We start from the raw sequence: 57671 nt of genomic DNA, 5'->3' as shown, positions 1-57671 counted from the left end.
CCCTGCACAACATGGCCGGGCAATTGTGCGGCACCAGCTACGCGATCCAGTACATGGACCAGTTCACCACCGAGCCGAAAGGCGAAGCCGGCGACGGCGACCTGTTCGGCGATTCGGGCAACCCGCAGATCACCCTGGTGGGCACCAGCCACAGTGGCAAGAACTACAACTTTGCCGGTTTCCTGGAACAGGAAATCGGTGCCGACATCCTCAACGTCGCCTTCCCCGGCGGTGGCCTGGAAGGCTCGATGATCCAGTACCTGGGCAGCGACGAATTCCAGAAGAGCCCGCCGAAAATCCTGATCTGGGAGTTCTCGCCGCTGTATCGCCTGGACCAGGAGACCATCTACCGCCAGATGATGGCGCTGCTCGACAACGGCTGCGAAGGCAAGACCGCCCAGATGAGCGCGAGCACTACATTGAAACCGGGCAAGAACGAATTGCTGGTTAACAGTTCGAACAAAGACCTGCGTAATGCCAATCACCAGGTTGATATCCGCTTCGCCGACCCGTCGGTGAAAACCTTGCAAGCCACCCTCTGGTACATGAACGGGCGCCACGAGGACATCAAGATCGAGAAACCCGAAACATCCGAAACAGACGGGCGTTTCGCCTTTGAACTGCGCACCGATGAAGACTGGGCCTCGCAGAACTTGCTGGCCGTGGAAGTGCAGGGCCCCGAAGCGGGCGCTGCCGCGCAGAAGGTCGAAGCGAAAATTTGCACACGCAACGTATTCCCAGCGGGCGGTCAACAGACTGCCTCGACAGGGCAATGAGGTTACTTATGCAGAAGTTATGGATTCCATCGTTACTGGGCCTGGCGATCTTCGCCGGTTCGGTCAACGCCGCCGCCCCGCTGCGTCCGCCCCAGGGCTACTTCGCACCGATTGAAGCGTTCAAGACCGGCGACTTCAAGGAAAACTGCGACACCATGCCGACGCCCTACACCGGGCCTCTGCAATTTCGCAGCAAGTACGAAGGTTCCGACAAAGCCCGTTCGACCCTGAACGTGCAGTCGGAAAAAGCCTTTCGCGACAGCACCGCCGATATCACCAAGCTGGAAAAAGACACCAGCAAGCGCGTGATGCAATTCATGCGCGACGGTCGCCCGGAGCAGCTCGAATGCACCCTGAACTGGCTGGTGTCGTGGGCCAAGGCCGATGCGTTGATGTCCAAGGACTTCAACCACACCGGCAAGTCCATGCGCAAATGGGCCCTGGGCAGCATGGCGTCGGCCTATGTGCGCCTGAAGTTCTCCGACTCGCACCCGTTGGCCAACCACAAGCAGGAGTCGCAACTGATCGAAGCCTGGTTCAACAAACTGGCCGATCAGGTGGTCAGCGACTGGGACAACCTGCCGCTGGAAAAAACCAACAACCACTCCTACTGGGCCGCCTGGTCGGTGATGGCAACGTCCGTCGCCACCAACCGTCGCGACCTGTTTGACTGGGCCGTCAAGGAATACAAGGTTGGCGTCAACCAGGTCGACGACCAAGGCTTCCTGCCCAACGAGTTGAAGCGTCAGCAGCGTGCCTTGTCGTACCACAACTACGCGTTGCCGCCGCTGTCGATGATCGCCAGTTTTGCCCTGGTCAACGGTGTCGACCTGCGCCAGGAAAACAACAGCGCACTCAAGCGCCTGGGCGACAAAGTGCTGGCCGGGGTCAAGGACCCGGAGATCTTCGAACAGAAGAACGGCAAGGAGCAGGACATGAAGGACCTGAAGCAGGACATGAAATTCGCCTGGCTCGAACCCTTCTGCACCCTCTACACCTGCGCACCGGATGTGATCGAACGCAAGCATGGCATGCAGCCGTTCAAGACCTTCCGCCTCGGGGGTGACCTGACCAAGGTCTACGACCCGACGCATGAAAAAGGCAACAAAGGTTCCTGAGCGAACTCGGTAAAAAATGTGGGAGGGGGCTTGCCCCCGATAGCAGGGTGTCATTCAACACAGATGGCGACTGTTACACCGCCATCGGGGGCAAGCCCCCTCCCACATTTTTGAGCCAGTTTCGTCAGTAGGAATGTTGTACCGCCCTCCCCGTCTTTTCGTGGGGGGGTTTGGGGGGGCTCTGGCCCTTGACTGTTGGTTAAACATGGAGAGATCGGGATGGTTTTCTCGTCCAATGTGTTCCTGTTTCTGTTCTTGCCGATCTTTCTCGGCTTGTACTACTTGAGCGGGCAACGCTATCGCAATCTGCTGCTGCTGATTGCCAGCTACGTGTTCTACGCCTGGTGGCGAGTGGACTTCCTGGCGCTGTTCGCCGCCGTCACGCTGTGGAACTACTGGATCGGCCTCAAGGTCGGTGCCGCCGGCGTGCGCACCAAGCCGGCCCAACGCTGGCTGCTGCTGGGCGTGGCGGTCGACCTGTGCATCCTCGGCTACTTCAAGTACGCCAACTTCGGCGTCGACAGCATCAACGTCATGATGAAGTCGGCCGGCCTGGAGCCTTTCATCCTCACCCACGTGCTGCTGCCGATCGGGATCTCGTTCTACATCTTCGAGTCCATCAGCTACATCATCGACGTGTACCGTGGCGATACCCCGGCGACCCGCAATCTCATCGACTTCGCGGCGTTCGTGGCGATCTTCCCGCACCTGATCGCCGGCCCGGTCCTGCGTTTCCGCGACCTGGCCGACCAGTTCAATAACCGCACCCACACCCTCGACAAGTTCTCCGAGGGCTGCACGCGGTTCATGCAGGGTTTCATCAAGAAGGTCTTCATCGCCGACACCCTGGCGGTGGTGGCCGACCATTGCTTCGCCCTGCAAAACCCCACCACCGGCGATGCCTGGCTGGGGGCGCTGGCCTACACCGCGCAGTTGTACTTCGACTTCTCCGGCTACAGCGACATGGCCATCGGCCTGGGCTTGATGATGGGTTTCCGCTTCATGGAAAACTTCAAGCAGCCGTACATCAGCCAGTCGATCACCGAGTTCTGGCGGCGCTGGCACATCAGCCTGTCCACCTGGCTGCGTGACTACCTGTACATCACCTTGGGCGGCAACCGTAAAGGCACGCTGACCACCTACCGCAACCTGTTCCTGACCATGCTGCTCGGTGGCCTGTGGCACGGTGCGAACATCACCTACATCGTGTGGGGTGCCTGGCACGGCATGTGGCTGGCGATTGAAAAAGCCATCGGCCTCAACACCGCACCGCGCAGTTTCAACGTACTGCGCTGGGCCTTCACCTTCCTGCTGGTGGTGATGGGCTGGGTGATCTTCCGCGCCGAAAACCTCCACGTCGCGGGCCGTATGTACGGTGCGATGTTCAGCTTCGGCGAGTGGTCGCTGTCGGAACTCAACCGCGCCAGCCTCACCGGCCTGCAAGTCGCGACCCTGGTGGTGGCGTACGCAACATTGGCGTTCTTCGGCCTGCGCGACTTCTACACCAACCGCCCTGCCGAGAAAACCAAGCCGGCCGACCCGAGCCTGATCAAGGCCGTGCCGGGCGACAACCCGGGCAGCATCCACGAGCCAGGTTTCACCGTAGGTCGTGACGCTGCCGTGCAACCGGCCTACTGGACCGCTGACTGGCCACGCTACGCCATGCGCGCGGCGGTGCTGCTGCTGTTCGTGGCGTCGATTCTCAAACTGTCGGCGCAGAGTTTCTCGCCGTTCCTTTACTTCCAATTCTGAGGGAGCCGACCATGACCCGTTCATTACGCGTCCTCTATATCGGCCTGTTCCTGGTGCTGCTGCTGGCCCTGGGCGCCTGGTCGCTGCGCAGCTTCCTGGGCTTCAGTACCAACGCCGACGCGACCGTGCTCAACGGTCGCTGGACCAAGGCCGTCGAGACCCATTACGACGAGGAGTTCCCGATCAAGCGATTGGGCACCAACCTCTGGGCCGCGCTGGACTACAAGCTGTTCAATGAAGGCCGCCCTGGCGTGGTGCTGGGCCGCGATCACTGGTTGTACAGCGACGAGGAGTTCAACCCCGCCGTCAACGAAGACCAGAACCTTCAAGGCAACTACGCGCTGGTCGAAGGCGTGCGCCAGAAGCTCAAGGCCCAGGGCATCCAACTGGTGATGGCGATCGTGCCGGCCAAGGTGCGCCTGTACCCGGAGCACCTGGGTGAAGTGAAACCGGCGAGCATCCACGCCAACCTGTACCAGGACTTCCACGCCCGTGTGGCCGCCGACAAGATCATCGCCCCGGACCTGCTCGGCCCGCTGCAACAGGCCAAGCTGGGCGGCAAGCAGGTGTTCCTGCGCACCGACACCCACTGGACCCCGGACGGCGCCGAAATCGCTGCCAAGCAATTGGCTAAAACCATCGCCGATAAGACCCCGCTCCACGGCGAGCCGCAGCGTTTTGTCACCGAGGCCGAGAAGACCGAGCCGCATAAAGGCGACCTGCGTCTGTTCCTGCCCCTGGACCCGCTGTTCGAAAACCTGATGCCACCGAAAGAGCCGCTGGAAAAACGCGTCACGCACCTGGCCGAAACCAAAGGCGACGACGCGCTGTTCAGCGACAGCGAAACCCCGGTGGCCCTGGTGGGCACCAGCTACAGCGCCAACCCCAACTGGAACTTCGTCGGCGCCCTCAAGCAAGCCCTGGGCAGCGACGTGGTCAGCTACGCCGAAGACGGCCATGGCCCGATCCTGCCGATGCTCAGCTACCTGAAAAGTGACGACTTCAAGAACAGCCCGCCACAGGTGCTGATCTGGGAGTTTCCTGAACGCTATCTGCCCGTGAACAACGAAATCGGTGATGCCGACCCATCGTGGGTTGCGCAACTTAAACAAGCCGGTTCGCGCCAACAAAACATGGCACTGAACACCCCAGCTAAAAACCCAAAATCCGAGACGCCCGACCGGGCGCAAAACTGAAAGAGAGGTAACTCACATGACTTTCACTACTACTCCGCGTCGTCTCGCTAAGACTCTGGCCCTGGCTGCCGGTATGAGCTTGGTATCCCTGTCCGCCTTCGCCGGTGACGCTGCCTTGTACGGCCCAGTTGCACCGAAAGGCTCAAGCTTCGTGCGGATCTACAACGCCTCCAACCAGGAAGTCAGCGCCACTGTCGGCAGCACCAACCTCAGCGACGTGGCCCCGCTGGCCAGCAGCGACTTCAGCTTCATGCCCGGCGGCGACTACAGCGCCAAGGTCGGCAGCCAGACCGTGCCGGTCAAGCTCGCCCCGGACCACTACTACACCCTGGTCAACAACAACAGCGGCCAGCCGCAGCTGATCGAAGAGCCACCGTTCAAGAACAAGCAGAAATCCCTGGTGCGCGTGCAGAACCTCAGCGACAAGGCCCTGACCCTGAAAACCGCCGACGGCAAGACCGACGTGGTCAAGTCGGTGGCCGCCAAAGGCCGTGGCGAACGTGAGATCAACCCGGTGAAGGTGAGCCTGGCGCTGTATGACGGCGACAAGAAAGTCGGCGACGTCAAGCCAGTGGCCCTGGAGCGCGGTGAAGCAGCGGTGCTGTACGTCACCGGTTCGGGTTCGAGCATTTCGCCAGTCTGGGTAAAACGCCCGGTGTCGACCCGCTGAATGAATTTTCCGGGTCGGCTGCGGCCGGCCCGGACACGAGACAAAAACAAGAGTGAAACGACAAACCTTCGTAGCTCTGACCCAAATTGATTCAAGGAGAAACACATGATCCCAGTAATCCTTTCCGGTGGTAGCGGCTCACGTCTTTGGCCGCTTTCCCGCAAACAGTTCCCCAAACAATTCCTGGCCCTGACCGGCGAGCACACGCTGTTCCAGCAAACCCTGGAACGCCTGGTGTTCGAAGGAATGGACTCCCCGATCGTGGTCTGCAACAAGGACCATCGCTTTATCGTCAACGAGCAACTGGCTAACCGTAAGCTGGAATGCCAGCGCATCCTGATGGAACCCTTCGGCCGCAACACCGCGCCGGCCGTGGCCCTCACCGCGATGATGCTGGTCAACGAAGGCCGTGACGAACTGATGCTGGTGCTGCCGGCCGACCACGTGATCGACGACCAGAAAGCCCTGCAACGCGCCCTGGCCCTGGCCACCGTGGCCGCCGAGCGTGGCGAGATGGTGCTGTTCGGCGTGCCGGCGACCCGTCCGGAAACCGGCTACGGCTACATCAAGTCCACCAACGATTCGCTGCTGCCCGAAGGCGTGAGCCGCGTACAGCAGTTCGTGGAAAAACCCGATGAAAAACGCGCCGTCGAATTCGTCAAAAGCGGCGGTTACTTCTGGAACAGCGGCATGTTCCTGTTCCGCGCCAGCCGCTTCCTGGAAGAGCTGAAAAAGCACGATCCGGACATCTACGACACCTGCGTGCTGACCCTGGAGCGCAGCCAGCAAGACGCCGATACCGTGACCTTCGACGAAGCCACCTTCGCCTGCTGCCCGGACAACTCCATCGACTACGCCGTGATGGAAAAAACCCAGCGCGCCTGCGTGGTCCCCCTGAGTGCGGGCTGGAGCGACGTGGGTTGCTGGGCGTCGCTGTGGGCGGTCAACGATAAAGACGCCAACGGCAACGTCACCAAGGGCGACGTGGTGATCCAGGACAGCAAGAACTGCATGATCCACGGCAACGGCAAGCTGGTGTCGGTGATCGGCCTGGAAAACATCGTGGTGGTGGAAACCAAGGACGCGATGATGATTGCCCACAAGGACAAGGTCCAGGGCGTCAAGCAGATGGTCAACACCCTCAACGAACAGGGCCGCAGCGAAACCCAGAACCACTGCGAAGTCTATCGTCCGTGGGGCTCCTACGACTCGGTGGACATGGGCGGTCGCTTCCAGGTCAAGCACATCTCGGTCAAGCCGGGCGCGTGCCTGTCGCTGCAGATGCACCACCACCGCGCCGAACACTGGATCGTGGTCAGCGGCACCGCCGAAGTCACCTGTGACGAGAACGTGTTCCTGCTCTGCGAGAACCAGTCCACCTACATCCCGATCGCCTCGGTGCACCGCCTGCGCAACCCGGGCAAGATCCCGTTGGAGATCATCGAAGTGCAATCGGGCAGCTACCTGGGCGAAGACGATATCGAACGCTTCGAAGATATCTACGGGCGCTCGACGCCGGTTGAACGTGGCGTGTCGGTGAAAACTATCGCGCAGTAAAACAGTCGTACAAGAAGCCCTCGCCCAGCCCATTGCGTCCCCTATCCGCAGTGGGTTGGGTGGGGGCTTTTTGTTTGGGATTTACGCTGGCTGGGCGGGCCTCATCGGGGGCAAGCCCCCTCCCACCTTTGATCTGCGAATACATTCAAATGTGGGAGGGGGCTTGCCCCCGATGAGGCCGGCACACCCACCACAGCACTCAAGGTAGCCAATCCCACCTACGCTTAAGTTAGGATGCTCGTTCCCTACTCGAGGTGGTCTCCATGTTCTTCGGCGTTCTACTGATCATCACCTGGCTGATCCTCCTGCTGCGCTACCCGGCCAAGGCATTGCCGGTGTCGTTGGCCGCTGCCGTCGGCCTGGGTCTTGTCGCGGTGTGGGTGGTGTGGCTGGACAACCGCGAAGCCTCGCAACTGGCGCGCCTTGAACTGCGCATCACCTACGCCCCGCAGGAATGCCCGGCTGACCGCCCGCTCAAGCTGACCCTGAACAACGGCAACGACGTCCCCCTCACCGAACTGCGCTGGCGCGTCGCCGCCTATGCGCCGGGCGATACGGTCAACCTGGCCGACAACGTCTACGCCGCCCCGCGCTATCGTGGCCCCGGCGAGTTGCAGGCCGGCGCCACTTGGGACGACTGCCTGCCCACCCCGCCCCTGCGCCCCGGCTACCGCGCGCAAACCCTGGAATTTCGCGCCGAGCACCTGCAAGGCAGTTTCTCGGACTGACAAAGGACTGATCCATGCCCAACGTACTCATCACCGGTTGCTCCAGCGGTATTGGCCGCGCCCTGGCCGAGGCCTTCAAATCCGCCGGTTTCAACGTGTGGGCCAGCGCCCGCCGCCCGCAAGACGTCACCGCCCTCGCCGCTGCGGGTTTCAATGCCGTTGAACTCGACGTCAACGACAGTGCCGCTTTACAGCGTCTGGCCGAACAACTGGGCGAGCTGGATGTACTGATCAACAACGCCGGCTACGGCGCCATGGGCCCGCTGCTCGATGGCGGTACCGAGGCGATGCAGCGCCAGTTCGAGACCAACGTATTTTCCATCGTCGGCGTGACCCAGGCGCTGTTCCCGGCCCTGCGCAAGCGCAAAGGGCTGGTGGTGAATATCGGCAGCGTTTCCGGCGTGCTGGTCACGCCGTTTGCCGGCGCCTACTGCGCGTCCAAGGCGGCTGTGCATGCATTGAGTGATGCACTGCGCATGGAGCTGGCACCATTTGGGGTGAGGGTGATGGAAGTCCAGCCCGGCGCCATCAATACGAGTTTTGCCAAAAACGCCGGCGCCCAGGCCGAGCTGTTAATCAACGAAAAATCGCCGTGGTGGCCGTTGCGCGAGGGCATTCGCGCACGCAGCCAGGCCTCTCAGGACAAGCCCACCCCGGCCGGCGTGTTTGCAGCGGATGTGCTCAAGGCGGTGCAACAACCACAGCCGCCGCGCCTGTTGCGCTCGGGCAATGGCAGCCGGGCGTTGCCGTTGATGGCCGCGTTGTTGCCCAAGGGATTATTGGAAGCCGTGTTGAAAAAACGCTTTGGTTTGAATGGGAGTTTGTAAATGATCGACTACAGCGATTTTTTTGAAGAAGTGATCCAGACCCACGTCGAGATCGAGCAATGGTTTGCCGGGGTTGCGCCGGAAGGCACCCTGCAAAGCCTGCTTGCGCGCTTCTCCCCGGAGTTCAGCATGATCGCCCCCGCCACCGGCACACGCGTCAATGCAGCCGGGGTCAACGCCCTGTTCACTCGCCTGGGTGGTATGCGCCCGGGGTTGAAGATCACCTTGAGTGAAATGGCTGGGATTGACCGGCATGCGCGCGGCGCAACGGTGACTTATCGCGAGCATCAGATCGATGCCAGCGGCACACAGACCGATCGCCGCGCCACCGTAGTGTTCGAGAAGCAGGCCAGTGGTGCGCTGTTATGGCGGCATTTGCATGAGACGTTTGTGCCTCAGGCGCGCAACAACTAATGGCCAGTTAGCACCTGTCAGATCTGACAGTAGACGAGGGGGTGTCCCAGGAACAGACTGAAAACGTCGCCGGGTTTGAGCACACGTGGTATCCACGCGGCAGACTTTCCTCTCCAACCAACGAAGGGATGCGTTGATGCGTAAGTCCAAAAAACCCTCAAAGACGCAACCCGGCACGCTGGATCCCGACTTCGGTATTGGAGGGGTGCAAGCCCTGGAAAAAATTCTCGAAGATCATGGTGATCTGAACGTTCGCTTTCGCTTCGGAGGACTTGCAACCGCGAAGGATGGCAAGCTTTTGTTCAGCGCCAGCGTGTATAGAAACCACGACGACCAATACCTATACGGCTTGGGCCGCCTGAGCGCCGACGGCAGCCTGGATAGATCGTTTGGAACGAACGGGCTGGTCACCGGTGATTTTTTACCCTCGCTACCGGCCGGTGGTTCAAGGCTGACCGTACAATCGGCCGGCAACATCCTGATGCTGGGCTGGACATGGCGCAGTGCATCCAATGGCTGGGCGGACTTGGTGATTGCACGTTTCAACAGCGAAGGTAAGCCCGACACGAATTTTGCCGAGCAAGGACGGCGCATTCTGCCCACCAAGGACTACGAAGAACTCATAGGAGAATCAGCGACAGTACACGTCCAGAGTGACGGACGTATTTTAGTGAGCGCCAACTATGTAGCCCACGACAATCAGGACCAGACAGTGGGTGTGCTGTTTCGCCTGCAGCCCAATGGTGCACTGGACGAAAGCTTCAACAAAACTGGCAGGCTGGAGTTCAAACTTGCCGGCTCCAATGTGGCCACGGCGGTCAACGCGTGTATCAGCCAGGGCAGTGATCACAAAATAGTGTTTGTTGGACATGCCCGGTTTATCCCCACCCTCAAGACCGCCCTGTTTGCCCGCCTCAACCCTGACGGCAGCCCGGACGCCGGCTTTGGCAGTCCCAAGACGCCGGGGTTTCATCCCATGGACAGTATCAAGGATCACACCACCTTCAACGCTCTGACCGAGCGCGCGGACAACAGTCTTGTTGGCGCCGGCCAAATTGGGCAGGGCGGCGCCGAAAGCACAAAAGGTCTCATGCAGGCGATTACCCCAAACGGCGCCGTGCACCAACTGTTCAACAACGGTAAACCCCTGGTCAGCCAATTCGACAGCAACCACGACAATGGCTGGCAATGCATCATGCAAACCAGCACAGGCAACCTGGTGACGGCGTCAACCGGCAACTGGATCTACATCGCTCAATTCAAAACCCACGGCGTGCTGGATCTGGCCTTCAACAACCAGGGTTACAACGACATGCAGTCCGAACCCAGATCCCCCCCTGTGCTGCTGACCGAACGGGGTGACCAGCGAATCATTGCCGGTGCGAACGTCTCGGGTATCGATGATAAGGGTGTAGGCCAGCTAAGGTGCTTATTCGGCCAGGGGCACGCTATCGACAATCACCGTGCAGGTAATCCCCGCCGCCAATAACACCCCCTGCGGCACTTCATCAATATGAATCCGCACCGGCACCCGCTGGGCCAGGCGCACCCAGTTGAAGGTCGGATTCACATCGGCGATCAGCTCGCGACTCTCCGGGTTGTCGCGGTCGTAGATGCCGCGCGAGATGCTTTCTACGTGCCCCTTCAATGTCTCGCCGCTCATCAGTTGCATGTCAGCTTTGTCACCGACTTTCACATGGGGCAGTTTGGTTTCTTCGAAGAAGCCATAGACCCAGAACGAGTTCATATCCACCACGGCCATCTTGGCTTCGCCGATGCGTGCGTAGTCGCCGCGATGCACGTTGAGGTTGGTGACGTAGCCGTCCACTGCCGCCACGACCTGGGTGCGTTTCAAGTTGAGTTCGGCCGCTTCCAGTTGCGCCAGGGCGTGCTGGTAATCCGCCAGGGCCGAGTCAGCGATGTTGCTGGCGTCGTCGCGGTTTTCCCTGGAGATCACCAGGGCGTCGAGGTCGGCGCGGCGGTGGGCGTTGACCTTGCGCATTTCCCAGGTGGCTTTGCGCGAGGCGACCAGGGATTGCGCCTGTTTGACGGCGATGCGGTAGTGCTCGGGGTCGATCTGCATCAGCAGGTCGCCCTTTTTCACCAACTGGTTATCGCGCACGGGCACGTCGACCACTTCACCGGTGACGTCGGCGGCCACGTTGATGATGTCGGCGCGCACGCGGCCGTCGCGGGTCCACGGCGTTTGCATGTAGTGCACCCACAACGTGCGGCCAATCCAGATCGCCAAGGCCAGTACCAGCAAGGTCGCGAGCAGGCTGAAAAACTTTTTCATCGGGGCATTCTCAACGGTAGACGGTCAGCGCCAGGGCGCCGAACAGGCAAACGAACAGGCTCAGGCGCAGCAGCGCCGGGTGCCAGAAAAACCGGTACAGGTCGAAGCCGGCCAGGAAGCGGTCCAGGGCCCAGGCCAACGCGGCCGCGATCAGGAACATCAGGGTCATGGTCGGCATATAGATGCCGTGGAATGCGATTTCACGAGGCATTCGGGGTTCCTTTGAGGGCCGCCAGCGGTGATTGCGGGTCCAGCAACGAGGTGCGGATAAAGTGCAGGTAGCTTTTCACCCGGCGCAGGGCCGAGGTATCGAAGTGCGGGGCGAAGGGTTCGTCGGTGGCCTGCACGCGGCTGATCGCGTGGTCGACGGCGATCAGGCCACGCTCCAGGTTGCTGGCGCTGGGTTGCAGGAACAGGCGCACCAACGAGCGGCCCATGACCCGGATCGCCTGGCGCCACGGTTGGGACTCGGCATAGGCCGGGTGTACCGGCAGGATCGCCTGTTCCTTGCGCAACTCGATGATCGCGTGGCCGACTTCCAGCACCACGAACATCCAGCGCAGCAGGTCGCGTTGCACTTGCGGCTGGCCGACAGCGAGGCCATAGGCCTGGTGCAGCAGGTCTCGGGTGCGACTTTCGAAACTCGATGCCAGCCCCTTGAGCTTGCCGCTGATGGCATACACCACCTGCTCGCGCAGGTCCTGCTCCAGGCGGCGCCACAGCCAGCGGCTGTTGGGCGGCAGGATGATCGCCCCTGCCGCCGCGCACACCAGCATGCCAATGATCATGGCGATGTAGTCGTTGATAAAGGTGTAGGGGTTGTAGACCGTGAGGTTGTCCGGCACCGAACCGGTGCTGAAGAAAATCAGCAGGCCCACGCCCACACCGGCGTATTGCGGGCGTGAGGCGAGGAACGCGCCGAGGATGATCACCGGGGCGAGCATCACGCATAGCAGCGGGAAGCCGTCGATCCACGGGAACACGAAGAACATTTCCACAAAGCCCACCAACGCGCCGATCAAGGTGCCGCAGGCCATCTGGAACGCCATGCGCTTGGGATTGGGCGTGGCGGCGGACAGGCCGACGGTGGCAGCGGCGATCAGGGTCATGGTGGCGCCGCTGGGCCAGGCCGTGGCCACCCAGTAACTGCCCAGCACAATCAGGATGAACGACGCGCGAATCCCCGAGGCGGCACAGGCCAGCCAGTTGGTCTTGGGGCTGAAGGCTTCGTCCCATTGCTCCCGTGCATGGCTGTGATCGGCCAGGGACGCATGGGTTTGCGCGTAGTTGTGCAGGTCATCGACGAAGCGGTAGAGCAGTTCATAAGCGGTGTGAAAATCCAGCTGTTCGGCCTCACTCGGGTTGCCCTCCTGGAAGGTCGCACGCAGGCTGCGGACTTTGGCGGGCAGGCTGTCCTTGTAGGCGCTGAGCTGGTTGACCAGGCGCGCGGCGTCGGGGCTGGTGAGGGCGCGGCCGGAGAAGCCGTCGAGGACTTCGGCGAGGTCCTGCAGGCCCGGCTTGATCGCCGCCACCACGTGATCCGCGGCGTCCGTGCGCAGGCGTTCGAGCAACTGGTGCAAGGCATTGAAGCGGGTGGTGATGCTCATGAACTCGCTGTTGAGGCGGCTGAGCCGACCGTTGCGCCGGCGCATATGCGGGTCTTCGAACACCGTGAGGCTGCGCAGACCTTCCAGGCCCACGGCCTCGGCGATAAAGCGCACATTGCTGGCCTCGAACCCTTCGCGCTGGCTACGCCCGCGCAGGCCGTCGGTGACGAACAGCGCGAACACGCCAAAGCGCTGATAGAGCGCGTTGCGCATCGCGGCGCTGGAGGTCTGCGGCAGGATCGCCGCGCTGACCAGGGTGGAACACAGGATCCCCAGGGAGATTTCCAGCACCCGCCACACCGCCGCCATAAAGGCGCCGTCCGGATGGGCCAGGGCCGGCAGGCCGACCATCGCCGCCGTATAACCCGCGAGTACAAACCCGTAGGCGCGAAAGTTACGGTTGCGTGTCGCGCCAGCGGTGCAAATGCCGACCCAGATCGCCAGCGCCCCGAGGAACAACTCGGTGTTCTGCGCAAATAACGCGATCAACACCACCATCACCGCCGACCCCGCCAGGGTGCCGAGGAAGCGATAGAAGCTCTTGGCGAACACCTGGCCGCTCTGGGGTTGCATCACGATAAATACGGTGATCATCGCGGTACGTGGTTGCGGCAGTTCCAGGCGCATGGCCAGCCACAGCGTGAGGAACGCGGCGATCAGCACCTTGAAGATGTACACCCAGGTCACGCCGTCGCTGCGTGCCCAGTCGAAAAAACCACGGCGCCACTCAAGGGAATGCAGCCAGCGCAGCGGTGCAGGCAAGGGAGTCATCAAATCCTACTCAGTGATCAAACACGGCAAGCGCCGCCGGGGTCTTGCTCGGGAGGGTCTTGGCGTCCTGCGGTACGTCTTTGCCGGCGTCGAGGCCGCCACCCAGTGCGGTCACCAGTTCGGCATGGGCGCCAAGCCGCGCGGCCTGGACCTGCTGCTCGACCTGTTGCTGGCGAAACAGCAGGGTCTGGGCGTTGAGCACATTGAGGTAATCGGTGAGGCCGCGCTGGTAGGCGATCATCGCGATATCGTAGGTCTTCTGCGCCGAGGCCACCGACTGCGCCGCAAATGAGGCTTGCTTGTCCATGGACTCGCGGCGGATCAACTGGTCGCTGATGCCCTTGAGCGCATTGACCAGGGTCTGGTTGTAGCGCGCCACGGCGATGTCATAGCCGGCGCTGGCTTCCCCCAGCTCGGCACGCAGGCGGCCGCCGTCGAAGATCGGCAAGGTGATGGCCGGGCCGACGTTGTAGTTGAATTTCTTGCCGGCGAGAAACGCCAGCATGCCGCCGCCGGTGGCCATGTAGCCGAGGCTGCCGACCAGGTCGACGTTGGGGTAGAAACCGGCGTGGGCAACATCGATGCCACGGGCTTGCGCCGCGACCTGCCAACGGCTGGCAACCACATCCGGGCGCTGGCCGAGCAATTGCGCGGGCAGGCTCGAGGGCAGTTTCAGTGGTGCGGCAAGGGACAGCGTCGGACGCTGCAACGTGGCCCCCTCCCCCGGGCCTTTACCGGCGAGCGCCGCCAACTGGTTGCGACTCAGGGCGATTTCCTCGTCCAGGGCATCCAACTGGCGATGGGTTTCCGGCAGCGGCGTTTCGGCCTGGCTCACGTCGAAATGGGTGCCGATCCCGGCGTCCAGGCGTTTGTTGGCCAAGTCGAGGATCTGCTGTTGCTGGGCCAGGGTCGCCACGACGATATCGCGGTTGGCGTAATGCAACGACAGCTGGATATAGGCGCGCACCACGTTGTTCTGCAGTTCAAGCTGGGCCTGGCGAGCTTCGGCGGCGCTCATGTGGGCCAGGTCGACGGCACGCTCGGTGGCGTTGCTTTCGCGGCCCCACAGGTCGAGGGCGTAGCTCAAACCCAGGGACGCATTGTTGTCCCAGGTGTTGGCACCGCTCAATTCCCCCGGGCCGTAGAACTGATCCTTGGGCCAATTGTGGCGTTTGAGGGTGGTATCAGCGTTGATCTGCAGTGACTCGGCCGACTCGGCAACCCCGGCCATGGCCCGCGCTTCCCGCACCCGCGCGGCCGCCATGGCCATGCTCGGGCTGTTTTGGGTGGCGAGTTCGACCCAGCGGTTGAGCTGGGGGTCGCCGTAGGCCTGCCACCATTGTGCGGTGGGCCAATGGGCGTCCTGGGCGGCGCTGCGGATCGCTTCGTCGGTGGCCAGGGTAGTGGCCTTGAGGGCCTGGCCTTGGGGGGCGATTCCTCCGGTTCCGATGCAGCCGCTGATTGCTAACGATAAAGCGCAAACACTGAGAGCCTTCAGCGCTCGGTTAATGAGAGTCTTCAGCTCTCTGCTGATGCGACGCGGCACGGCGAACGAATTCCTGAGGTGGTGTTGCGGGGGGAGGTGGCGCAATTCTAGGCGGCGCCATGGAGGACGATAAGCTGGCATTCCTGTGAATCTTTGTTACCGTTCAAGCGATAATCCGTTGGTAGGGATCACTGGACGGCGTAACTTTCTGTCACAATTTGGCATCTCCCCTGAGAACTCTCCATGGACACTTTGCAAAACATGCGCGCCTTCAGTTGCGTGGCCGAAGCCGGCAGCTTCACCGCCGCCGCCGCGCAACTGGATACAACCACCGCCAACGTCTCGCGCGCGGTCTCCAATCTTGAGGCCCACCTGCAAACCCGCTTGCTCAACCGCACCACCCGCCGCATTGCCCTCACCGAGGCTGGTAAACGCTACCTGCTGCGTTGCGAGCAGATCCTGGCCTACGTAGAAGAAGCCGAGGCCGAAGCCAGCGACGCCCACGCCCGCCCCGCCGGACAGCTGAAAGTGCACACCATGACCGGCATCGGCCAGCACTTCGTCATCGACGCGATAGCCCGCTACCGCCGCACCCACCCGGACGTGACCTTCGACCTGACCCTGGCCAACCGCGTGCCGGACCTGTTGGACGAGGGCTACGACGTATCCATCGTGCTGGCCAGCGAGCTGCCGGACTCGGGCTTCGTCTCCCAGCGCCTGGGCATCACCTACAGCATCGCCTGCGCCTCGCCGGACTACGTCAAGGCCAAGGGCTGCGCGCAACGGCCCCAGGATTTGCTCAACCACGCCTGCCTGCGCCTGGTCAGCCCGGTGATCCAGTTGGACAAGTGGACCTTCAACGGCCCCGAAGGCCAGGAAAGCGTGGCGATCAATACGTCGCCGTTCCTGGTCAACTCCGCCGACGCGATGAAAACCGCGATCACCAGCGGCATGGGCGTCGGCCTGTTGCCGGTGTATGCGGCCATCGAAGGCCTGCGCAACGGCACATTGGTGCGGGTCATGCCCACCTATCGTTCCCAGGAGTTGAACCTGTACGCCATCTACCCGTCGCGCCAGTACCTGGATGCGAAGATCAAGACCTGGGTGGAATACCTGCGCGGCTCGTTGCCGGAGATCCTGGCGGCGCACCAGGCGGAGCTGGTGGCGTATGAGTTGAGCGGCAGCCTCAGCGGTGCACGGCTGGCGAACTGATTTCTACCAGGCGATACAAGTCTTTAAATGTGGGAGGGGCGGTGTCCTGACAATTGCCGGCAGGAATGTTAGCGTGCTTGGCATTCTTCCGTAGTCGATGAGCCCGCCTGCAATGAAAAAGACCGTCCTCGCCTTCAGCCGTGTCACCCCGCAAATGATCGAACGCCTGCAACAGGATTTCGACGTGATTGCGCCCAACCCCAAGCTGGGCGATATCAACGCTCAATTCAATGAAGCCCTGCCCCACGCCCACGGTTTGATCGGCGTGGGTCGCAAGCTGGGCCGCGCGCAGCTCGAAGGCGCGAGCAAGCTGGAGGTGGTGTCCAGCGTGTCGGTGGGCTACGACAACTACGATGTGCCGTACTTCAACGAGCGCGGGATCATGCTCACCAACACCCCGGACGTACTGACCGAAAGCACCGCCGACCTGGCCTTCGCCCTGCTGATGAGCAGCGCGCGCCGAGTGGCCGAGCTGGACGCCTGGACCAAGGCCGGCCAGTGGAAAGCCAGCGTCGGCGCGCCGCTGTTTGGCTGTGACGTGCATGGCAAGACCCTCGGTATCGTTGGCATGGGCAATATCGGCTCGGCCGTGGCCCGGCGTGGGCGCCTGGGCTTCAATATGCCGATCCTGTACAGCGGCAACAGCCGCAAGGCCGCGCTGGAACAGGAACTGGGCGCGCAGTTCCGCAGCCTGGACCAACTGCTGGCCGAGGCGGATTTCGTCTGCCTGGTGGTGCCGTTGAGCGACAAGACCCGTCACCTGATCAGCGCTCGCGAGTTGGGGCTGATGAAGTCCAGCGCGATCCTGATCAATATCTCCCGTGGCCCGGTGGTGGACGAACCGGCGTTGATCCAGGCCCTGCAAAACCACACCATTCGCGGTGCAGGGCTGGATGTGTATGAGCAGGAGCCGTTGGCCGAGTCGCCGCTGTTCCAGTTGAGCAACGCGGTGACCCTGCCGCACATCGGCTCGGCGACCCATGAAACCCGCGAAGCCATGGCCAACCGCGCGTTGGACAACCTGCGCAGCGCCCTGCTCGGCCAGCGCCCGCAGGACCTGGTGAACCCGCAGGTGTGGAAGGGCTGACACGGGCCCAGCCCGACACAAAATCGGGTTAAAGCCTGGCTCTCCCGAGTCGATAACCTTCAATAGAAGTTCGTCATCCCTGATCCACAGAAGGTTTTTATGTCCACCACCAAAGCCCGCGCAGACTCACTCTCGCTTCTGCTCTTTACCTTGCGCAGCGGCAAGCTGATGGCCATCAACCTGCTGAAAGTCAGCGAGATCATCCCTTGCCCGCCGCTGACCAAGCTGCCGGAGTCCCATCCCCACGTCAAAGGCATCGCCACCCTGCGTGGCAATTCGTTGGCGGTGATCGACCTGAGTCGCGCCCTGGGGGAAATGCCCCTGGAAGACCCGAACGGCGGCTGCCTGATCGTCACCGACGTGAGCCGTTCCAAGCAGGGTCTGCATGTGCAGGCCGTGAGCAAGATCGTGCACTGCCTGACCACCGATATTCGTCCACCGCCCTACGGCTCCGGCGGCAACCGTGCGTTCATCACCGGGGTGACCCAGGTGGAAGGCGGCCTGGTGCAGGTGCTGGACATCGAAAAAGTCATCCACGGCATCGCCCCGGCGCCGATTGAAGCGGCGCCTACCGACCTGACCATGGAAGAGGCGGAAGTGCTCGGCAATGCGCGGATCCTGGTGGTGGATGACAGCCAGGTCGCCTTGCAACAGTCGGTGCACACCCTGCGCAACCTCGGCCTGACCTGCCACACCGCGCGCAGCGCCAAGGAGGCCATCGATGTGCTGCTGGAACTGCAAGGCACCGCCGCGCAGATCAATGTGGTGGTGTCGGACATCGAGATGTCCGAAATGGACGGTTATGCCCTGACCCGCACCCTGCGTGAAACCCCGGACTTCCAGGATCTCTACGTACTGCTGCATACCTCCCTGGACAGCGCGATGAACAGCGAAAAGGCGCGCCTGGCCGGTGCCAACGCGGTGCTGACCAAGTTCTCCTCGCCCGAACTGACCAAGTGCCTGGTGGTCGCCGCCCAGACCGTGGCGCAACAGGGGCTGTAACCGGTGGCGGAGCATTTCCAACTGCTGCGCCGCGACCTCACCGGCAGCCTGCCTGCACCGCAATGGCCGGCCCATACGCAGTTGGATCATTACCGCGACGAGCTGGCCCCGGCGATCCATGCGGTGCTGCGCATGACCCAGGAGCAAGGGGGTGGCCGCGTTCCCCATCTGCACGCCTGGCAGCATCTGTTCGTCAGCGACGCCGAATTCGACCCCACGCTGTGCCTGGTGGCCAGCAATGGCGATGGCATTCTCGGCGTGGCGCAGTGCTGGACCAGCGCGTTTATCAAGAACCTGTCCGTGCATCCTTGCGCTCAAGGCCAAGGCCTGGGTCGCGCGTTGCTGCTGCACTGCTTCCAGGTGTTCAAGCAGCGCGGCGAACCCTATGTCGACCTCAAGGTGCTGGAGAGCAACCGGCGCGCCCGACAACTGTACGAAAGCGCGGGCATGGTCTTTGTGTTGCGGGATGTGGTCGCCGACGACTGACAGGCCCTGGCGCATAACTTGCTTCCAGAGCAGCACAACGGTGGATAGAGGTAAAAACCCGTCACTGTTCCTGCGTGCCCTCTGACCTAGCCTGGTGACAGATCCGCCATGAACACCCATTTTTCCTGCGTCGGTTGCGGCAAATGCTGCAGCGATCATCACGTCCCCCTGACCCTGCAGGAAGCCCGCCAATGGGCGGCTGACGGCGGTAACGTCATCGTTCTGGTGGAGGGTTTCCTGAGCAATGGCCTGGGCCTGCCTCAACTGCAGCGCGAACATGCCGAGCGCCGTTCGGTGGTGGTGCCCAGCGGCAACACCGAGGCGTTTGTGGCAATCACCTTTGCCGCCTACAACGCCGGGCGCTGCCGGAATCTTGACGCAGACAACCGATGCCGCATCTACGAGCGCCGCCCGTTGGTGTGCCGCATCTACCCGATGGAGATCAACCCCCATATCCCGCTCAACCCCGCCGCCAAGGATTGCCCGCCGGAATCCTGGGAACAGGGCCCGGCGTTGATCGTCGGGGGTGAATTGATGGACCCGGAGCTGGTGGAACTGATCCAACGCTCGCGCCAGGCCGACCGAGACGATGTGCAGACCAAGGAGGCGGTGTGCGCCTTGCTGGGCATCCGCACCACGGCCCTCAAGGGTGATGGGTTTACCGCGTACCTGCCGGACATGGGCGCGTTTGCCCAGGCGATTGAGCTGGCGGTGGACCGGCCGGCCGTGGCCAATGAGTGGGTGTTTCATGTATCGGGGATGGATATCGCCGAACAGTTGCTGGATGCCGGCGCGCAGATTGCCACCGAGGTGCCGGCCAACTATGCGTTTATCTCGCTGCGGGCGGCGTAGACCTTGAAGGCCGCCGATCAGTGCTCTGCAGGAACGGCGTCAAGGCGGTAGGGCTGGATGATCCGCTGGTACTCGCCGCTCTGCTTCAGTTGTTCAAGGGCGCAGTTGAGTTCGTTGCGCAATGCGGTGTCAGGTTTGCGCACCGCGATGGCCACACCATCGCCCAAAAGCTCGGACGAAATGGCAGGGCCGACGAAGTCGAAATCGTGGCCGTCTTCGGTGTCGAGCAAGGCTTCACGAATTTCTACCGTGCCTTGCAGGGTCGCATCAATCTCGCCGGTTTTAAGGCTGCTGACCAATTCATTGTTGAGCCAGAAACTCTTGACGATGACGCCATTCGGCGCCCACATCGAGCGGGCAAACGCCTCACGGCTACTTCCCAGCAACACGCCGATACGCTTGCCCTTGAGCGACTTTACCCGCGGCTGCAAGTTGGACATGCGGCGCGCCACCAGGCGCGTGGTGAAGGGGTAGAGGTTATCGGTGAAGCCCACCCAGCGTTGTCGTTGCGACGTCGGCGCCATCCCCATGATCGCGTCGAATTTCCTGGCTTCAAGGGAGATGAAATCTTCGGCAAGCACCTGGTCGACCCAGATGCAGCGTGCATTCAACTGCACGCACAGGGCGTTGCCCAACTCGATATTCAAGCCGACCAACTGCCCTTGCGGGTCGCGGCTCTGGAACGGGGGGAACTGTGCAGCAACGGCGAAACGGATTTCACGCAGCGGTGGATCATCGGCCGCAGAGGCATCCGCCGCAAGCAACAGGGCAAACACTACACAGATGTGTATCAGAGCCAAGGGAGACGTCCTTTTCCGGAAAGACCAGCATCGCCCTGCTTCCCCCTGAAATCACAGGGGCAGAGCAAAGGCTGTGCAAGCTTTCAAGAAACGGTCGTAGGCCTACAATCAGAAATTTCAGCAGAGGCTGTAGGCAATAATCGACACGATGTGCGACTTGTTAATCTCAGCGTTTACCCATCGAACGACGAGTACCCGGCGGTGCCATGCCTGGCGACTTGGTATGGCCGTTCTTGGCGCCGTTTTTGTACCACGGTTGGGCCGCATTCCTGGCCCCAGCCAACTCACCCGGCTTGAACGGAAACTTGAACGCCGGGATCTCGGCTTTTTCAACGCCTTCGGCGCTGGCCGGATCGACGATGTCGGTCGCTTCAACAGGGGGTTGTGTCGGGGAAGTCATGAAAGCTCCGGGGCGTGCAAAAAATGATGCGGGGCCGGCTTGCGGGCCACACTGGCGCGCAGTATACCTGCGAGCTTCAGATCTTTAACCACCACCGGTACGAATGGTCGGAGTTTGCTGACAGCGCTGTCAGTTAGCCGTCACCGTGCTGACCGGGTTGAAGGGCTATAAAGACCGCTCACTCTCCCCATCCTTTGCCCCGGCGCCTCACCCATGCACATTCAACGAAAAACTGCCCTGATCGTGGGTGTCCTCGTGGTCGTGGCGGTTGCAGCCTGGGCGCTGACCCGCCCAGCCAAGGCCAGACTGGCAGCACCCACCGCGATCCCGGTGCGGGTGGTGAGCGTAGCGCAGCAGGACATTCCACGCTTTGTCAGCGGCATCGGTACGGTGTTGTCCCTGCACAGTGTGGTCATTCGCCCGCAGGTCGACGGCATTCTCACCCAATTGCCGGTCAAGGAAGGCCAGTGGGTCAAGGCCGGTGACCTACTGGCCAGAATCGATGATCGCTCGATCCGCGCCAGTCTCGACCAGGCCAGGGCGCAACTGGGCGAAAGCCAGGCGCAGTTGCAGGTGGCGCTGGTCAACCTCAAGCGCTACAAGGAATTGAGCGTCGACGACGGCGTATCCAAGCAGACCTACGACCAGCAACAAGCCCTGGTCAACCAGCTCAAGGCCACCGTCCAAGGTAACCAGGCCGCCATCGATGCAGCCCAGGTCCAGCTGTCCTACACCCAGATTCGCTCACCGGTCAGTGGCCGCGTCGGTATTCGCAATGTGGATGAAGGCAACTTCCTGCGCACCAGCGATACCCAGGGCCTGTTCTCCGTGACCCAGATCGACCCGATTGCCGTTGAGTTCTCTTTGCCGCAACAGATGCTGCCGACCCTGCAAGGCCTGATCGCCGCGCCTGCCAAGGCCAGCGTCGACGCCTACCTGGGTGCCGACACCGACGGCCAGACCGGTGACCTGCTCGGCGAAGGCCACTTGAGCCTGATCGACAACCAGATCAGCTCCACCACCGGCACCCTGCGCGCCAAGGCCGAGTTCAACAACGCCTCGCAACGCCTGTGGCCGGGGCAACTGGTGACCATCAAGATCCAGACCGCCCTCGACAAAAATGCCTTGGTGGTGCCGCCGACCGTGGTGCAACGCGGCCTGGATTCGCACTTCGTGTACCGGGTCAACGGTGACAAGGTCGACGTGGTGCCGGTGCAAGTCACCTATCAAAACAGCGATATCAACATCATCAAGGGCGTGCAGGCCGGTGATCTATTGGTCAGTGATGGCCAGTCGCGGCTCAAGGCCGGTGCCCAGGTGGAGGTGCTCAAGGAACCCCCGCAGGTGATCCAGACCGTCGATGCCAAGGTGCAGCCATGAACGGCAGCCGTTCGCCCTCGGCCTGGTGCGTCGACCACCCGGTCGCCACCCTGTTGTTGACCTTCGCCCTGGTGCTGCTCGGGATCATTGCCTTTCCGCGCCTGGCCATCGCGCCACTGCCGGAGGCGGAATTTCCGACGATCCAGGTCACCGCACAATTGCCTGGCGCCAGCCCGGACACCATGGCCTCCTCGGTGGCGACGCCGCTGGAAGTGCAGTTCAGCGCCATCCCCGGCATGACCCAGATGACCTCCAGCAGTGCCTTGGGCTCAAGCCTGTTGACCCTGCAATTCACCCTCGACAAGAGCATCGACACCGCCGCGCAGGAAGTGCAGGCAGCGATCAACACCGCATCCGGCAAGCTGCCCAGCGACATGCCGAGCCTGCCCACCTGGAAGAAGGTCAACCCGGCGGACAGCCCGGTACTGATCCTCAGTGTCAGCTCCGACAGCATGCCCAGCACCGAGTTGAGCGACTATGTGGAAACCCTGCTGGCGCGGCAGATCAGCCAGATCGACGGCGTCGGCCAGATCAACATTACCGGCCAGCAGCGCCCGGCGATCCGCGTGCAGGCGTCCCCCGACAAACTCGCGGCCATCGGCCTGACCCTGGCCGATATCCGCCTGGCCATCCAGCAATCGAGCCTCAACCTGGCCAAGGGTGCGATCTACGGCGAGAACAGCGTGTCGACCCTGTCGACCAACGACCAGCTGTTTCACCCGGAGGACTACGCCCGACTGATCGTGTCCTACAAGGATGGCGCCCCCGTTCAACTGCGCGATATCGCCAAAGTCATCAACGGTTCGGAAAACGCCTACGTGCAGGCCTGGTCCGGCGACACTCCGGGGGTCAACCTGGTGATCTCGCGCCAGCCCGGCGCCAACATTGTCGAGACGGTGGACCGCATCCAGGCCGAACTGCCGCGCCTGCAAGGCATGCTGCCGGCTTCGGTGCAGGTCAGCGTATTGACCGACCGCACCAAGACCATCCGCGCGTCCCTGCATGAAGTGGAAGTCACCCTGCTGATCGCCATCCTGCTGGTGGTGGCGGTGATGGCGCTGTTCCTGCGCCAGTTGTCGGCGACGCTGATTGTGTCCAGCGTGCTCGGCGTGTCGCTGGTCGCCAGTTTTGCGTTGATGTACCTGATGGGCTTCAGCCTGAACAACCTCACACTGGTGGCGATCGTGATCGCCGTGGGCTTTGTGGTCGACGATGCCATCGTGGTAGTGGAGAACATTCACCGCCACCTCGAAGCGGGGCTCGACAAGCGCGAAGCGGCGATCAAGGGCGCCGGCGAGATTGGCTTTACCGTGGTGTCCATCAGCTTCTCGCTGGTGGCGGCGTTTATTCCGCTGCTGTTCATGGGCGGTGTGGTCGGACGGTTGTTCAAGGAGTTCGCGCTGACGGCCACTTCGACCATCCTGATTTCGGTGGTGGTCTCCTTGACCCTGGCACCGACATTGGCCGCGCTGTTCATGCGCGCCCCGACCCATCCGGCCCATGACAAACCCGGCTTCAGCGAACGCCTGCTGGCCGGCTACGCGCGCAACCTGCGTCGCGCGCTGGCCCATCAGCGCAGCATGGCCGCGCTATTCGTGGTGACCCTGGCCCTGGCCGTGGCCGGCTACGTGTTTATCCCCAAGGGCTTCTTTCCGGTACAGGACACCGGTTTTGTGCTCGGCACCAGTGAGGCGGCGGCGGATGTGTCGTACCCGGACATGGTCGCCAAGCACAAGGCCCTGGCCGAGATCGTCAAGGATGACCCGGCGGTGCAGGCTTTTTCCCATTCGGTGGGGGTGACCGGCAGCAACCAGACCATCGCCAACGGGCGCTTCTGGATCGCCTTGAAAGACCGCGGTGATCGCGACGTGTCCGCCAGCCAGTTCATCGACCGCATCCGGCCCAAGCTCGCGAAAGTGCCGGGCATCGTGCTGTACCTGCGCGCGGGCCAGGACATCAACCTCAGCTCCGGCCCCAGCCGTGCCCAGTACCAGTACGTGCTCAAGAGCAACGACGGCCCGACACTCAACACCTGGACCCAGCGCCTGACCGAAAAACTGCGCGCCAACCCGGCGTTTCGCGACCTGTCCAACGACCTGCAACTGGGCGGCAGCATCACCCATATCAGCATTGATCGCCAGGCCGCCGCGCGCTTTGGCCTGACCGCCACCGATGTCGACCAGGCGCTCTACGACGCCTTCGGCCAGCGCCAGATCAACGAGTTCCAGACCGAGATCAACCAGTACCAGGTGGTGCTGGAGCTGGACAGCCAACAGCGCGGCAAGGCCGAAAGCCTGAACTACTTCTACCTGCGATCAAAGCTGACCAATGAGATGGTGCCGTTGTCGGCAGTGGCCAAGGTCGACCCACCGACCGTGGGGCCTCTGTCCATCAGCCATGACGGCATGTTCCCCGCCGCCAACCTGTCGTTCAACCTGGCACCCGGTGTGGCGCTGGGTGACGCGGTGATCATGCTCAACCAGGCCAAGAATGAAATCGGCATGCCGACCACCATCATCGGCAACTTCCAGGGCGCGGCCCAGGCGTTCCAGAGTTCGCTGGCCAGCCAGCCGTGGCTGATCCTCGCGGCGCTGGTGGCGGTCTACATCATTCTGGGTGTGTTGTATGAGAGCTTCGTGCACCCGCTGACGATTATCTCCACCTTGCCCTCGGCGGGGCTGGGCGCGCTGATCATGCTGTCGCTGATGGGCCAGGACTTTTCGATCATGGCGCTGATCGGCCTGGTGTTGCTGATCGGCATCGTGAAGAAGAACGGCATCCTGATGATCGACTTTGCCCTGGACGCCCAGCGGGTGCGCGGGCTACCGCCGGAGGAGGCGATCTATGAAGCCTGCATCACGCGGTTCCGGCCGATCATCATGACCACCCTCGCCGCCCTGCTGGGCGCGGTACCGCTGATGCTCGGCGCCGGCCCTGGCGCGGAAATGCGCCAGCCCCTGGGCATCGCGGTGGTCGGCGGCTTGCTGGTGAGCCAGGCGCTGACGCTGTTCACCACACCGGTCATATACTTGTACCTTGAGAAATTTTTCCACCGGCCCAAACCAGCGGCTGAGCTGGCAACCACACATTGAGGCCAAGGCACCGTCCTGGAGCAAAAGGCTCATGCGCGTACTGATTGTTGAAGATGAAGAAAAAACCGCCGATTACCTGCACCGCGGCCTGACGGAGCAAGGCTACGCCGTCGATGTGGCGCGCGAGGGTGTCGAGGGCCTGCACCTGGCGCTGGAGAACGATTACGCGGTGATCGTGCTCGACGTGATGCTGCCCGGCCTCGATGGCTTTGGCGTGCTGCGTGCATTACGCGCGCGCAAGCAGACGCCGGTGATCATGCTCACCGCCCGCGAGCGCGTGGAAGACCGTATCCGCGGCCTACGCGAAGGCGCCGACGATTACCTCGGCAAACCGTTTTCCTTCCTCGAACTGGTGGCGCGCCTGCAAGCCCTGACCCGCCGCAGCGGCGGCCATGAACCGGTGCAGGTCACGGTCGCCGACCTGTGGATCGACCTGATCAGCCGCAAGGCCAGCCGCAATGGCGTGCGCCTGGACCTGACCGCCAAGGAGTTCTCGCTGCTCAGCGTATTGGCGCGGCGCCAGGGCGAAATCCTCTCCAAGACCTCGATTGCGGAAATGGTCTGGGACATCAATTTCGACAGCGACGCCAACGTGGTCGAGGTGGCCATCAAGCGCCTGCGCGCCAAGCTTGACGGGCCGTTCGAACACAAGCTGCTGCACACCATTCGCGGCATGGGTTATGTGCTGGAGAATCGCAGTGTCGGCTAACTCCATTGCCCTGCGCCTCAGCAGCATGTTCACCCTGGTGGCGGCGCTGATATTCCTGTTGATCGGCGGCGCGCTGTATCAGCAGGTGGACCGCAGCCTGGGCTTGCTGCCAGGGGCGGAGCTGGACGCGCGCTACAGCGTGTTGGAATCCTCTGTGAACCGCTTCGGCACGCCGGACCATTGGGTGAAGATTCAAGCCAAGCTCAAATTACTCGGCGAGGAAGACAAGCGCATCCGCTTCTGGGTCGTCAGCAGCGATCCGACCTACGAGTATGGCAACCCCGATGCGCAGATCCGCGCCTTCGCCGAGGGCCCGACCGGCAAGCGGGATCTGCGCCTGCCGGGGCGCGAGTACCCGTTCAAGGTGCTGGTGAGCCAGTTCCCGGCCAAGGACCAACGCCCGCCGCTGCGCTTCATGATTGCCATCGACACCGAAAACTTCCGCGCCACCCAGCACCACCTGCTGGTGGCGCTGGTCAGCCTGGCGCTGGTCGGCGTGGTGCTGGCCGCGCTGCTGGGGTTCTGGGTGTCGCGCATTGGCCTCAAGCCGCTGGGCAAACTCTCGGATGAAGCACAGAAACTGGCGCCACCGAAGCTCTCCGGGCGCCTGCAACTGTCGCCGCTGCCGCCGGAGCTGAGTCAGTTCGTCAACTCGTTCAACGCCACTCTGGACCGCGTGGAACAGGCCTACTCGCGCCTGGAGTCGTTCAACGCCGACGTCGCCCACGAACTGCGCTCGCCGCTGACCAACCTGATCGGCCAGACCCAGGTTGCCCTGACACGCGGGCGCTCGGCCGAGCACTACTTCGAGGTGCTGCAATCCAATCTCGAGGAATTGGAACGCCTGCGTTCGATCATCAACGACATGCTGTTCCTCGCCAGCGCCGACCAGGGCAGCAAGGCCACCAAGCTGAGCGAAAGCTCCCTGGCCGATGAAGTGGCGACCACTCTCGACTACCTGGACTTCATCCTTGAAGACGCCCAGGTTCAGGTACGCGTGCATGGCGACGCCCGGGTGCAGATCGAAAAAGCCCACCTGCGCCGCGCCCTGATCAACCTGCTGAGCAATGCGGTGCAGCACACCGCGCCGGGGCAGGTGATCGATGTGAACATCGACGTGCTGGAGCATCAGGTGGCAATCGGCGTGACCAACCCTGGTGACGTGATTGCCAGCGAACACCTGCCCCGGCTGTTCGAACGCTTCTATCGGGTGGACGCGTCGCGCAGCAACAGCGGGGCGAATCACGGCTTGGGGCTGGCCATCGTCAAGGCGATTGCCTTGATGCACGGCGGTGATGTGTTCGTGCGCAGCGATGTCAGCGGCAATACCTTTGGCATTACCCTGCCGGTCTAGACATCTCCCCCATGGCCCTCAGCATCACTGTTGCTGTTTTGGCAACAGTCATTATCTTGTTACACTCTGTATCGCAGCGCTCGCCTGCGTTAATTTGACGCATCGATGAGCGCGACGGCAAAGGCAGCTGACCCGCTTACCCGAATTTCCCTCGACTTATTTCCAGGGCTCTACACTGGGAATCTGTCTTAAAGCCGCTGACTTCAGCGGCTTTTTTTTGCGGTAAAAAAAGGCCAGGCACACCCCCACGACACTGGCCGTTTTCGATTGACCAAAGGAGCTCCACCGGTGAAGAACTCGCTGACGTTCACCCCGTTATTCCTCGCGATTGCAGCAACGATCGTTCCCCTTGCCCACGCGGCAGACACCACCCCCGCCGACGGATTCGTCGAAGGCTCGCACCTCGACATCAACACCCGCAACTACTACATGAACCGCGACCGTCGCGACCTCCACACCGATGACAGCAAGGAATGGGGCCAAGGTTTTATTGGCACCTTCGAATCCGGCTACACCCAGGGCACCGTCGGCTTCGGCCTGGACGCCCACGCCATGCTTGGCCTCAAGCTCGACGGCGGTGGCGGCACCGACGGTTCCAGCATCCTTCCCTACGGCAGTGCTGACGGCAGCGGCAAAGCGCCCGGTGCGTTCTCCACCGCAGGGGGCACCTTGAAGATGCGCGCCTTCGACACCGAGCTGAAGGCCGGTGACCTGTTCCTCAACAACCCGGTGATCGCCGGCGGCATGACGCGCATGCTGCCGCAGACTTTCCGTGGCGTGAGCCTGAGCAACCACAGTTTCGACGGCTGGATGCTCGAAGGCGGCCAGGCCAGCTTCACCAAGCTCTACAACCAGAGTGGTCACCGACGCATCGGCACCAGCTATGGCGCATTGCCCAGCAACGCTGACAGCCAGCACATGAATTGGGCGGGCGTGTCGTTCAGCGGCATCCCGGGAGTGACCAGCAACCTGTACGCTTCCGAACTCAAGGACGTGTGGCACCAGTACTACTACGACCTGGACTACACCTACGCGCTGAACGACCTGGTCAGCCTCAACCCGGGCCTGCACTACTACCACACCCAGGACACCGGCCAGTCGCTGCTCGGGGATATCGACAACAACACCTACAGCCTGCACTTCACCGTCGGCGTGGGCCACCACAGCGTCACCGCCGCCTACCAGCGGGTCAACGGCAACACGCCGTTCGACTACATCAGCCAGGGCGACAGCGTGTACCTGGACAACTCCCAGCAATACTCGGACTTCAACGGCCCCAATGAGCGCTCATGGAAGCTCAAGTACGCCTACGACTTCGCGGGCCTCGGCATGCCTGGCCTGACCTCGGCGGTGTCCTACATCAGCGGCAAGACCGACCTGACCAAAGTCGACCCGCAAAGCCGTGGCTACAGTGCCTGGTACAGCGCCGATGGCAAGGACGCCAGACACTGGGAACGGGATATCGATGTGAAGTATGTGGTGCAGGGCGGCAAGGCCAAGGATCTGGCGATGCGCCTGCAATGGGCAACCAATCGTGGCAGTCATGGCTACTCGGCGGTGGACCGGGATGTGGATGAGTACCGAGTGATCGTCGACTACCCGATCAACGTGTTCTAACGCGCAGATCTTTCTTTTTAACCGAGTATTTAATTTTCATCGGGTAGAACTAAACTGCCAGCATCCACATCGCTGAAGTCTGCCCGATGAGTCAACGCCGTGTCCGTACCCTGGCCGCACGCCCAGAACTGTTAATGGTTCTGGGCAGCGGTATCACTGTTGTCTTGATCGTGGTCATCGTCGCCGCGTTGCTGATCCGCGAACACGCCAGCACCCTGCAGGCCGCTACGCGCTCAACCACCAATATCGCCCAGTTGATCAACGCCGACGTGCTACGGAACGTCGAGCTCTACGACCTGGCACTCAAAGGGTTGATTGCCGCCAAACAACGCGAAGACCTGTCCCAGGTTACGGCGAATATCCAGCACCTGGTGCAGTTTGACTTGTCCACTGCCGCACCTTTCAAGGGTGAAGTGCTGTTGTTGGACGCCGACGGCGCGGTGATCGCGGACTCTTCCACCCTGCAGCCCACCCCGCGCAACTTTGCCAGCCGCGATTACTTCCAGGTGCATGCCAAAGACGCCCAGGCCGGTTTGTTCATCAGCCGACCGTTCAAGATCCACTGCGATTGCGACCAGGTCTGGCGCATGGCGTTCAGTCGGCGCGTATCAGGCCCCAATGGTGAATTTGCCGGCGTTGCCGTCGCAACCATGCGCCTGGCGTACTTCGATCAGCTTTTCAGTACGCTCACCATCGGCAACGGCAGCAGCGTCAACCTGCTGAGCAACCGAGGCATTTTGCTCGCCCAGCAACCGCTGCTGGAGCGCGACATGATCGACAAGGACCTGAGCGAACGTCCCAACTTCAAGCGCATGCTGCGCGAAGGCAGTGGCAGCTTCCAGGCCATCTCTGCCATCAGCGGCAAGGAGCGCCTGTACACCTTCACCAATGTCGGAGACCTGCCGCTGATTGTGGTGGTGGCCCTGTCCAGTGAAGATGTATTCGCCCCCTGGAAGCGCGCCGCACTGCTGACCAGTGGCGCCACGGGCATCCTGTGTATCGGCTTGTTATGGCTGACCTGGATGCTGCGCCGGGAACTGCGCCGCCGTTATCGCGCAGAGCGCGTCCTGTCAGAACTGGCAGCCACCGACGCCCTGACCGGCCTGGCCAACCGCCGCATCCTCGACGAACGCCTGCGCCTTGAATGGGACCGGGCGCAACGTTCGCTCGAACCACTGACTGTGCTGATGATCGACGTGGACCACTTCAAGGCCTTCAACGACCGCCACGGCCATCATGGTGGCGATGCAGCACTGCGCACGGTGGCCCAGGTTATCAGCGCCAATATCCGCCGCCCTGCCGACCTCGCAGCGCGTTACGGCGGCGAGGAGTTCGCGGTGGTGCTGCCCAATACGGACGCCAAGGGCGCGTGGGTCATCGCCGAGCATATCCGCAGCAGCATCGAACATTTGCCGCGGGTGGCGGGGGATGAGCAGCCGATCACGGCGAGCATCGGCATGAGCACCCGGGACAAGCGCAGCCGGATGTCCCTGGAGGGCTTGCTGCTCAGTGCGGACCGGGCGTTGTATGAGGCCAAGCACACGGGGCGCAATCGGATTGTGGATGCCAGTGAGGGGTGATGATCGCCACCACGCTGCGCATGGGAACGAGGGAGGCGCGTCACAGGCACATAAAAAAAGGCCACCCGAAGGCAGCCTTTAAAAACTAAAGAAAGAGAGTTGTTACTTACACCGCCGCAACGGGACGCATGTAAGAGATCGGTGCGGTGCTGGCATCTTCGAAGGTCACGACTTCCCAAGCGTCTGTCTGCTCAATCAACTTGCGCAGCAGCTGGTTGTTAAGGGCGTGGCCCGACTTGAAGCCTTTGAACTCGCCTATCAGGCTATTGCCCAGCAGGTAGAGGTCACCGATTGCATCGAGGATCTTGTGCTTCACGAATTCGTCTTCATAGCGAAGGCCGTCTTCGTTCAGTACACCATCCGCGTCGACCACAATGGCGTTTTCAACGCTGCCGCCGAGTGCGAGGTTGTGCTTGCGCAGGTACTCGATGTCACTCATGAAACCAAAGGTACGGGCGCGGCTGACTTCTTTTACGAACGAAGTGCTGGAAAAATCCACGCTTGCACTCTGGGTGCGGTCACGGAATACCGGGTGATCGAAATCGATCTCAAAGCTCACTTTAAAGCCTTCGAACGGGACGAAGGTGGCGCGCTTGTCGCCGTCTTCTACTGTCACTTCCCGCAGAATGCGTATGAACTTCTTGGCTGCGTCCTGTTCTTCCAGGCCGGCAGATTGAATCAAGAATACGAAGGGTCCAGCGCTGCCATCCATGATCGGGACTTCGGACGCGGAGAGCTCGACGTAGGCGTTATCGATGCCCAAACCGGCCATGGCCGAGAGCAAGTGCTCCACCGTGTCCACTTTGACGTCACCGTTGACCAACGTGGTCGACATCGTGGTTTCGCCAACATTTTCCGCGCGAGCAGGAATCTGCACCACAGGGTCCAGGTCGGCACGCACAAACACGATGCCGGTGTCGACAGGTGCAGGCTTGAGGGTCAGGTATACCTTCTCCCCGGAGTGCAGACCTACACCTGTGGCACGAATAATATTCTTCAGGGTGCGTTGTTTAATCATGGCTTGGACCGCTTCAGCGCAAATTGCGAACTGGTATCAACAAAGGCTGGCGATAATAGCAGACCAGACCTTTGCTGAACACCAATCACCTTCATAGCCCTGATACATTCCATTAATCGGCCTGACGACGCAGGAATGCCGGGATGTCCAGGTAGTCCAGATCATCTTGCGGATTCGGGCTACGGGACGCCGCAGCACCGGCCTGAGCCTGGTTGCGCATCACGGTCGGACGATCCAGGTCACGGTAGTTCACCGACGGCAGTTCCTGGCGCGAAGGCGCTGGAGCGGCAGCCGCTTGGCTCGCGTGGCTGGCCTGGCTGTTATGCAGGGTGTTGTCGATGACCTTCACAGGCTTCTCGATTTTCGCGCCCAGGCCGGTGGCAACCACGGTCACGTGCAGCTCGTCGCGCATGTCCGGATCGATAACGGTACCGACCTTGACCATGGCGTGCTCGGAAGCGAAGGCTTCGATGATGCTACCCACATCGGAGTACTCACCCAGGGACAGGTCAGGACCGGCGGTGATATTCACCAGGATGCCGCGTGCGCCTTGCAGGTTCACGTCTTCCAGCAACGGGTTGCGGATGGCCGCTTCGGTGGCTTCGCGTGCACGGTTCGGACCGCTGGCGCAGCCAGTGCCCATCATCGCCATGCCCATTTCGCTCATGACAGTACGGACGTCGGCAAAGTCGACGTTGATCATGCCCGGGCGCTTGATGATGTCGGAGATACCGCGAACGGCACCGGCCAGTACATCGTCAGCCTTGGCGAATGCGGACAGCAGGCTCGCGTCCTTGCCCAGGATGGTCAGCAGCTTCTCGTTGGGAATGGTGATCAACGAGTCGACGCTTTCAGACAGCAGACGGATACCTTCGTCGGCGATCTGCATGCGCTTGCGGCCTTCGAACGGGAACGGACGGGTCACGACCGCAACCGTCAGAATCCCCATTTCCTTGGCCACTTCGGCAATGATCGGCGCTGCACCGGTACCGGTACCGCCGCCCATGCCCGTGGTGATGAACACCATGTTGGTGCCCTGCAGCACTTCGGCAATACGCTCGCGATCTTCCAGGGCGGCTTGACGGCCGACTTCCGGATTGGCGCCGGCGCCGAGGCCCTTGGTCACGGCTGTGCCCAATTGCAGGATGGTCCGCGCGCCGATGCTTTTCAGCGCCTGGGCGTCAGTGTTGGCGCAGATGAATTCAACGCCTTCAATGTTGCTCTTGACCATATGGTTGACAGCGTTGCCGCCGCCACCGCCGACACCGATCACTTTGATGACCGGGCTGGCGGGGATGTTGTCTACGAGTTCGAACATGTTCCCTCTCCTTTCGTTTTCTCTAGTTTTTTCGCCTACTGCTTGTTTCGGTGCTGCGGTGTTGCGGTAAATCTTTAGAAATTGCCCTTGACCCACGCCTGCAGCCGCTCGAACAACGGCGCCTTGGCCTCGTCGTCGCTGCGGTAGCTGTCACGGTTGCTCGGGCCCGACAGGGAAATGCCGTCGGTCTGCTTTTGCAGCCCGTACAACAGCAAGCCCACACCGGTGGAATAAATCGGGTTGCGCACCACGTCGCCCAGGCCTTTGACGCCATGGGGAACACCCAGGCGGACCGGCATGTGGAAGATTTCCTCGGCCAGTTCGACCGCGCCTTCCATCTTCGAGGTGCCACCGGTCAGCACAATGCCGGCCGGGATCAAATCTTCGTAGCCGCTGCGGCGCAGTTCAGCCTGGATCAGGGTGAACAGCTCGTCGTAGCGCGGCTCGACCACTTCGGCCAGGGCCTGGCGCGACAACTCACGCGGTGGACGGTCGCCCACGCTTGGCACCTTGATGGTTTCACCGGCACCGGCCAGCTTGGCCAGGGCGCAGGCGTAGCGGATCTTGATTTCTTCGGCGTACTGGGTCGGTGTACGCAGCGCCATGGCGATGTCGTTGGTCACCTGGTCGCCGGCAATCGGGATCACGGCGGTGTGACGGATCGCACCCTCGGTGAAGATCGCGATGTCGGTGGTGCCGCCGCCGATGTCTACCAGGCATACGCCCAGTTCTTTTTCGTCGTCGGTCAGTACCGAATACGCGGAGGCAAGCTGCTCGAGAATGATGTCGTCGATTTCCAGGCCGCAGCGGCGCACGCATTTTTCAATGTTCTGCGCGGCGTTGACGGCACAGGTCACCACGTGGACCTTGGCTTCCAGACGTACGCCCGACATGCCCAGGGGCTCGCGGACGCCTTCCTGGTTATCGATCACGTAGTCCTGCGGCAGGGTGTGCAGCACGCGCTGGTCAGCCGGGATCGCCACGGCCTGGGCGGCGTCGAGGACGCGCTCAAGGTCGGCGGCGCTGACTTCACGGTCGCGAATCGCCACGATGCCGTGGGAGTTCAGGCTGCGGATATGGTTGCCCGCCACGCCGACGAACGCCGAGTGAATCCGGCAACCGGCCATCAGCTGCGCTTCTTCGATGGCGCGCTGGATCGATTGCACAGTGGACTCGATGTTGACCACCACGCCCTTCTTCAGGCCACGGGACGGATGCGTGCCAATACCGACGATTTCGATCGTGCCGTCTTCCCCGACCTCGCCCACCAGCGCCACCACCTTGGAGGTGCCGATATCGAGACCGACGATCATTTTGCCGCTTTGCACGTTTGCCATGGGTCCTGCCTCTTCTTAATTCTTCGCGACAGCGGGTTGCGCTGCCGTGGGCGCAGCCGGTTCACGCCAGCCGACGGCAAGGCCGTTGGCGTAACGCAGGTCGACGCTCGCAATGTTCGTAATCTGTTCTTTCAAGGTCTTGTCATAGATGGCGATGAAACGGCGCATCTTTTCCACCAGGCGGTCGCGTCCCAGCAACAACTGGATGCCCGGGCCGGAACTGCCTGCCCCGGTCGTCAAAAACCAGCTGCCCCGTTCACGCAGTTCCAGGCGTGCAATGGAGAAGCCCATTGGCCGCAGCATCTGGCTCAGGGCCTGGTACTGCTGCATCACTTGCTGCTGCGCCCGCTGCGGCCCGAACAGCTGCGGCAGGTGCTCGTAGTTGGCCAGCTCACGCGGAGTGAACGCCTGGCCCTGGTTGTTCAACAGCGCCTCATCGCCCCAACGGGCCACGGGAAGTTGCTCTTCCAGGCGGATCGTCACCTGGTCCGGCCAGACGCGGCGGACTTCGGCGTGGGCGATCCACGGCATCTGCTCCAGCTCCCGACGCATACCGGCCAGGTCAATGGTGAAGAAGCTCGCGGCCAGGAACGGGCCGATACGCTGCTGCACCGCTTGCTGGCTGATGTAGCTCAGGTCGCCCTGCACGCTGATCTTGGTGATCGGCCGGTCGGCGTACGGCAATAGACGCTGCGCGCCCTCGTAAGTGCCGAAGCCCAACACCACCAGCATCACCGGCCAGAACAGCGCCTTGAGGAAACCAAAGTTGGCTTTCGGCAGGCGCGCCGACATCGGCTCTTTAGCCACCATTCGACTGGCACCCCGTGGCACCGGCTTGCGGCTCGGTGCTTGTGGGGGCTGATGACGAAGCGATGCGCCTTTCATGTCCTTAGCCTCTTGGCTCGATGCTGGCGGCCAGAATCGCCAGCACTAACTGCTGGAAATCCAGGCCGGCTGCGCGAGCGGCCATCGGTACCAGGCTGTGGTCGGTCATGCCCGGTGCGGTGTTGACTTCCAGGAACCAGAAATTCCCTTGGTCATCCTGCATCACGTCTGCCCGTGCCCAACCGGCAATACCCAACGCCTCACAGGCTTTCGCCGTGAGGTCCATCAATTCCTGTTCTTTGGTTGCGTCAAGGCCGCACGGGATCCGGTACTGGGTATCGGAGGCCAGGTACTTGGCGTCGTAGTCGTAAAAGGTGTGGGGCGTGCCCAATGCGATGGGCGGCAATACCTGGCCACGCAGGGTGGCGATGGTGTACTCGGGACCCTGGATCCACTGTTCCACCAACACTTGCGAATCGTAGGTACTTGCCGCTTTCCATGCGTCGATCAATTCGGCGGCCGAGTTCACTTTAGCCATGCCGATACTGGAGCCTTCATGGGCAGGTTTGACGATCAAAGGCAGGCCCAGTTCCTTGGCTGCAGAAATACAATCGTCTTCGCTGCACAGAACACTGTGACGCGGGGTCGGAATACCCAGGCTGTGCCACACCTGCTTGGTGCGCAACTTGTCCATGGCCAGTGCCGAAGCGAGGATGCCGCTGCCGGTGTAAGGGATACCGGCACACTCCAACAGGCCCTGCATGCTGCCGTCTTCACCGCCACGGCCGTGCAGGATGATGAAGGCACGGTCGATCTTCTCGGCCTGCAGGCGGGCGAGGAAGTCATCGCCCACGTCGATCCCGAACGCATTCACGCCGGCACTTTGCAGCGCATCGAGCACGGCGTTGCCGGACTTGAGCGACACTTCGCGCTCGGCGCTCTTGCCGCCGAACAGCACGGCCACGCGGCCGAAGTCGGCTGGCGCGATTGTCGAAAACAGGGAGCCGTAGTCAGCAGTCATTTCGACGCCCCCTTCTTGGCGGCCGCAAACAGCGGGCTCGCCAGCAACTTAGGCGCAAGGCCACCGATATCACCGGCACCCTGGCACAGCAGGATGTCGCCGGCGCGCAGCAGCGGCTTGACGATCGGCGCCAGGTCCACACCGCGCTCGATGTAGATCGGGTCCAACTGGCCGCGCTGGCGGATACTGTTGCACAGCTTGCGGCTGTCGGCGCCGGGGATCGGTTCTTCACCGGCCGGGTAGACTTCCATCAGCAGCAGCACGTTGGCATCGGCCAATACATTGACGAAATCGTCGTACAAATCGCGGGTGCGGCTGTAGCGGTGCGGCTGGTAGACCATCACCAGGCGACGCTCCGGCCAGCCACCGCGCACGGCCTTGATCACCGCGGCAACTTCGGTCGGGTGGTGGCCATAGTCATCCACCAGCATCACGTCACCGCCTTCCACCGGCAGTTGGCCGTAGACCTGGAAGCGTCGGCCGACACCGGCAAAGCGCGACAGGCCCTCGACGATGGCTTCATCGCTGACGCCCTCGTCGGAGGCGATGCAGATGGTCGCCAGGGAATTCAATACGTTGTGGTTGCCCGGCATGTTCACCGACACATCCAGCGGCTCGCGGTCGGGACGCAGCACGGTGAAGTAGGTCTGCATGCCTTCCTGGCGCACATTGATCGCGCGCACGTCGGCGTCTTCGCTGAAGCCGTAGGTCACGGTCGGACGCTTGACCTGGGGCAGGATTTCACGCACCACCGGGTCGTCCAGACAAAGCACGGCCAGACCGTAGAACGGCAGGTTGTGCAGGAACTCGACGAAGGTTTTCTTCAACTTGTTGAAGTCACCGTCGTAGGTGGCCATGTGATCTTCGTCGATGTTGGTGACCACAGCGACCAGCGGTTGCAGGTGCAGGAAACTGGCGTCGCTTTCATCGGCTTCGGCGATCAGGTAGCGGCTGGTACCGAGCTGGGCATTGGTACCGGCCGCATTCAGGCGGCCACCGATGACGAAGGTCGGGTCCAGGCCACCGGCGGCGAACACCGAGGCAATCAGGCTGGTGGTGGTGGTCTTGCCATGGGTACCGGCGACGGCGATGCCGTGGCGATAGCGCATCAGTTCGGCGAGCATCTCGGCGCGTGGCACCACGGGAATGCGGCGCTCAAGAGCAGTGGCCACTTCCGGGTTGGAGGTGTTCACGGCGCTGGACACCACCAGCACGTCAGCCTCGGCAGCGTTCTCGGCGCGGTGACCGATAAAGATCTGCGCGCCAAAGGACTTCAGGCGCTCGGTGACCGGCGACTCTTTCAAATCCGAGCCGGACACCTGGTAGCCCAGGTTCAGCAACACTTCGGCGATGCCGCACATGCCCACGCCGCCGATACCGACGAAGTGGATGCGACGGATGCGGCGCATTTCCGGTTGTGGCATGGCTTTCTGATTCTCAACCATGGGCCACCTCCAGGCAGATATCGACCACGGTGCGGGTTGCGTCAGGTTTGGCCAGGCGGCTTGCGGTGCTCGCCATGTTGTTGAGTCGTTCCGGTTGCATCAAAACCTCGGTCAGGCGTGCGGCCAAATCGGCGGCGCCAGTCGTTCTTTGCGGCAGCAGGAAGGCAGCGCCCTCCCCGGCCAAATATTCGGCGTTGCGGGTCTGGTGATCGTCGATGGCGTGGGGCAAGGGCACCAGCAAGGACGGCAGACCGGCAGCAGCCAGTTCACTGACGGTCAGCGCACCCGCGCGACAGACCACCAGGTCGGCCCAGCCATAGGCATGGGCCATGTCTTTGATAAAGGGCTGCACATTGGCCGCCACACCGGCTTCGCGATAACGCGTGGCGGTGACTTCATCGTGGTTCTTGCCGGCCTGGTGGAAGATCTCCGGGCGCAATTCCACGGGGAGTTGCGCCACGGCTTCCGGCAGCAATTTATTCAGCGGCTCGGCACCCAGGCTTCCGCCCAGGATCAGCAGGTGCGCCTTGCGCCCCGCCAGTGCTTCGCGGGCGATATCCATAAACAGCTCGGTGCGCACCGGGTTGCCGGTGGTACGGCGCTTATCCGACACACTGAAGGTGTTGGGGAACGCCTCGCACACCCGCGCAGCCAGCGGCACCAGCAAACGGTTGGCGGTACCGGCCACGGCGTTCTGCTCGTGCACGATCACCGGCACGCCGGCAAGTCTGGCGGCGACGCCACCGGGGCCGGTCACATAACCACCGAAGCCGAGCACACACACCGGCTGCAATTCACGGATGACCTTACGCGCCTGCCACACCGCCTTGAGCAACACGAACGGTGCCTTGAGCAGGGACAACGTGCCCTTGCCGCGCAGGCCCGTGACGTTGATAAGGTGCAACGGCAAGCCCGCATTCGGCACCAACTCGTTTTCGATGCCGCGCGGTGTACCCAGCCAGTGCACGGTGTAGCCACGGTTCTGGAATTCCCGCGCGCACGCCAGGGCCGGGAACACATGGCCCCCGGTGCCGCCGGCCATGATCAGCACGTTAGCGCCCATGGGTCGGCTCCTCGGCGAAGTCGCTTTCGCTGAACTCCATCTCTTCGCTGCCCAGGTGGGTTCGACTCTCCCACTCGATGCGCAGCAACAAGCCAAGACAGGCGCAGCAGATCACCAACGAACTGCCGCCATAGCTGAGGAACGGCAAGGTCAGGCCCTTGGTTGGCAGCAGGCCGACGTTCACCCCGATGTTGATCAGGAACTGGCCGATCCACAGGAACGACAAGCCGTAGGCCACATAGGCGGCGAAATACTGTTTGGCCTTCTCGGCCCACAGGCCGATGTACATGCCGCGGACACACACGAACACGAACAGGGCGACGGTGCACAGCGAGCCGACCACGCCGAGTTCTTCGGCGAGTACGGAGAACACGAAGTCGGTGTGCGCTTCCGGCAGGTAGAACTGCTTCTGCACGCTGTTGCCCAGGCCCACGCCCAGCCATTCGCCGCGACCGAAGGCGATCAAGGCCTGGGTCAATTGGTAGCCGGAACCGAACTGGTCGGACCAGGGGTCGGTAAAGGTGATCAGACGCGCCATCCGGTACGGTTGTGCCTGTACCAGGATGGTCACCGCCGCCACCGCCAGCACCACCATCAAGCTGAAGCGGAACAAGCCCACGCCGCCGAGGAACAGCATCGCCGCCGCCGCGCCCATCATCACCACGGTGGCGCCGAAGTCAGGCTCCATCAGCAACAGGCCGGCCATGGGCAGCAGCACGATGAATGGCTTGAAGAAGCCCATCCAGCTTTCGCGCACTTCCTTCTGGCGACGCACCAGGTAACCGGCCAGGTAGATCACCACGAACACCTTGGCGATTTCCGACGGCTGCACGTTGAACGCACCGAAGCCGATCCAGCGCATCGAGCCGTTCACCTCGCGGCCGATGCCGGGCAGGATCACCATGACCAGCAAGCCGAACGCGCCGATCAGCATCAGCCAGCCCAGGCGCTGCCAGGTGGCGATGGGGATCATCATGGTGACGATGCACGCGCCCAGGCCGATGATCAGGTACACCAGGTGACGGATCATCATGTACAGGGTGTTGCCCGATTGCACGGCGGCCACTTCGGAAGAAGCCGAGGTGATCATCACCAGGCCCAGGCCCAGCAGCGCGAGGCAACCGGCGAGCATCGGAAAATCAAGGTCGATGCCACGCCCGGTAATGATCGGCGACGGGTACGGCTTGATGATGTTTCTGAAGTCAATGCTCATGCCAAGCCCTCCACGGTGCGGGCGAACAACTGGCCGCGCTCTTCGTAGTTCTTGAACATGTCGAAACTGGCGCACGCCGGCGACAGCAGTACCGCATCGCCTGGTTGGGCCAGGGCTTGGCACTGGGCAATAGCGTCGTCCAGGGAGGTGGCACGCACCTGTGGCACGGCATCGCCAAGCGCGGCGGCGATCAAATCGGCGTCGCGGCCCATCAACACCACGGCGCGGCAATGGGCAGCCACCGGTGCCTTGAGGTCCTTGAAATCGGCACCCTTGCCGTCGCCACCGGCGATCAGCACCAGTTTGCCTTCGATATCGGCGCCCAGGCCTTCGATGGCAGCCAATGCGGCCCCCACGTTGGTGGCCTTGGAGTCGTTGTAGTAACTGACACCATCAAGGTCGCGGACCCACTGGCAGCGATGTTCAAGGCCGCCGAAGGTGCGCAGGCTCGACAGCATGGCGTCGAACGGCAAGCCCACGGCGTGCCCCAAGGCCAACGCGGCCAAGGCGTTGGATTGGTTATGGGCGCCACGGATTTTCAGCTCGCGCACCGGCATCAGGTTCTGGAATTCGAAGGCCAGGTACTTCTCGCCGTTCTCTTCACGAATGCCGAAGGCCTTGAAGTCGGGTTTGCCCAGGCCGAAGGTCCAGCACGGCATGCCCTCGCCCATCAGCGGACGGCTCAGCGCATCCTGGCGATTGACCACAAATTGCTTGGCGCCGCGGAAGATCCGGTGCTTGGCCAGGTGGTACGCCGGCAGGCCGCTGTAGCGGTCCATGTGGTCTTCGCTGACGTTCAACACGGTGGCCACTTCAGCGCCCAGGTCGTGGGTGGTTTCCAGCTGGAAGCTCGACAGTTCCATCACGTACAGCTCGACGTCGTCGCTGAGCAGGTCCAGCGCCGGCGTGCCGAGGTTGCCGCCCACGGCCACGCGCTTGCCGGCCGCCATCGCCATCTCGCCGACCAGGGTGGTCACGGTGCTTTTCGCGTTGGAACCGCTGATGGCCACGATCGGCGCCTTCGCATTGCGTGCAAACAGGTCGATGTCGCCGGACAGCTTCACGCCACGGGCCGCTGCGGCTTGCAGGGCCGGTGTCGCCAGGGCCAGGCCGGGGCTCACGTAGAGCTCATCGGCGCGGCACAGAAACTCGACATCCAGCTCGCCACAACGCACTTCCACGTGCGGGTAGTCACGGCGCAGCGTGACCAGCTCCGGTGGATTTTCCCGCGTATCGGCCACGGCAAACGACGTGCCCCGGTTCGCCAGGAAGCGAACCAGGGACATGCCGCTCTTGCCGAGGCCGACAACGATGCGGAAGTGGTCTGAAGCGATCAGGGACACTCGTTTCTACCTCAGTTTCAGGGTGGCAAGGCCGACCAGGACCAGAATCACGGTGATGATCCAGAAACGGACAATCACACGCGGCTCAGGCCAGCCCTTGAGTTCAAAGTGGTGGTGAATCGGCGCCATGCGGAACACGCGGCGCCCGGTCAACTTGAAGGACGCCACCTGGATGACCACCGACAGGGTTTCCATCACGAACACACCGCCCATGATGAACAACACGATTTCCTGGCGAACGATCACCGCGATGGTGCCCAGGGCCGCGCCCAGCGCCAGTGCGCCGACGTCGCCCATGAAGACTTGTGCGGGGTAGGTGTTGAACCACAGGAACCCCAGGCCGGCACCGATCAAGGCGCCGCAGAACACGATCAGTTCACCCGCGCCCGGTACGTAGGGGATCAGCAGGTATTCAGCGAATTTCACGTTACCCGACAGGTAGCAGAAGATACCCAGGGCGCCGCCCACCATCACCGTCGGCATGATCGCCAGGCCGTCGAGGCCGTCGGTCAGGTTCACCGCGTTGCTGGAGCCGACGATCACGAAGTAGGTCAGCACCACGAAGCCGATGCCCAACGGGATGCTGGCGTCCTTGAGCATCGGGATGATCAAGGTGGTTTCCACTGCGCTTGGCGCCGTGGTGTAGAGGAAGATCGCGGCGGCAAGGCCGAACACCGACTGCCAGAAATACTTCCAGCGGCTTGGCAGCCCCTTGGAGTTTTTCTCGATCACTTTGCGGTAGTCATCGACCCAGCCGATGGCGCCGAACAGCAGGGTCACCAGCAGCACCACCCATACGTAGCGGTTGTGCAGGTCGGCCCACAGCAAGGTGCTGATACCGATGGACGACAGGATCAGCGCACCGCCCATGGTCGGGGTGCCGGACTTGGACAGGTGCGACTGCGGGCCGTCATTACGAACCGATTGACCAATTTGCAGGTTCTGCAGGGTGCGGATCATCCACGGCCCTAAAAACAGCGACAAAGACAGCGCGGTCAGCACACCCAGGATCCCGCGCAGGGTCAGGTACTGAAAGACCGCGAAGCCTTTGTGGAACTGTTGCAGATACTCAGCCAGCAGCAGCAGCATTAATGTTTCTCCGTACTTGAGCCACACAAGGCCGCGACGACGTTTTCCATCACCGCGCTGCGCGATCCCTTGATCAAAATGGTTGTGTGTTTGTCTTGTTCTGCCACGCCCAGCGCCTGGATCAACTCGGCCTGGGTGGCGAAATGTCGCGCACCGGGGCCGAAGGCAGCCACGGCATGGGCCATGTTCAGGCCGACGGCGTAGAGGGCGTCGACTTTACCGGTGGCATAGGCCCCGACTTCACGATGACCTTGTTCAGCCCAGTCGCCCAACTCGCCGATATCGCCCAACACCAGTACCTTGCGCCCATCGAAGCCTTTGAGCAGGTCGACAGCGGCGTTGACGGACGATGGATTGGCGTTATAGGTGTCATCGATCACACGCATGCCGTTGCTCGCCAGTTGCGCAACAGTGCGGCCCTTGACCGGCTGCACCGCGCCCAGGCCCGTGGCGATACCGAACAGCGACACGCCCAAGGCGCCAGCCGCAGCCGCAGCGGCCAGGGCATTGGCGACGTTATGGTTGCCGAGCAAATTCAGTTGCACGTGCTCGCTACCTTGCGGTGTGTGCAACGTGAAGGACGGGCAGCCACGGGCATCGACGGTGATGTCGGAGGCATGGAAATCAGCCGCGGCGTTAAGCACGGCAAACGTCAGGACCTTGCGACCGGCGGCGCGTACACGCCAGGTCTCGAAGGCCTTGTCGTCCAGGTTCAAGACTGCGGTGCCCGATGCAGCGAGGCCCTCGAGGATTTCCCCCTTGGCCTCGACGATTTTTTCCGGGCCACCGAACTCGCCGACGTGGGCCGTACCGGCGTTATTGATAATGGCGACGTGGGGCTTGGTCAGCGCCACGGTGTAGGCAATTTCGCCGATGCGCGAGGCACCCAGTTCGATCACCGCCGCCGTGTGTTCCGGGGCGAGTTCGAGCAGGGTCAGCGGAGCGCCGAAATCATTGTTCAGGTTGCCACGGGTGGCCAGCACGGGGCCGCGCGTACGCAGGATACCGGCGAGCAGTTCCTTGACCGTGGTCTTGCCGCTGGAGCCGGTGATGGCGGCAACGGGCTTATCGAAAGCGGCACGGTTCAGCGCCCCCAATTGGCCGAGGGCCAGGCGGGTGTCGGCGACCAGCAGTTGCGGCAAGGTGGAATCAGCCACTTCGCGCTGCACCAAGGCACCTGCGGCGCCTTTGGCGGCGACTTCGTTCAGGTAGTCGTGACCGTCGAAACGCGGGCCGGCCAGGGCGACAAACAGTTGTCCCGGCTGGATCGCACGGCTGTCGATGCTCACGCCGCTGAAGCTGCAATCGCTCGACAGTACGCGTGCCGACAGGGCCTGGGTCAGTTCGCTGAACGTCATCGCCTTAAGCATGGGCAACCTCCCAGGCGGTCAAGGCATGATCGGCCTCGACCAGATCGGAGAAGGCATGACGCTCGCCGTTGATTTCCTGGTAATCCTCGTGCCCCTTACCGGCCAGCACGACCACGTCGTCAGCACTGGCGCTGGCGATCAACCGGGCGATTGCCGCGCCGCGACCGGCGACGAAGGTGGCCTTGGATGCATCTTTGAAGCCGGTGCGAATGTCATCGAAAATCCGGCCTGGGTCTTCGCTGCGCGGGTTGTCGTCGGTGACGAGCACACCATCGGCCAGGCGTTCGACGATCTCGGCCATCAACGGCCGCTTGCCGCGATCACGATCACCGCCACAGCCGAACAGGCAGAGCAACTTGCCCTTGGCGTGAGGGCGCAGGGCTTCGAGGACTTTTTCCAGCGCATCCGGGGTATGGGCGTAGTCAACCACCACCAGCGGCTGCGTACCGCCACCCAGGCGTTGCATGCGACCGGCCGGGCCTTCCAGCTTCGGCAGCACCTTGAGAATCTCGTCCAGTGCGTAATCCAGGCCGAGCAGCGCGCCGATGGCGGCAAGCACATTGCTCAGGTTGAAACGCCCGAGCAGGGTGCTGCGCAAGTGGTGCTCGCCCTGAGGTGTGACCAGTGTGGCGCGCACGCCTTCGTCATTGAATTGGGCTTCGCGGCAATACAGGTACGCGCCGGCGTCTTCCAGGCTGTAGGTGATCAGGCGCGCTTCGCTGTCTTGGGCCGCCAGTTGGCGACCAAAAGCGTCGTCCAGGTTGATCACCCGGCACTTGAGGTCATTCCAGGCAAACAGCTTGGCCTTGGCGGCGGCGTACGCCTCCATGGTGCCGTGATAATCCAGGTGATCGCGGGACAGGTTGGTCATCACGGCCACATCAAAGGCCAGGGCGGTGACGCGGCCCTGGTCCAGACCGTGGGACGACACTTCCATGGCAATCGCCTTGGCACCGGCCTTTTTCAGGTCGGCCAGGGTCGCTTGCACGGCGATGGGGTTCGGCGTGGTGTGCAGGCCGCTTTGCAGCGCGCCATAAAAACCGCTACCCAGGGTGCCGACGATGCCGCAGTGCTGGCCCAGCAGGTCAAGGGCCTGGGCGACCAATTGGGTCACGCTGGTCTTGCCGTTGGTGCCCGTCACGCCCACCAGATTGAGGTGGCGGCTCGGGTCGCCGTAAAAACGCCCGGCAATATCGGACAGTTGCTTGGCCAGCCCCTTGACCGGGATCAGCGGCACGTCGGTGATCGGCAGCACCGTGGCGCCTTCGACTTCATAGGCCACGGCAGCCGCGCCGCGCTGCAGAGCGTCGGCGATGTGCGCACGGCCATCGTACTTGCCGCCCGGCACCGCCAGGAACAGGTCGCCAGCGCGCACGTTACGGCTGTCCAGGGTCAACTCGCGAATCAGCAGATCGCGGCCGGCGTGGGCAAAAATCTTGTTCAGGCTAAGAGACATCAGCCGCGCCCTCCATTGGCTTTTACTGCAGCGGCCGGTGGTCCGGCATTCGCTTGTTGGGTCGGCGGCAGGTTATCCGGGGTGATGTTCATCAGGCGCAGGGTGCCGGACATCACTTTGCTGAACACCGGCGCCGATACCAGGCCACCGAAGTAACCGGCTTTGCTCGGCTCATCGATCACAACGACGATGGCGTAGCGCGGATCGCTCATCGGGCCGAAGCCGGCGAACAGCGAGCGGTAGGAGTTTTCGGCGTAGCCCTTGGTGCCCACCGACGTCTTACGCGCGGTACCGGACTTGCCGGCCACGTGATACGCCGGCACCTGGGCACGAAATACGCCGCGCGGTGCTTCGATCACTTGTTGCAGCATGCCCTGCATGGTCTTGGCGACATTTTCCGGGATCACCTGGGTGGCTTTCGGCGCTTCATCGACGTGGATCAGGCTCAGCGGCACCATGCGCCCGTTATTCGCCAGCACGGAGAAGGCATGGGCCAGCTGGATGGCGGTCACCGACAGACCGTAGCCGTAGGAAAGCGTGGCGGTCTCGGCTTTTTTCCAGTCGCGGTAGTTGGGCAGGTTGCCGACGCGCTCACCCGGGAAATCCAGGCCGGTGGGTTGCCCCAGGCCGATCTTCTGCGCCAGGTGGTAGATGGTTTCACCACCGATATCGAAGGCGACCTTACTCATGCCCACGTTACTGGAGTTGATCAGGATACCTGTCAAATCCAGCACCGGACCTTCAGTACGGGACACGTCGCGAATGGTGTATTTACCCAGCTGCAACGTACCCGGATACACCTCGACCTTGTCGCTGGGTTTCCAGCGTCCGGTTTCCAGGGCGGCACTCATGGAGATGGCTTTCATGGTCGAGCCCGGCTCGAACACGTCGATCATCGCGCGGTTACGCATCATCGCCGGTTGCAGGTTGCGACGGTTGTTCGGGTTGTAGGTCGGCTGGTTGACCATGGCTAGGATCTCGCCGGTCTTCACGTCCATGATCACCAGGCTGCCGGCCTTGGCGCCGTTCTCGATGATCGCGTTACGCAGCTCACGGTTGGCCAGGTATTGCAGGCGCAGGTCAATCGACAACGCCAAGGGCTTTCCGGCCTTGGCGTTTTTGGTGACTTGGACATCCTTGATCAACCTGCCGCGCCGATCCTTGATGACCTGTCGTTTCCCCGGCACCCCAGCCAGCCATTCATCGTAGGCGAGTTCCACACCTTCACGACCATGATCGTCAATGTCGGTAAAGCCGACCATATGGGCAGTGGTTTCACCGGCCGGGTAGAAACGACGGAACTCCTCGATGCCGTAGACACCGGGGACTTTAAGGTCGAGCACCTGCTGGCCTTGTTCGGGGGTAAGGCCGCGAACGAGGTAGATAAATTCTTTATTTGCCTGGGCCTCGAGGCGCTCAGCCAAGGCTTTCGGATCCTGGCCCAGGGCGGCAGCCAACTGCGGCCACTTGTCCTTGGCAACCTGCAATTCCTTGGCGTTGGCCCACAGGGTGGTCACCGGGGTACTCACCGCCAACGGCTCGCCGTTACGGTCGGTGATCAGGCCACGGTGCGCAGGGATCTGGATATGACGCAGGCTACGGGCATCGCCCTGGCCGATCAGGAAGTCACGGTCGACCACTTGCAGGTCGATGATCCGCCAGGCAATCGCACCCACCATCAATGCCAGCAAGCCGAGCATCAGGCGGAAGCGCCATGGGTAGAGTGCGCCTTCGAGTTTCATCATGGCGCCACCATGCGCACTTCGGCCGCGCCCGGGATGTGCATTTTCAGCTGTTCGGTGGCCAGCACTTCGATACGGCTATGGGCCGTCCAGGTGCTTTGCTCGAGGATCAAACGGCCCCACTCCGCCTGCGCCTTGTCACGCACGCTCAATTCCCCATAGAGGGTGTTGAGCAGTTGGCGGTTGTAATGGGCGCTGTAGGACACCGCAATTGCGGACACCAGCACGCCGACAAACAGCAGCAACATAAAGAAGCTGCCGCCCGGGAGGGGCTTGGCGAAAAGCTTGCTCACCGCAGCTTCTCCGCGACGCGCATGACGGCGCTACGGGAACGTGGGTTGGCCTTGAGTTCGGCTTCGGAAGCGAACTGCGCTTTGCCATGGATTTTGATTTTCGGCACAAAGGCTTCGAAACGTACCGGCAGGTTGCGCGGCAGGTTGTCGGACTCGCCCTTGACCAGGCGGCGCATGAACAGCTTGACGATGCGGTCTTCCAGGGAGTGGAAACTGATCACCACCAGGCGACCGCCTACTTCCAGCGCCTCGAGGGCGGCCTCGAGGCCAGCCTCCAGGTCGCCCAATTCGTTGTTGACGTGGATACGCAGGCCCTGGAACGCGCGGGTCGCCGGGTTCTTGCCCTTTTCCCACGCGGGGTTGGCGACTTTCAGCACTTCGGCCAAGTCGGCGGTGCGCTCGAACGGCTGGATTTCGCGGCGCTCCACCACGGCACGGGCCATGCGGCCGGCGAAGCGCTCTTCACCGTATTCCTTGAACACACGGGCGATTTCTTCCACCGGCGCAGTGGCAATGAACTGCGCGGCACTGACGCCACGGGTAGGGTCCATGCGCATGTCGAGGGGGCCGTCGTTCATGAAGCTGAAGCCGCGCTCCGGGTCATCGAGCTGCGGCGAAGACACGCCCAGGTCGAGCAAAACCCCGGCTACCTTGCCCGCCATGCCACGCTCGGCGACTTCGGCACCCAGCTCGGCAAAGCTGCGCTGCACAACGACAAAGCGGCCGTCTTCGGCCGCTAGCGCTTGCCCGGTGGCAATCGCTTGGGGGTCTTTGTCGAACCCGAGGAGTTTGCCGTCGGGCCCGAGCTGGCTGAGGATCAACCGGCTATGCCCGCCCCTGCCAAAGGTACCGTCCAGATAGCAGCCATCCGCGCGTACGGCGAGAGCCTCAACGGCTTCGTCAAGCAGTACGGTGATGTGGTTAAAGCCGCTATCAATAGTCACAGGATCAAATCACGCAGTTCATCAGGCATGGCGCCCGGTTGTTGAATAGCAGCCAGGTCAGCTGCAGAAACAGCATCCCAGGCATCTTCGTCCCACAATTGGAACTTGTTCAGTTGGCCGACCAGCATTGCGCGCTTATCCAGCTTGGCGTACTCGCGCAAACGCGGGGGCACCAGGAAACGACCACTGCCATCGAGTTCGAGGTCGACGGCATTACCAATCAGCAAACGCTGCAGACGGCGGTTTTCTTCACGCAATGAAGGCAAGGCACGCAACTTGGTCTCAATCAACTCCCACTCATCGAGGGGGTAAACACATAAACAAGGGTCAACGGCATCGATTGTGATGATCAACTGTCCGGAACTTCGCGAAATCAGCTCGTCACGATACCGGCTCGGCATGGCGAGACGGCCTTTTGCATCGAGACTGATAGCGTTAGCTCCGCGAAACACAGATGCGTTTCTCCAAATTTTAGCGTTTTACGTTCAAAAAACCCACTTTGTGCCACTTTCCGCCACTTGCGCACACTATAGGAATGCGCCCACCACACCGTCAAGGCGCGGATTCAAGGAAAAGCCTTACAGATCGGAGATTTAGGAGCGTAAAAGGAGGAGAAACCAGAGTTCGGCGGTGTTTTTGGCTCGACAAGCACAGATAGCTCAAAGAGCTACAGATCAAAGTTAAAGTGATTTATTAAGAGTAAGATTTTTTTGGTATTACGAAGATGCATCTGCCAATGATTTGGCAGGGAGGGATTCTTGCGCTACTACCGGTTTTCTGCCCGAGATTCGGACAGAAGGAAAAAGGTGGAGAGTCGATCTGTAAGCCGGGTTCTGTCTTGAACAGTCATTCGTCTACGATGGCCATCACTGGACATCTTTAGCAACCTACCCGGTCCCAGCGCGGGCCACGCCTTGGGACCCTATTTGGTCTTGCTCCAAGTGGGGTTTACCTAGCCACGAACTGTTGCCAGTCGTGCGGTGCGCTCTTACCGCACCTTTTCACCCTTACCGGCACCGAAGTGCTTAGGCGGTTATTTTCTGTGGCACTTTCCGTAGGCTCACGCCTCCCAGGCATTACCTGGCACTTCGCCCTATGGAGCCCGGACTTTCCTCCCCCCCCTAATTTTCATAGAGGGCAGCGACTGTCCAATCGACTCTCCGCCGCGCAGGTTAACGGCACGACGGCTTCAGGACAAGTATTAAAAGTGCAGCATTGCCATCACGTTCGGACGGAATACCGGTTTACCCCCGGAACTATTCGGCTTTCTGTTTATCCAGCGCGACTTGATACAACACATTCTTGCGCACGCCGGTAATTTCCGCCGCCAACGCCGCAGCGCGCTTGAGCGGCATCTCCTTGAGCAGCAGGTCGAGGATACGCATGGCCTCGCTGCCGACGGCCTCTTCATTTTCCGGCGCGGTCCAGCCCGCCACCAACACCACGCACTCGCCGCGCTGCTGATTACTGTCGCCCTCGACGAACGCGCGCAGCGCTTCCAGCGGCAGGCCCTTGAGGGTTTCGAAGGTTTTGGTCAGCTCACGGGCCAGCAGGGCCAGGCGCTCGCCGCCGAACACCAGTTCCATATCCTGCAGGCATTCAAGAATACGATGAGGCGCTTCGTAGAAGATCAGCGTGCGCGGCTCTTCTTTCAATGCCTGTAGACGCGCACGACGCCCCACGGCCTTGGCCGGCAGGAAACCTTCGAAAATAAAACGGTCCGACGGCAGGCCTGCCGCCGACAATGCAGCGATCAGCGCGCACGCGCCTGGAACAGGCACTACATTGATACCTGCGGCACGCGCCTGGCGGACCAGATGGTACCCAGGGTCGGAGATCAGCGGCGTACCCGCGTCCGAGATCAGCGCCACATCGTCGCCCGCCAACAACCGCACGATAAAGCGACTGCCTTCTTCGCGCTCGTTATGCTCGTGACAAGCCGCCAATGGCGTGCTGATACCAAAATGCTGCATCAAACGCTGGGAGTGTCGAGTGTCTTCCGCCGCAATCAATTTAACCTCGCGCAACACTTTCAGCGCCCGGGCACTGATGTCGTCCAGGTTGCCAATGGGCGTCGCCACGACAAAAAGCGAGCCTGCAGTGGAATTCAAAGGACCTGGAGCAGTCAAAGCGCACACCTCGATGGTTGGCAAAAGCCATATTGTAGCGCGTAGGCGCCTTGAAAATATGCCATCACGGCCGATGGCTTTTCAGCCGTGCATGGCTGATCGCACCACTTGCACGACCTAAATCGACGGTTTCACGCCAGTAACATCGCGCCTGGGCCAGTGCTTGGGTACAATTCCACGCTAATTTGATCGGTATCAGGAACACTTACATGATCGCTTGCCTGCGGCTGCTCTCCGCCCTCTGCCTCGCTGCCTTACTGGCCGCTTGCGCCAGCTCGCCCTCGTCCAGCCTTGGCGACCTTCCACGGACCCCGGACGCCAGTATCGAGCAACTGCTCGAACAGGCCACCACCGCCAAGACGCCAGAAAAGGCCGCGTTGCTGCGCCTGAGTGCGGCAGACATGGCCTACCGCCAGAACAACCCTGGCCGCTCGTCGCAGATTCTTGCGCAAGTGTCCCTGGATGTCCTCAAGCCAGCCGCGCAAGTCTTTGCCAGCACCCTGGCTGCCGAATTGGCCATGACGCGCAACCAGCCCAAGGCCGCGTTGACCGCCTTGAACCATCCGAGCCTGCAAAGCCTGAAGGAGCTGCCGACCGAACAGCAGATCCGCACCGGCACCGTGCACGCCCGCGCTTATGAAGCCGATGGCCAGACCCTGGCCGCTGCCCGCGAGCGCGTTGCCATGGCGCCATTGCTCAGCGGCGATGCCGCCAAAAGCAATCACGAAGCCATCTGGACCTTGATTGCCGCACTGCCTGCGGAACAACTGCAAGCCAGCGGCAACCCGACCCTGGACGGCTGGATCACCCTGGCCCAAGCCGTCAAGGGCGCCGGTACGCTTGAGCAACAGCAGGCCGCTATCGACACTTGGCGCGCACAAAACCCGGGCCACCCGGCCGCCGTGCAACTGCCAACCCCGCTGACCAAGCTCAAGGAGCTGGCCAGCCAGCCCTTGAACAAGATCGCCCTGCTGCTGCCCCAGGAAGGCCCGCTGGCCTCCGTCGGCAAGGCCCTGCGCGAAGGTTTCATGGCGGCGCACTACCAGGCTGAACAAGCCGGGCAGAAGCCACCGGTCATCGAGTTCTATGACAGCTCGCGCCTGGCCTCCATCGACGACTTCTATGCCAAGGCCCAGGCTGCAGGCGTGCAATTGGTAGTTGGTCCGCTGGAGAAGCCATTGGTCAAGCAGCTCAGCACGCGCCCTCAGCTACCGATCACCACGCTGGCGTTGAACTACAGCGAGACCGATCAGGGCCCGGCGCAATTGTTCCAGTTCGGCCTGGCCGCTGAAGACGAAGCCCGCGAGGTGTCGCGCCGCGCCCGTGCCGATGGCCTGCACCGCGCCGCTGCCATGGTGCCCCGTGGCGAGTGGGGCGAGCGTGTCTACAAGGCCTTCCGCCAGGATTGGGAAGCCAACGGTGGCACGGTTGTCGGTGTCGAGTATGTCGACCAGCCGGTCGCCCTCGCCCAGCAAATTGCCGACCTGTTCCAACTGCGTAAAAGCGAAGGTCGCGCCAAGAGCCTGCAAAGCACAGTGGGCACAGACGTAGCGGCACAGCCCTCACGTCGCCAGGACATCGAGTTCATCTTCCTGGCCGTTACCCCGCAACTGGCCCAGCAGATCAAGCCGACCCTGAACTTCCAGTACGCCGGTGATGTGCCGGTGTACGCCACGTCCCACGTATTCAGCGCCAGCGGTGACAAGAACCAGTACCTGGACATGACCAACGTGATGTTCTGCGAAACCCCTTGGCTGCTCAACACCACCGACCCGCTGCGTAACCAGGTTGCCGCACAATGGCCGCAAGCCAATGGCAGCCTTGGCCGCCTGTATGCGATGGGCGTCGACGCCTACCGCCTGGCCCCGCGCCTGGGCCAGTTGAAGGCACTGCCGGATACACGCATTGACGGCCTCTCGGGCAACCTGGGCATCAGCACCAACCAGCGCGTCGATCGCCAGATGCCATGGGCGAAGTTCGTCGGCGGCGAGATCCAGCGCCTGCCGGACACCCCGCGCTGATGCCGGAGCGGTCTACTGCACAAAGCGGCAAGGATGCCGAACTTCAAGCATTGAAACACTTGCAACAACAGGGTCTGCGCCTGCTGGCGCAGAACTGGTTGTGTAAACGCGGCGAGCTTGATCTGGTCATGCTTGACGGCGATACAGTAGTATTCGTCGAAGTCCGCTACAGAAAACACGCACAATGGGGTGGCGCGCTCGCCAGTATCGACGGGCGCAAGCGTCAGAAGCTGATACTCGCTGCGCAGTTTTTCCTGCAACAAGAGCATCGCTGGGCCGACGCCCCCTGCCGTTTCGATGTGGTTGCCATGGAAAGCACACCGTCTGGTCAGGTTGATCTGAACTGGCTGCAAAATGCCTTCGACAGCTGATTCACCGGACATCTTCACCACACACTTTTGCTCTTTGCTTTGCGGGCTGCACATTCCTGTGCCAAACAGCCGCGCTACTTAAGGTCACACAGATGGACATGCAATCCAGAATTCGCCAGCTTTTCCAGGCCAGCATCGACACCAAGCAACAGGCGATGGACGTACTTGCACCGCACATCGAGCAAGCCAGTCAGGTCATGGTCAATGCCTTGCTCAACGAAGGCAAAATGCTTTCGTGCGGCAACGGCGGTTCGGCCGGCGATGCCCAGCATTTTTCGTCCGAACTGCTCAACCGCTTCGAACGTGAGCGCCCGAGCCTGCCGGCCATCGCCTTGACCACCGATTCGTCGACGATCACCTCGATCGCCAACGACTACAGCTACAACGAAATCTTCTCCAAGCAGATCCGCGCCCTGGGCCAACCAGGCGATGTGCTGCTGGCGATCTCCACCAGCGGCAACTCGGCGAATATTATTCAAGCGATCCAGGCCGCACATGATCGCGAAATGATTGTCGTAGCATTGACCGGACGCGACGGCGGCGGCATGGCCTCGCTGCTGCTGCCCGAAGATGTGGAGATTCGCGTCCCGGCCAATGTCACCGCACGTATTCAGGAAGTCCACCTGCTGGCGATCCATTGCCTGTGCGATCTGATCGACAGCCAACTGTTTGGGAGTGAAGAATGACCGTTAACCGCCTCGGCCTTTTGGCCATTACGTTGTGCCTCGGCATCAGCGGCTGCAGCACGGCAATCACTGCGACACGTGACACCCCTATTCAGGATGACAAGGGCACCCGCACCTTCGGCAGCAAGATTGATGACTCGCTGATCGAAACCAAGGTCGAAGTCAACATTGCCAAAGCCGCCACGGACCTGGGCAACGGTGCTTCACGCATCGTCGTGACCAGCTTCAACGGCGTGGTACTGCTCGCAGGCCAAACGCCACGCGCCGACCTCAAGGCCCAGGCCGAACAGGCGGCCTCGGCCGTACAGCGGGTCAAGAAGGTCCACAACGAATTGCAGGTCATGGACCCGATCACCCTGCTGGCCATCAGCAACGATGCCCTGCTGACAACCAAGATCAAGGCGCAGATGCTGACCGACAACGCGATTCCCGGCTCGCGGATCAAAGTGGTCACCGATAACGGCATCGTCTACCTGATGGGCCTGCTGACCCAGGCGGAAGCCACGCGCGCAGCCAACCTGGTGCAGGGCGTGTCCGGCGTGCAGAAGATCGTCAAGGTGTTCGAGTACATCGATTGATGTAAGCGCCAGCCATAAAAAAGGGCGCCATGCATTCACTGCATGGCGCCCTTTTTAGTGACCAGCGTTTATTGGTATTGCTGGTACGGATTGCCCTGGAACTGGTTGTTCTGCTGCGGCGCTTGCTGCTGCGCGCCAGGCTGGCCGTACTGCTGGCCGGGGATCGGGCCGAGGTTCACTTCTACACGACGGTTCTGCGCACGACCGTTCACGTCGGCGTTGCTGGCTATCGGGTTATCCGGGCCGGCACCGCGTGCACTGAGGTTGGCACCATTGACGCCTTGGGACGTCAGGTAGTTGGCCACGCTCTGGGCACGGCGCTGGGACAGGTCCATGTTCAGTTGGCGGCTGCCGGTGCTGTCGGTGTAACCCACGATCTGGATGGTGTTCTGGTTGAACTGCTTGAGGGAGTTGGCCAAGTTGTTCAGCGGCTGGTAGAAGCTGCTGGAGATCGCGTCCGAGTTGGTGGCGAAGGTGATGTTACCCGGCATGATCAGCTTGATCTGGTCGCCCTGGCGCTGAACTTCAACCCCGGTATTGGCCATGCTCTCACGCAGTTTCTTTTCCTGCTGGTCGGCGTAGTAGCCGTAACCCGCGGCGCCGGCCCCCGCAACCACGGCGCCGATCAGCGCGCCCTTGCCACGGTTGTTATGGTCGATGGCTGCACCCGCCAATGCACCGGCCAGGGCACCCAGGCCACCGTACTTGGCGGTCTTGCTCATACCGCTGGATTCATTATTCGCCTGTCCCTGGCTGCCACCGCCATAAGGATTAGGTGAAGCGCAGCCGGACAACAGGGCTACGGCGGTAGCGACAACAAGCAGACGACGCGGAGTGAACATGAAGGGAGCTCCTACTTTTGCATTCTGTGGTGCAAAGGACATTGGCAATGGACCCGTGCCGAGTTTGGAACGCGACAAACGGTAAAAATTCCGTGGGCGCGCCCCGAGCTGTAACAAAACATTCGGGTCTTGCGTTGCTACAGAAACCGTAGCAGACACATGCTGAACGCGGCCTGAGTTTTTGCTACAGCGGATTGCCGTTCGAACCATTGCTTCACGCCCGCACAAACGGGTTCTCACGCATCTCGTCACCCAGGCGCGTGTCCGGGCCATGGCCGGTCACCACCGTCGCGCCCTCGTCCAGCGTGTAGAGCCGTTGCTTGATCGAACGCACGATCGTCGCCTGGTCCCCGCCCCACAAATCCGTACGCCCAACACCGCGCCGAAACAGCGTGTCCCCGGCAATCAGCAGCTTGGCATCGGCAAACCAGAAGCTCATCGAGCCTGGCGTGTGCCCCGGTGTATGCAGCGCCACACCGCACCCACAGGCCAACGCCTCATCATCGGCCAGCCAGCGATCCGGCGACGGCACCGGCGTGTAGGGCACACCAAACATCTGGCACTGCATCTCCAGGTTGTCCCAGAGAAACTGGTCTTCCTTGTGCAGGTGCAGGGTGGCACCGGTCTTTTCCTTCAATTGCCCCGAGGCCAGGAAGTGATCGAGATGGGCATGGGTGTGGATGATGCTCACCACTTTCAGGCCCAGGGCATCGAGGCGCGCCAGGATCAGTTCATGGTTGCCACCCGGGTCGACCACGATGGCCTTTTTGGTGATGGGGTCGCCAATGATCGTGCAGTTGCACTGCAACGGGCCGACCGGGAAGGTTTCGCGGATCAGCGTGGCTTTTTCAATATTCATCGATGCTCCTGCGGGCGCTATGGCATATTCCACACAGTATGGTTGACGCGGTGCCAGACCTGAAGAGCAGCGACTGCTAAGCTTGCCCACGCCATCGAAAAACAACCCAGGCCCCCGCCACCGTGCCGCGTTGGAGCGATCCCCATGGCGAATCAACTGATCATCTGCGAGCACTGCGACTGTGTGTACGAAAAAGTCACGCTCGCCAAACATCAAAAAGCCCACTGCATACGTTGCGCAGGCGTGCTCCAGCGCTACAACGGCCTGACCGTGCAACAGCGTCTCGCCCTGACGCTGACGGCTGCGGTGCTGTGGACGTTCGCCAATTTCTATCCCGTGATGAGTATCAGCCTGCAAGGCCTGAAAAGCAGCGCCACGCTATGGGATTCGGTGGTAGCGCTGAGCCTGGGGCCGATCACGTTTATCGCGTTGGTGGCGGCCATTTCCATTATCATCGCGCCGGTGTTCCAGTTGCTGCTGCTGATGTGGGTCTTGAGCTTCGCCCTCGCGGGCAAGCGCTCACCGGCGTTCCGATTGTGCATGCGTTGGCTGGAGGCACTCAGGCCCTGGAGCATGCTGGAGGTGTGTCTGCTCGGGGCAATGGTGGCTGTGTTCAAGCTGGCCGGCATGCTTGATGTGATCCCCGGCACCGGCCTGTTTGCCCTGGCCGTGCTCAGCCTGTTGCTGATCCGCATTGCCGGGCGTGATGTACGCGACCTGTGGGACAGCGTATGAGCACACCGCCGACGGCCAGCGAGCTCGGCCTGTGCCTCTGTCACAGTTGCGGATTGTCCTGCGACCTGCGCGCCGGGCCGACCGAATGCGAGCGCTGCGGCGCGCCCTTGCACCGGCGCAAGGTCAGTTCCCTGACGCGCACCTGGGCCTACATGCTCACCGCGCTGGCGTTCTATGTGCCGGCCAATCTCCTGCCGGTGATGAACACCACCATGCTCGGCTCGGGGGCTGACAGCACCATCATGAGCGGGGTGCTGGAGTTCTGGCAGCACGGCGCGTGGGACATTGCGCTGATTATTTTCATCGCCAGCATCGCAGTGCCCGGCATCAAGTTTGTGTCCCTGGCCCTGCTGCTGGTCACCGTGCAGCGCAATAGCCTTTGGGCACGCAAGGAACGTTCGAAGCTGTTCCGCTTCGTCGAACTGATTGGCTACTGGTCGATGCTGGATGTCATCGTGGTCGCGCTGGTGGCCGCGCTGGTGAAGTTCCAGGCCCTGGGCACCATCGAGCCGCGCCTGGGTATCCTGTTTTTCGGCCTGGTGGTGGTGTTTACCATGCTGGCCGCCATGAGCTTCGACCCGAGGCTGATCTGGGAAACCCCACACAACAAGGAGACCGCGGATGACGTCACATCCCACTGACACCCCGCAAGCCCCAGGATCGCCTGCGATCAAGACACGGCGCTTCAGCGTTTCGCTGGTGTGGATCGTGCCGATCGTCGCGGTGCTGGTGGGGATTTCGCTGGTGGTACACAGCGTCCTCCAGCAGGGCCCGACCATCACCCTCAATTTCAAGACCGGCAGCGGTCTGACCGCGAACAAAACCGAGGTCAAGTACCGCAACGTGGTGATCGGCCAGGTGACCGACGTCGCCTTGAGCGACGACCAGAAAAGCGTCAACGCCACGGTTCAACTGGCCAAGCAGGCCGAAAGCTTCACCCGCGCCGATTCGCAGTTCTGGGTGGTGCGCCCGCGTATCGGCGCCGGCGGCGTATCCGGCATCGACACCCTGCTCTCCGGCGACTACATCGGTGCCGACATCGGCCAATCGGAGACCCGTGCCAAGCAGTTCAAAGGCCTGGAAAACCCGCCGCCCATCACCTACGGCGAACCGGGCAAGCGTTTCACGCTGCACACGCAGACCCTTGGTTCGCTGGATATCGGCTCACCGGTGTACTACCGCAAAATCGAGGTCGGCCAGGTGG

Annotated in this window: 53 protein-coding genes and 1 other RNA gene (2 of these 54 running past the window's edge); 28 read left to right on the top strand and 26 right to left on the bottom strand. The window is 61.9% G+C overall.

Annotation, left to right across the window (positions count from 1 at the left end; genetic code table 11):
- The 10 genes from B9N88_RS11555 to B9N88_RS11510 form a co-directional block, all read left to right on the top strand.
- Positions 1 to 776, top strand: partial view of an alginate O-acetyltransferase gene (locus tag B9N88_RS11555; RefSeq protein ID WP_027604730.1) — the 3' portion only. Its footprint begins 673 nt before the window's first position; only the last 776 of its 1449 coding nucleotides appear in the window; its start codon lies off the left edge, out of view; it ends in the stop codon at positions 774 to 776.
- A gap of 8 nt (positions 777 to 784) precedes the next feature.
- On the top strand, positions 785 to 1894 hold the full coding sequence (locus B9N88_RS11550) for a mannuronate-specific alginate lyase (RefSeq protein ID WP_027604731.1): 1110 nt from the start codon (positions 785 to 787) through the stop codon (positions 1892 to 1894).
- A 219-nt stretch (positions 1895 to 2113) separates the two neighbouring features.
- Positions 2114 to 3646 (top strand): MBOAT family O-acyltransferase, encoded by a 1533-nt coding sequence (locus B9N88_RS11545; protein ID WP_027604732.1) that lies wholly within the window; start codon positions 2114 to 2116, stop codon positions 3644 to 3646.
- 11 nt (positions 3647 to 3657) lie between these two features.
- On the top strand, positions 3658 to 4842 hold the full coding sequence (locus tag B9N88_RS11540; RefSeq protein ID WP_027604733.1) for an alginate O-acetyltransferase: 1185 nt from the start codon (positions 3658 to 3660) through the stop codon (positions 4840 to 4842).
- Between the two features lie 16 nt (positions 4843 to 4858).
- Positions 4859 to 5512: an alginate O-acetyltransferase AlgF gene (locus B9N88_RS11535; RefSeq protein ID WP_027604734.1), complete on the top strand. Its 654-nt coding sequence runs from the start codon at positions 4859 to 4861 to the stop codon at positions 5510 to 5512.
- A 105-nt stretch (positions 5513 to 5617) separates the two neighbouring features.
- A complete protein-coding gene (locus B9N88_RS11530) occupies positions 5618 to 7069 on the top strand; it encodes a mannose-1-phosphate guanylyltransferase/mannose-6-phosphate isomerase (protein ID WP_027604735.1) in 1452 nt (483 codons plus the stop codon).
- A gap of 263 nt (positions 7070 to 7332) precedes the next feature.
- Positions 7333 to 7797: a hypothetical protein gene (locus B9N88_RS11525; RefSeq protein ID WP_027604736.1), complete on the top strand. Its 465-nt coding sequence runs from the start codon at positions 7333 to 7335 to the stop codon at positions 7795 to 7797.
- 14 nt (positions 7798 to 7811) lie between these two features.
- Entirely contained in the window at positions 7812 to 8624 is an 813-nt protein-coding gene (locus B9N88_RS11520) for an SDR family oxidoreductase (protein ID WP_027604737.1), read from the top strand.
- Complete coding sequence (locus B9N88_RS11515) at positions 8625 to 9038, top strand: hypothetical protein (protein ID WP_027604738.1); 414 nt, start codon at positions 8625 to 8627, stop codon at positions 9036 to 9038.
- A 136-nt stretch (positions 9039 to 9174) separates the two neighbouring features.
- Positions 9175 to 10527 carry a hypothetical protein gene (locus tag B9N88_RS11510; RefSeq protein WP_027604739.1) on the top strand — a complete coding sequence of 451 codons (1353 nt, stop codon included), beginning with the start codon at positions 9175 to 9177 and terminating at the stop codon, positions 10525 to 10527.
- Here B9N88_RS11510 and B9N88_RS11505 read toward each other — a convergent pair.
- From B9N88_RS11505 to B9N88_RS11490, 4 genes are read right to left on the bottom strand one after another with little or no spacing between them, the layout of a single operon-like run.
- Entirely contained in the window at positions 10468 to 11334 is an 867-nt protein-coding gene (locus B9N88_RS11505; RefSeq protein ID WP_027604740.1) for an efflux RND transporter periplasmic adaptor subunit, read from the bottom strand. The two genes, B9N88_RS11510 and B9N88_RS11505, sit on opposite strands and share 60 nt — an antisense overlap.
- Positions 11335 to 11344: 10 nt before the next feature.
- Positions 11345 to 11545: a DUF1656 domain-containing protein gene (locus B9N88_RS11500; protein WP_027604741.1), complete on the bottom strand. Its 201-nt coding sequence runs from the start codon at positions 11543 to 11545 to the stop codon at positions 11345 to 11347.
- Positions 11535 to 13712: an FUSC family protein gene (locus B9N88_RS11495; RefSeq protein WP_027604742.1), complete on the bottom strand. Its 2178-nt coding sequence runs from the start codon at positions 13710 to 13712 to the stop codon at positions 11535 to 11537. The genes B9N88_RS11500 and B9N88_RS11495 overlap by 11 nt, the downstream gene beginning before the upstream one ends.
- A gap of 10 nt (positions 13713 to 13722) precedes the next feature.
- Entirely contained in the window at positions 13723 to 15258 is a 1536-nt protein-coding gene (locus B9N88_RS11490) for an efflux transporter outer membrane subunit (protein ID WP_027604743.1), read from the bottom strand.
- Positions 15259 to 15441: 183 nt separating this feature from the next.
- Here B9N88_RS11490 and B9N88_RS11485 point away from each other — a divergent pair, with 183 nt between their 5' ends.
- From B9N88_RS11485 to B9N88_RS11465, 5 genes are all read left to right on the top strand, one after another.
- Positions 15442 to 16410 (top strand): LysR family transcriptional regulator, encoded by a 969-nt coding sequence (locus tag B9N88_RS11485; RefSeq protein ID WP_027604744.1) that lies wholly within the window; start codon positions 15442 to 15444, stop codon positions 16408 to 16410.
- Positions 16411 to 16522: 112 nt separating this feature from the next.
- The gene (locus B9N88_RS11480) at positions 16523 to 17497 is read left to right on the top strand and encodes a 2-hydroxyacid dehydrogenase (protein WP_027604745.1); all 975 of its coding nucleotides are present in this window, start codon (positions 16523 to 16525) and stop codon (positions 17495 to 17497) included.
- Between the two features lie 99 nt (positions 17498 to 17596).
- Complete coding sequence (locus B9N88_RS11475; protein ID WP_027604746.1) at positions 17597 to 18499, top strand: chemotaxis protein CheV; 903 nt, start codon at positions 17597 to 17599, stop codon at positions 18497 to 18499.
- Between the two features lie 3 nt (positions 18500 to 18502).
- A complete protein-coding gene (locus tag B9N88_RS11470; protein WP_027604747.1) occupies positions 18503 to 18985 on the top strand; it encodes a GNAT family N-acetyltransferase in 483 nt (160 codons plus the stop codon).
- A gap of 108 nt (positions 18986 to 19093) precedes the next feature.
- Positions 19094 to 19837 carry a YkgJ family cysteine cluster protein gene (locus B9N88_RS11465; RefSeq protein WP_027604748.1) on the top strand — a complete coding sequence of 248 codons (744 nt, stop codon included), beginning with the start codon at positions 19094 to 19096 and terminating at the stop codon, positions 19835 to 19837.
- A gap of 17 nt (positions 19838 to 19854) precedes the next feature.
- On the opposite strand, the gene B9N88_RS11460 is transcribed toward B9N88_RS11465, so the two are convergent.
- Together B9N88_RS11460 and B9N88_RS11455 are read right to left on the bottom strand one after the other, a co-directional pair.
- On the bottom strand, positions 19855 to 20637 hold the full coding sequence (locus B9N88_RS11460; protein WP_027604749.1) for a transporter substrate-binding domain-containing protein: 783 nt from the start codon (positions 20635 to 20637) through the stop codon (positions 19855 to 19857).
- Positions 20638 to 20803: 166 nt separating this feature from the next.
- Complete coding sequence (locus B9N88_RS11455; protein WP_027604750.1) at positions 20804 to 21037, bottom strand: hypothetical protein; 234 nt, start codon at positions 21035 to 21037, stop codon at positions 20804 to 20806.
- Between the two features lie 213 nt (positions 21038 to 21250).
- On the opposite strand from B9N88_RS11455, the gene B9N88_RS11450 reads away from it, so the two are divergent.
- From B9N88_RS11450 to B9N88_RS11425, 6 genes are all read left to right on the top strand, one after another.
- Entirely contained in the window at positions 21251 to 22417 is a 1167-nt protein-coding gene (locus tag B9N88_RS11450) for an efflux RND transporter periplasmic adaptor subunit (protein ID WP_027604751.1), read from the top strand.
- The gene (locus tag B9N88_RS11445) at positions 22414 to 25509 is read left to right on the top strand and encodes a multidrug efflux RND transporter permease subunit (RefSeq protein WP_027604752.1); all 3096 of its coding nucleotides are present in this window, start codon (positions 22414 to 22416) and stop codon (positions 25507 to 25509) included. Before B9N88_RS11450 ends, B9N88_RS11445 begins: the two co-directional genes overlap by 4 nt.
- A 31-nt stretch (positions 25510 to 25540) precedes the next feature.
- A complete protein-coding gene (locus B9N88_RS11440) occupies positions 25541 to 26218 on the top strand; it encodes a heavy metal response regulator transcription factor (RefSeq protein WP_027604753.1) in 678 nt (225 codons plus the stop codon).
- Positions 26208 to 27572 (top strand): heavy metal sensor histidine kinase, encoded by a 1365-nt coding sequence (locus B9N88_RS11435; protein ID WP_027604754.1) that lies wholly within the window; start codon positions 26208 to 26210, stop codon positions 27570 to 27572. Before B9N88_RS11440 ends, B9N88_RS11435 begins: the two co-directional genes overlap by 11 nt.
- A 288-nt stretch (positions 27573 to 27860) precedes the next feature.
- Positions 27861 to 29189 carry an OprD family porin gene (locus tag B9N88_RS11430; RefSeq protein ID WP_027604755.1) on the top strand — a complete coding sequence of 443 codons (1329 nt, stop codon included), beginning with the start codon at positions 27861 to 27863 and terminating at the stop codon, positions 29187 to 29189.
- 86 nt (positions 29190 to 29275) lie between these two features.
- Positions 29276 to 30769, top strand: a complete 1494-nt coding sequence (locus tag B9N88_RS11425; protein ID WP_027604756.1) for a sensor domain-containing diguanylate cyclase — start codon at positions 29276 to 29278, stop codon at positions 30767 to 30769.
- 106 nt (positions 30770 to 30875) lie between these two features.
- On the opposite strand, the gene lpxC is transcribed toward B9N88_RS11425, so the two are convergent.
- The 18 genes from lpxC to rsmI all read right to left on the bottom strand — a co-directional run bounded on the left by lpxC (position 30876) and on the right by rsmI (position 50375).
- Positions 30876 to 31787 carry a UDP-3-O-acyl-N-acetylglucosamine deacetylase gene (gene lpxC / locus B9N88_RS11420; RefSeq protein WP_003171886.1) on the bottom strand — a complete coding sequence of 304 codons (912 nt, stop codon included), beginning with the start codon at positions 31785 to 31787 and terminating at the stop codon, positions 30876 to 30878.
- 112 nt (positions 31788 to 31899) lie between these two features.
- The gene (ftsZ, locus tag B9N88_RS11415; RefSeq protein ID WP_017526184.1) at positions 31900 to 33105 is read right to left on the bottom strand and encodes a cell division protein FtsZ; all 1206 of its coding nucleotides are present in this window, start codon (positions 33103 to 33105) and stop codon (positions 31900 to 31902) included.
- 74 nt (positions 33106 to 33179) lie between these two features.
- Positions 33180 to 34442 carry a cell division protein FtsA gene (gene ftsA / locus B9N88_RS11410; protein WP_027604757.1) on the bottom strand — a complete coding sequence of 421 codons (1263 nt, stop codon included), beginning with the start codon at positions 34440 to 34442 and terminating at the stop codon, positions 33180 to 33182.
- A gap of 15 nt (positions 34443 to 34457) precedes the next feature.
- On the bottom strand, positions 34458 to 35327 hold the full coding sequence (locus B9N88_RS11405) for a cell division protein FtsQ/DivIB (RefSeq protein WP_027604758.1): 870 nt from the start codon (positions 35325 to 35327) through the stop codon (positions 34458 to 34460).
- Between the two features lie 4 nt (positions 35328 to 35331).
- Positions 35332 to 36288 (bottom strand): D-alanine--D-alanine ligase, encoded by a 957-nt coding sequence (locus B9N88_RS11400; protein ID WP_027604759.1) that lies wholly within the window; start codon positions 36286 to 36288, stop codon positions 35332 to 35334.
- On the bottom strand, positions 36285 to 37733 hold the full coding sequence (gene murC, locus B9N88_RS11395) for a UDP-N-acetylmuramate--L-alanine ligase (protein ID WP_027604760.1): 1449 nt from the start codon (positions 37731 to 37733) through the stop codon (positions 36285 to 36287). Before murC ends, B9N88_RS11400 begins: the two co-directional genes overlap by 4 nt.
- Positions 37726 to 38796, bottom strand: a complete 1071-nt coding sequence (murG, locus tag B9N88_RS11390; protein WP_027604761.1) for an undecaprenyldiphospho-muramoylpentapeptide beta-N-acetylglucosaminyltransferase — start codon at positions 38794 to 38796, stop codon at positions 37726 to 37728. The genes murC and murG overlap by 8 nt, the downstream gene beginning before the upstream one ends.
- A complete protein-coding gene (gene ftsW / locus B9N88_RS11385) occupies positions 38786 to 40009 on the bottom strand; it encodes a putative lipid II flippase FtsW (RefSeq protein ID WP_027604762.1) in 1224 nt (407 codons plus the stop codon). Before ftsW ends, murG begins: the two co-directional genes overlap by 11 nt.
- Positions 40006 to 41352, bottom strand: coding sequence for a UDP-N-acetylmuramoyl-L-alanine--D-glutamate ligase (murD, locus tag B9N88_RS11380; RefSeq protein WP_027604763.1), 1347 nt, complete (start codon positions 41350 to 41352; stop codon positions 40006 to 40008). Before murD ends, ftsW begins: the two co-directional genes overlap by 4 nt.
- Before the next feature lie 6 nt (positions 41353 to 41358).
- Positions 41359 to 42441 (bottom strand): phospho-N-acetylmuramoyl-pentapeptide-transferase, encoded by a 1083-nt coding sequence (gene mraY / locus B9N88_RS11375; RefSeq protein WP_003171875.1) that lies wholly within the window; start codon positions 42439 to 42441, stop codon positions 41359 to 41361.
- Complete coding sequence (murF, locus tag B9N88_RS11370; RefSeq protein WP_027604764.1) at positions 42441 to 43811, bottom strand: UDP-N-acetylmuramoyl-tripeptide--D-alanyl-D-alanine ligase; 1371 nt, start codon at positions 43809 to 43811, stop codon at positions 42441 to 42443. The genes mraY and murF overlap by 1 nt, the downstream gene beginning before the upstream one ends.
- Positions 43804 to 45267, bottom strand: coding sequence for a UDP-N-acetylmuramoyl-L-alanyl-D-glutamate--2,6-diaminopimelate ligase (locus tag B9N88_RS11365; protein WP_027604765.1), 1464 nt, complete (start codon positions 45265 to 45267; stop codon positions 43804 to 43806). The genes murF and B9N88_RS11365 overlap by 8 nt, the downstream gene beginning before the upstream one ends.
- On the bottom strand, positions 45267 to 47009 hold the full coding sequence (locus B9N88_RS11360; protein WP_162844256.1) for a peptidoglycan D,D-transpeptidase FtsI family protein: 1743 nt from the start codon (positions 47007 to 47009) through the stop codon (positions 45267 to 45269). Before B9N88_RS11360 ends, B9N88_RS11365 begins: the two co-directional genes overlap by 1 nt.
- Positions 47009 to 47302, bottom strand: coding sequence for a cell division protein FtsL (gene ftsL / locus B9N88_RS11355; RefSeq protein WP_003216203.1), 294 nt, complete (start codon positions 47300 to 47302; stop codon positions 47009 to 47011). The genes B9N88_RS11360 and ftsL overlap by 1 nt, the downstream gene beginning before the upstream one ends.
- Positions 47299 to 48246 (bottom strand): 16S rRNA (cytosine(1402)-N(4))-methyltransferase RsmH, encoded by a 948-nt coding sequence (gene rsmH, locus B9N88_RS11350; RefSeq protein WP_010213048.1) that lies wholly within the window; start codon positions 48244 to 48246, stop codon positions 47299 to 47301. The genes ftsL and rsmH overlap by 4 nt, the downstream gene beginning before the upstream one ends.
- Positions 48243 to 48698 (bottom strand): division/cell wall cluster transcriptional repressor MraZ, encoded by a 456-nt coding sequence (mraZ, locus tag B9N88_RS11345; protein WP_003171868.1) that lies wholly within the window; start codon positions 48696 to 48698, stop codon positions 48243 to 48245. Before mraZ ends, rsmH begins: the two co-directional genes overlap by 4 nt.
- Positions 48699 to 49052: 354 nt before the next feature.
- Positions 49053 to 49406, bottom strand: an RNA gene (gene rnpB / locus B9N88_RS11340) — RNase P RNA component class A.
- A gap of 96 nt (positions 49407 to 49502) precedes the next feature.
- Entirely contained in the window at positions 49503 to 50375 is an 873-nt protein-coding gene (gene rsmI, locus B9N88_RS11335) for a 16S rRNA (cytidine(1402)-2'-O)-methyltransferase (RefSeq protein WP_027604767.1), read from the bottom strand.
- Between the two features lie 209 nt (positions 50376 to 50584).
- Between rsmI and B9N88_RS11330 the strand changes: the two genes are divergently transcribed.
- The 4 genes from B9N88_RS11330 (at position 50585) to B9N88_RS11315 (ending at position 54031) form a co-directional block, all read left to right on the top strand.
- Entirely contained in the window at positions 50585 to 52396 is a 1812-nt protein-coding gene (locus tag B9N88_RS11330; protein WP_027604768.1) for a penicillin-binding protein activator, read from the top strand.
- On the top strand, positions 52396 to 52767 hold the full coding sequence (locus B9N88_RS11325) for a YraN family protein (protein ID WP_027604769.1): 372 nt from the start codon (positions 52396 to 52398) through the stop codon (positions 52765 to 52767). Before B9N88_RS11330 ends, B9N88_RS11325 begins: the two co-directional genes overlap by 1 nt.
- A 92-nt stretch (positions 52768 to 52859) precedes the next feature.
- The gene (locus tag B9N88_RS11320) at positions 52860 to 53453 is read left to right on the top strand and encodes a phosphoheptose isomerase (protein ID WP_007904374.1); all 594 of its coding nucleotides are present in this window, start codon (positions 52860 to 52862) and stop codon (positions 53451 to 53453) included.
- A complete protein-coding gene (locus tag B9N88_RS11315; protein WP_027604770.1) occupies positions 53450 to 54031 on the top strand; it encodes a BON domain-containing protein in 582 nt (193 codons plus the stop codon). The genes B9N88_RS11320 and B9N88_RS11315 overlap by 4 nt, the downstream gene beginning before the upstream one ends.
- A gap of 68 nt (positions 54032 to 54099) precedes the next feature.
- On the opposite strand, the gene B9N88_RS11310 is transcribed toward B9N88_RS11315, so the two are convergent.
- Both B9N88_RS11310 and B9N88_RS11305 read right to left on the bottom strand, forming a co-directional pair.
- Positions 54100 to 54873: an OmpA family lipoprotein gene (locus tag B9N88_RS11310; RefSeq protein ID WP_027604771.1), complete on the bottom strand. Its 774-nt coding sequence runs from the start codon at positions 54871 to 54873 to the stop codon at positions 54100 to 54102.
- Positions 54874 to 55087: 214 nt separating this feature from the next.
- Entirely contained in the window at positions 55088 to 55732 is a 645-nt protein-coding gene (locus B9N88_RS11305) for an MBL fold metallo-hydrolase (RefSeq protein WP_027604772.1), read from the bottom strand.
- A gap of 144 nt (positions 55733 to 55876) precedes the next feature.
- Here B9N88_RS11305 and B9N88_RS11300 point away from each other — a divergent pair, with 144 nt between their 5' ends.
- The 3 genes in view from B9N88_RS11300 to B9N88_RS11290 are tightly spaced (each overlapping or abutting the next) and all read left to right on the top strand, a layout consistent with a single transcriptional unit that may run on beyond the window.
- Positions 55877 to 56467, top strand: a complete 591-nt coding sequence (locus B9N88_RS11300; RefSeq protein WP_027604773.1) for a paraquat-inducible protein A — start codon at positions 55877 to 55879, stop codon at positions 56465 to 56467.
- Entirely contained in the window at positions 56464 to 57108 is a 645-nt protein-coding gene (locus B9N88_RS11295) for a paraquat-inducible protein A (protein WP_027604774.1), read from the top strand. Before B9N88_RS11300 ends, B9N88_RS11295 begins: the two co-directional genes overlap by 4 nt.
- Positions 57089 to 57671: the 5' end (the start) of a PqiB family protein gene (locus B9N88_RS11290; RefSeq protein ID WP_027604775.1), read on the top strand. It continues 1073 nt past the right edge of the window; only the first 583 of its 1656 coding nucleotides appear in the window; it begins with the start codon at positions 57089 to 57091; the stop codon falls past the right edge of the window. Before B9N88_RS11295 ends, B9N88_RS11290 begins: the two co-directional genes overlap by 20 nt.

This window comes from Pseudomonas sp. LAMO17WK12:I1, from assembly GCF_900177315.1.
GTDB lineage: Bacteria > Pseudomonadota > Gammaproteobacteria > Pseudomonadales > Pseudomonadaceae > Aquipseudomonas > Aquipseudomonas marginalis.
This window is presented reverse-complemented; position numbering and strand designations above follow the sequence as displayed.

Bases quoted from the DNA above. Each gene is read 5' to 3' on its own strand.
- B9N88_RS11325 (WP_027604769.1), top strand. From the start codon at position 52,396: ATGCCGGAGCGGTCTACTGCACAAAGCGGCAAGGATGCCGAACTTCAA.
- B9N88_RS11425 (WP_027604756.1), top strand. From the start codon at position 29,276: ATGAGTCAACGCCGTGTCCGTACCCTGGCCGCACGCCCAGAACTGTTA.
- B9N88_RS11485 (WP_027604744.1), top strand. From the start codon at position 15,442: ATGGACACTTTGCAAAACATGCGCGCCTTCAGTTGCGTGGCCGAAGCC.
- B9N88_RS11365 (WP_027604765.1), bottom strand. From the start codon at position 45,267: ATGTCTCTTAGCCTGAACAAGATTTTTGCCCACGCCGGCCGCGATCTG.
- B9N88_RS11330 (WP_027604768.1), top strand. From the start codon at position 50,585: ATGATCGCTTGCCTGCGGCTGCTCTCCGCCCTCTGCCTCGCTGCCTTA.
- B9N88_RS11550 (WP_027604731.1), top strand. From the start codon at position 785: ATGCAGAAGTTATGGATTCCATCGTTACTGGGCCTGGCGATCTTCGCC.
- B9N88_RS11400 (WP_027604759.1), bottom strand. From the start codon at position 36,288: ATGACTGCTGACTACGGCTCCCTGTTTTCGACAATCGCGCCAGCCGAC.
- B9N88_RS11530 (WP_027604735.1), top strand. From the start codon at position 5,618: ATGATCCCAGTAATCCTTTCCGGTGGTAGCGGCTCACGTCTTTGGCCG.
- B9N88_RS11445 (WP_027604752.1), top strand. From the start codon at position 22,414: ATGAACGGCAGCCGTTCGCCCTCGGCCTGGTGCGTCGACCACCCGGTC.
- B9N88_RS11510 (WP_027604739.1), top strand. From the start codon at position 9,175: ATGCGTAAGTCCAAAAAACCCTCAAAGACGCAACCCGGCACGCTGGAT.
- B9N88_RS11405 (WP_027604758.1), bottom strand. From the start codon at position 35,327: ATGAAAGGCGCATCGCTTCGTCATCAGCCCCCACAAGCACCGAGCCGC.
- B9N88_RS11540 (WP_027604733.1), top strand. From the start codon at position 3,658: ATGACCCGTTCATTACGCGTCCTCTATATCGGCCTGTTCCTGGTGCTG.
- B9N88_RS11455 (WP_027604750.1), bottom strand. From the start codon at position 21,037: ATGACTTCCCCGACACAACCCCCTGTTGAAGCGACCGACATCGTCGAT.
- mraY (WP_003171875.1), bottom strand. From the start codon at position 42,441: ATGCTGCTGCTGCTGGCTGAGTATCTGCAACAGTTCCACAAAGGCTTC.
- B9N88_RS11440 (WP_027604753.1), top strand. From the start codon at position 25,541: ATGCGCGTACTGATTGTTGAAGATGAAGAAAAAACCGCCGATTACCTG.
- B9N88_RS11525 (WP_027604736.1), top strand. From the start codon at position 7,333: ATGTTCTTCGGCGTTCTACTGATCATCACCTGGCTGATCCTCCTGCTG.
- B9N88_RS11360 (WP_162844256.1), bottom strand. From the start codon at position 47,009: ATGAAACTCGAAGGCGCACTCTACCCATGGCGCTTCCGCCTGATGCTC.
- B9N88_RS11495 (WP_027604742.1), bottom strand. From the start codon at position 13,712: ATGACTCCCTTGCCTGCACCGCTGCGCTGGCTGCATTCCCTTGAGTGG.
- B9N88_RS11545 (WP_027604732.1), top strand. From the start codon at position 2,114: ATGGTTTTCTCGTCCAATGTGTTCCTGTTTCTGTTCTTGCCGATCTTT.
- murG (WP_027604761.1), bottom strand. From the start codon at position 38,796: ATGGGCGCTAACGTGCTGATCATGGCCGGCGGCACCGGGGGCCATGTG.
- B9N88_RS11465 (WP_027604748.1), top strand. From the start codon at position 19,094: ATGAACACCCATTTTTCCTGCGTCGGTTGCGGCAAATGCTGCAGCGAT.
- B9N88_RS11300 (WP_027604773.1), top strand. From the start codon at position 55,877: ATGGCGAATCAACTGATCATCTGCGAGCACTGCGACTGTGTGTACGAA.
- B9N88_RS11520 (WP_027604737.1), top strand. From the start codon at position 7,812: ATGCCCAACGTACTCATCACCGGTTGCTCCAGCGGTATTGGCCGCGCC.
- B9N88_RS11475 (WP_027604746.1), top strand. From the start codon at position 17,597: ATGTCCACCACCAAAGCCCGCGCAGACTCACTCTCGCTTCTGCTCTTT.
- B9N88_RS11295 (WP_027604774.1), top strand. From the start codon at position 56,464: ATGAGCACACCGCCGACGGCCAGCGAGCTCGGCCTGTGCCTCTGTCAC.
- B9N88_RS11320 (WP_007904374.1), top strand. From the start codon at position 52,860: ATGGACATGCAATCCAGAATTCGCCAGCTTTTCCAGGCCAGCATCGAC.
- B9N88_RS11305 (WP_027604772.1), bottom strand. From the start codon at position 55,732: ATGAATATTGAAAAAGCCACGCTGATCCGCGAAACCTTCCCGGTCGGC.
- B9N88_RS11535 (WP_027604734.1), top strand. From the start codon at position 4,859: ATGACTTTCACTACTACTCCGCGTCGTCTCGCTAAGACTCTGGCCCTG.
- B9N88_RS11515 (WP_027604738.1), top strand. From the start codon at position 8,625: ATGATCGACTACAGCGATTTTTTTGAAGAAGTGATCCAGACCCACGTC.
- B9N88_RS11310 (WP_027604771.1), bottom strand. From the start codon at position 54,873: ATGTTCACTCCGCGTCGTCTGCTTGTTGTCGCTACCGCCGTAGCCCTG.
- murC (WP_027604760.1), bottom strand. From the start codon at position 37,733: ATGGTTGAGAATCAGAAAGCCATGCCACAACCGGAAATGCGCCGCATC.
- ftsA (WP_027604757.1), bottom strand. From the start codon at position 34,442: ATGGCAAACGTGCAAAGCGGCAAAATGATCGTCGGTCTCGATATCGGC.
- lpxC (WP_003171886.1), bottom strand. From the start codon at position 31,787: ATGATTAAACAACGCACCCTGAAGAATATTATTCGTGCCACAGGTGTA.
- B9N88_RS11450 (WP_027604751.1), top strand. From the start codon at position 21,251: ATGCACATTCAACGAAAAACTGCCCTGATCGTGGGTGTCCTCGTGGTC.
- murF (WP_027604764.1), bottom strand. From the start codon at position 43,811: ATGCTTAAGGCGATGACGTTCAGCGAACTGACCCAGGCCCTGTCGGCA.
- ftsZ (WP_017526184.1), bottom strand. From the start codon at position 33,105: ATGTTCGAACTCGTAGACAACATCCCCGCCAGCCCGGTCATCAAAGTG.
- ftsW (WP_027604762.1), bottom strand. From the start codon at position 40,009: ATGAGCATTGACTTCAGAAACATCATCAAGCCGTACCCGTCGCCGATC.
- B9N88_RS11315 (WP_027604770.1), top strand. From the start codon at position 53,450: ATGACCGTTAACCGCCTCGGCCTTTTGGCCATTACGTTGTGCCTCGGC.
- B9N88_RS11500 (WP_027604741.1), bottom strand. From the start codon at position 11,545: ATGCCTCGTGAAATCGCATTCCACGGCATCTATATGCCGACCATGACC.
- B9N88_RS11480 (WP_027604745.1), top strand. From the start codon at position 16,523: ATGAAAAAGACCGTCCTCGCCTTCAGCCGTGTCACCCCGCAAATGATC.
- B9N88_RS11505 (WP_027604740.1), bottom strand. From the start codon at position 11,334: ATGAAAAAGTTTTTCAGCCTGCTCGCGACCTTGCTGGTACTGGCCTTG.